The sequence below is a fragment of the Ideonella aquatica genome (assembly GCF_018069755.1).
GTDB classification, from domain to species: domain Bacteria; phylum Pseudomonadota; class Gammaproteobacteria; order Burkholderiales; family Burkholderiaceae_C; genus Ideonella; species Ideonella aquatica.
Genome location: NZ_JAGQDE010000028.1, coordinates 1 through 50,659, shown reverse-complemented (window position 1 = coordinate 50,659; position 50,659 = coordinate 1). Strand labels below are relative to the sequence as shown.

Annotated in this window: 46 protein-coding genes, 2 tRNA genes and 1 pseudogene; 30 read left to right on the top strand and 19 right to left on the bottom strand. The window is 68.9% G+C overall.

The window, feature by feature from the left end; genetic code table 11:
* The 5 genes from KAK06_RS20925 to earP form a co-directional block, all read right to left on the bottom strand.
* On the bottom strand, nucleotides 1–965 hold a 965-nt coding region (locus KAK06_RS20925; protein ID WP_310741133.1), incomplete at its 3' end, for a calcium-binding protein.
* Nucleotides 966–1,444: 479 nt separating this feature from the next.
* A complete protein-coding gene (mnmC, locus tag KAK06_RS20920) occupies nucleotides 1,445–3,421 on the bottom strand; it encodes a bifunctional tRNA (5-methylaminomethyl-2-thiouridine)(34)-methyltransferase MnmC2/FAD-dependent 5-carboxymethylaminomethyl-2-thiouridine(34) oxidoreductase MnmC1 (protein ID WP_210804111.1) in 1,977 nt (658 codons plus the stop codon).
* Nucleotides 3,418–4,362 (bottom strand): heme-dependent oxidative N-demethylase subunit alpha family protein, encoded by a 945-nt coding sequence (locus KAK06_RS20915; protein ID WP_247653028.1) that lies wholly within the window; start codon nucleotides 4,360–4,362, stop codon nucleotides 3,418–3,420. The genes mnmC and KAK06_RS20915 overlap by 4 nt, the downstream gene beginning before the upstream one ends.
* 73 nt (nucleotides 4,363–4,435) lie before the next feature.
* A complete protein-coding gene (gene efp, locus KAK06_RS20910; protein WP_210804109.1) occupies nucleotides 4,436–4,990 on the bottom strand; it encodes an elongation factor P in 555 nt (184 codons plus the stop codon).
* A 105-nt stretch (nucleotides 4,991–5,095) separates the two neighbouring features.
* On the bottom strand, nucleotides 5,096–6,151 hold the full coding sequence (earP, locus tag KAK06_RS20905; RefSeq protein ID WP_210804108.1) for an elongation factor P maturation arginine rhamnosyltransferase EarP: 1,056 nt from the start codon (nucleotides 6,149–6,151) through the stop codon (nucleotides 5,096–5,098).
* A gap of 34 nt (nucleotides 6,152–6,185) precedes the next feature.
* Between earP and uvrC the strand changes: the two genes are divergently transcribed.
* The 9 genes from uvrC (at nucleotide 6,186) to KAK06_RS20860 (ending at nucleotide 13,260) form a co-directional block, all read left to right on the top strand.
* The gene (gene uvrC, locus KAK06_RS20900; protein ID WP_210804107.1) at nucleotides 6,186–8,162 is read left to right on the top strand and encodes an excinuclease ABC subunit UvrC; all 1,977 of its coding nucleotides are present in this window, start codon (nucleotides 6,186–6,188) and stop codon (nucleotides 8,160–8,162) included.
* Nucleotides 8,149–8,661 (top strand): hypothetical protein, encoded by a 513-nt coding sequence (locus tag KAK06_RS20895; protein ID WP_310741132.1) that lies wholly within the window; start codon nucleotides 8,149–8,151, stop codon nucleotides 8,659–8,661. Before uvrC ends, KAK06_RS20895 begins: the two co-directional genes overlap by 14 nt.
* 34 nt (nucleotides 8,662–8,695) lie before the next feature.
* Nucleotides 8,696–9,262: a CDP-diacylglycerol--glycerol-3-phosphate 3-phosphatidyltransferase gene (gene pgsA / locus KAK06_RS20890; RefSeq protein WP_210804106.1), complete on the top strand. Its 567-nt coding sequence runs from the start codon at nucleotides 8,696–8,698 to the stop codon at nucleotides 9,260–9,262.
* A gap of 2 nt (nucleotides 9,263–9,264) precedes the next feature.
* The gene (locus tag KAK06_RS20885) at nucleotides 9,265–10,146 is read left to right on the top strand and encodes a DMT family transporter (protein WP_375140906.1); all 882 of its coding nucleotides are present in this window, start codon (nucleotides 9,265–9,267) and stop codon (nucleotides 10,144–10,146) included.
* A 174-nt stretch (nucleotides 10,147–10,320) separates the two neighbouring features.
* Entirely contained in the window at nucleotides 10,321–10,590 is a 270-nt protein-coding gene (locus tag KAK06_RS20880; protein ID WP_210804105.1) for an HU family DNA-binding protein, read from the top strand.
* Nucleotides 10,591–10,603: 13 nt separating this feature from the next.
* A tRNA-Val gene (locus KAK06_RS20875) sits at nucleotides 10,604–10,679 on the top strand.
* A gap of 129 nt (nucleotides 10,680–10,808) precedes the next feature.
* On the top strand, nucleotides 10,809–12,710 hold the full coding sequence (locus tag KAK06_RS20870; RefSeq protein ID WP_210804104.1) for a peptidylprolyl isomerase: 1,902 nt from the start codon (nucleotides 10,809–10,811) through the stop codon (nucleotides 12,708–12,710).
* A gap of 62 nt (nucleotides 12,711–12,772) precedes the next feature.
* Nucleotides 12,773–12,848: transfer RNA gene (locus tag KAK06_RS20865), tRNA-His, on the top strand.
* A 133-nt stretch (nucleotides 12,849–12,981) separates the two neighbouring features.
* Nucleotides 12,982–13,260 carry a hypothetical protein gene (locus KAK06_RS20860; protein ID WP_210804103.1) on the top strand — a complete coding sequence of 93 codons (279 nt, stop codon included), beginning with the start codon at nucleotides 12,982–12,984 and terminating at the stop codon, nucleotides 13,258–13,260.
* Nucleotides 13,261–13,415: 155 nt separating this feature from the next.
* Here the strand turns inward: KAK06_RS20860 and KAK06_RS20855 are convergent, their stop codons facing one another.
* The 7 genes from KAK06_RS20855 to KAK06_RS20825 form a co-directional block, all read right to left on the bottom strand.
* A complete protein-coding gene (locus tag KAK06_RS20855; protein ID WP_210804102.1) occupies nucleotides 13,416–14,447 on the bottom strand; it encodes an MBL fold metallo-hydrolase in 1,032 nt (343 codons plus the stop codon).
* Nucleotides 14,448–14,527: 80 nt separating this feature from the next.
* On the bottom strand, nucleotides 14,528–16,174 hold the full coding sequence (locus KAK06_RS20850) for a flavin monoamine oxidase family protein (protein WP_210804101.1): 1,647 nt from the start codon (nucleotides 16,172–16,174) through the stop codon (nucleotides 14,528–14,530).
* A gap of 152 nt (nucleotides 16,175–16,326) precedes the next feature.
* Nucleotides 16,327–16,767, bottom strand: a complete 441-nt coding sequence (aroQ, locus tag KAK06_RS20845; protein WP_210804100.1) for a type II 3-dehydroquinate dehydratase — start codon at nucleotides 16,765–16,767, stop codon at nucleotides 16,327–16,329.
* 40 nt (nucleotides 16,768–16,807) lie between these two features.
* Entirely contained in the window at nucleotides 16,808–17,224 is a 417-nt protein-coding gene (locus tag KAK06_RS20840) for an acyl-CoA thioesterase (protein WP_210804099.1), read from the bottom strand.
* Nucleotides 17,225–17,231: 7 nt separating this feature from the next.
* Nucleotides 17,232–19,511, bottom strand: a complete 2,280-nt coding sequence (locus tag KAK06_RS20835; protein ID WP_210804098.1) for a sensor histidine kinase — start codon at nucleotides 19,509–19,511, stop codon at nucleotides 17,232–17,234.
* Nucleotides 19,512–19,557: 46 nt separating this feature from the next.
* The gene (locus KAK06_RS20830) at nucleotides 19,558–20,292 is read right to left on the bottom strand and encodes a LuxR C-terminal-related transcriptional regulator (protein ID WP_210804097.1); all 735 of its coding nucleotides are present in this window, start codon (nucleotides 20,290–20,292) and stop codon (nucleotides 19,558–19,560) included.
* A 108-nt stretch (nucleotides 20,293–20,400) separates the two neighbouring features.
* Entirely contained in the window at nucleotides 20,401–21,381 is a 981-nt protein-coding gene (locus tag KAK06_RS20825; RefSeq protein ID WP_210804096.1) for an NADPH:quinone oxidoreductase family protein, read from the bottom strand.
* Between the two features lie 98 nt (nucleotides 21,382–21,479).
* On the opposite strand from KAK06_RS20825, the gene surE reads away from it, so the two are divergent.
* From surE to rlmD, 4 genes are all read left to right on the top strand, one after another.
* Nucleotides 21,480–22,250 carry a 5'/3'-nucleotidase SurE gene (gene surE / locus KAK06_RS20820; RefSeq protein WP_210804095.1) on the top strand — a complete coding sequence of 257 codons (771 nt, stop codon included), beginning with the start codon at nucleotides 21,480–21,482 and terminating at the stop codon, nucleotides 22,248–22,250.
* Nucleotides 22,247–23,056, top strand: a complete 810-nt coding sequence (locus tag KAK06_RS20815) for a protein-L-isoaspartate(D-aspartate) O-methyltransferase (RefSeq protein ID WP_210804094.1) — start codon at nucleotides 22,247–22,249, stop codon at nucleotides 23,054–23,056. Before surE ends, KAK06_RS20815 begins: the two co-directional genes overlap by 4 nt.
* Nucleotides 23,053–23,934 carry a peptidoglycan DD-metalloendopeptidase family protein gene (locus KAK06_RS20810; RefSeq protein WP_375140905.1) on the top strand — a complete coding sequence of 294 codons (882 nt, stop codon included), beginning with the start codon at nucleotides 23,053–23,055 and terminating at the stop codon, nucleotides 23,932–23,934. The genes KAK06_RS20815 and KAK06_RS20810 overlap by 4 nt, the downstream gene beginning before the upstream one ends.
* Before the next feature lie 71 nt (nucleotides 23,935–24,005).
* Nucleotides 24,006–25,352: a 23S rRNA (uracil(1939)-C(5))-methyltransferase RlmD gene (rlmD, locus tag KAK06_RS20805; protein ID WP_210804093.1), complete on the top strand. Its 1,347-nt coding sequence runs from the start codon at nucleotides 24,006–24,008 to the stop codon at nucleotides 25,350–25,352.
* 10 nt (nucleotides 25,353–25,362) lie between these two features.
* On the opposite strand, the gene KAK06_RS20800 is transcribed toward rlmD, so the two are convergent.
* Both KAK06_RS20800 and KAK06_RS20795 read right to left on the bottom strand, forming a co-directional pair.
* Complete coding sequence (locus tag KAK06_RS20800; RefSeq protein ID WP_210804092.1) at nucleotides 25,363–26,598, bottom strand: FAD-dependent monooxygenase; 1,236 nt, start codon at nucleotides 26,596–26,598, stop codon at nucleotides 25,363–25,365.
* Between the two features lie 95 nt (nucleotides 26,599–26,693).
* Nucleotides 26,694–27,389 carry a Bax inhibitor-1/YccA family protein gene (locus KAK06_RS20795; protein WP_210804091.1) on the bottom strand — a complete coding sequence of 232 codons (696 nt, stop codon included), beginning with the start codon at nucleotides 27,387–27,389 and terminating at the stop codon, nucleotides 26,694–26,696.
* A 310-nt stretch (nucleotides 27,390–27,699) separates the two neighbouring features.
* Here KAK06_RS20795 and carA point away from each other — a divergent pair, with 310 nt between their 5' ends.
* From carA to KAK06_RS20770, 5 genes are all read left to right on the top strand, one after another.
* Nucleotides 27,700–28,872, top strand: a complete 1,173-nt coding sequence (carA, locus tag KAK06_RS20790) for a glutamine-hydrolyzing carbamoyl-phosphate synthase small subunit (RefSeq protein WP_210804090.1) — start codon at nucleotides 27,700–27,702, stop codon at nucleotides 28,870–28,872.
* A gap of 8 nt (nucleotides 28,873–28,880) precedes the next feature.
* Nucleotides 28,881–29,522, top strand: coding sequence for a leucine efflux protein LeuE (gene leuE, locus KAK06_RS20785; protein ID WP_210804089.1), 642 nt, complete (start codon nucleotides 28,881–28,883; stop codon nucleotides 29,520–29,522).
* 30 nt (nucleotides 29,523–29,552) lie between these two features.
* Nucleotides 29,553–32,810 carry a carbamoyl-phosphate synthase large subunit gene (gene carB, locus KAK06_RS20780; protein WP_210804088.1) on the top strand — a complete coding sequence of 1,086 codons (3,258 nt, stop codon included), beginning with the start codon at nucleotides 29,553–29,555 and terminating at the stop codon, nucleotides 32,808–32,810.
* 106 nt (nucleotides 32,811–32,916) lie between these two features.
* A complete protein-coding gene (gene greA / locus KAK06_RS20775; RefSeq protein ID WP_210804087.1) occupies nucleotides 32,917–33,393 on the top strand; it encodes a transcription elongation factor GreA in 477 nt (158 codons plus the stop codon).
* The gene (locus KAK06_RS20770) at nucleotides 33,390–33,863 is read left to right on the top strand and encodes a DUF4149 domain-containing protein (protein ID WP_310741131.1); all 474 of its coding nucleotides are present in this window, start codon (nucleotides 33,390–33,392) and stop codon (nucleotides 33,861–33,863) included. Before greA ends, KAK06_RS20770 begins: the two co-directional genes overlap by 4 nt.
* On the opposite strand, the gene KAK06_RS20765 is transcribed toward KAK06_RS20770, so the two are convergent.
* Entirely contained in the window at nucleotides 33,838–34,314 is a 477-nt protein-coding gene (locus KAK06_RS20765) for a YhbY family RNA-binding protein (RefSeq protein ID WP_210804086.1), read from the bottom strand. The two genes, KAK06_RS20770 and KAK06_RS20765, sit on opposite strands and share 26 nt — an antisense overlap.
* Before the next feature lie 30 nt (nucleotides 34,315–34,344).
* Here KAK06_RS20765 and KAK06_RS20760 point away from each other — a divergent pair, with 30 nt between their 5' ends.
* The 11 genes from KAK06_RS20760 (at nucleotide 34,345) to phoR (ending at nucleotide 46,091) form a co-directional block, all read left to right on the top strand.
* On the top strand, nucleotides 34,345–35,022 hold the full coding sequence (locus KAK06_RS20760) for an RlmE family RNA methyltransferase (RefSeq protein ID WP_210804085.1): 678 nt from the start codon (nucleotides 34,345–34,347) through the stop codon (nucleotides 35,020–35,022).
* A 137-nt stretch (nucleotides 35,023–35,159) separates the two neighbouring features.
* The gene (ftsH, locus tag KAK06_RS20755; protein WP_210804084.1) at nucleotides 35,160–37,064 is read left to right on the top strand and encodes an ATP-dependent zinc metalloprotease FtsH; all 1,905 of its coding nucleotides are present in this window, start codon (nucleotides 35,160–35,162) and stop codon (nucleotides 37,062–37,064) included.
* A gap of 80 nt (nucleotides 37,065–37,144) precedes the next feature.
* The gene (gene folP / locus KAK06_RS20750; protein WP_210804083.1) at nucleotides 37,145–37,987 is read left to right on the top strand and encodes a dihydropteroate synthase; all 843 of its coding nucleotides are present in this window, start codon (nucleotides 37,145–37,147) and stop codon (nucleotides 37,985–37,987) included.
* Nucleotides 37,988–38,026: 39 nt separating this feature from the next.
* The gene (gene glmM, locus KAK06_RS20745) at nucleotides 38,027–39,367 is read left to right on the top strand and encodes a phosphoglucosamine mutase (protein WP_210804082.1); all 1,341 of its coding nucleotides are present in this window, start codon (nucleotides 38,027–38,029) and stop codon (nucleotides 39,365–39,367) included.
* A gap of 149 nt (nucleotides 39,368–39,516) precedes the next feature.
* On the top strand, nucleotides 39,517–40,554 hold the full coding sequence (pstS, locus tag KAK06_RS20740; protein WP_210804081.1) for a phosphate ABC transporter substrate-binding protein PstS: 1,038 nt from the start codon (nucleotides 39,517–39,519) through the stop codon (nucleotides 40,552–40,554).
* A gap of 102 nt (nucleotides 40,555–40,656) precedes the next feature.
* The gene (gene pstC / locus KAK06_RS20735) at nucleotides 40,657–41,634 is read left to right on the top strand and encodes a phosphate ABC transporter permease PstC (protein ID WP_210804080.1); all 978 of its coding nucleotides are present in this window, start codon (nucleotides 40,657–40,659) and stop codon (nucleotides 41,632–41,634) included.
* Entirely contained in the window at nucleotides 41,631–42,500 is an 870-nt protein-coding gene (pstA, locus tag KAK06_RS20730) for a phosphate ABC transporter permease PstA (protein ID WP_210804079.1), read from the top strand. Before pstC ends, pstA begins: the two co-directional genes overlap by 4 nt.
* 17 nt (nucleotides 42,501–42,517) lie before the next feature.
* A complete protein-coding gene (gene pstB / locus KAK06_RS20725; protein WP_210804078.1) occupies nucleotides 42,518–43,303 on the top strand; it encodes a phosphate ABC transporter ATP-binding protein PstB in 786 nt (261 codons plus the stop codon).
* 19 nt (nucleotides 43,304–43,322) lie between these two features.
* The gene (gene phoU / locus KAK06_RS20720; RefSeq protein WP_210804077.1) at nucleotides 43,323–44,039 is read left to right on the top strand and encodes a phosphate signaling complex protein PhoU; all 717 of its coding nucleotides are present in this window, start codon (nucleotides 43,323–43,325) and stop codon (nucleotides 44,037–44,039) included.
* A gap of 8 nt (nucleotides 44,040–44,047) precedes the next feature.
* Complete coding sequence (gene phoB / locus KAK06_RS20715; protein WP_210804076.1) at nucleotides 44,048–44,749, top strand: phosphate regulon transcriptional regulator PhoB; 702 nt, start codon at nucleotides 44,048–44,050, stop codon at nucleotides 44,747–44,749.
* 16 nt (nucleotides 44,750–44,765) lie between these two features.
* A complete protein-coding gene (gene phoR / locus KAK06_RS20710) occupies nucleotides 44,766–46,091 on the top strand; it encodes a phosphate regulon sensor histidine kinase PhoR (RefSeq protein ID WP_210804075.1) in 1,326 nt (441 codons plus the stop codon).
* A 3-nt stretch (nucleotides 46,092–46,094) separates the two neighbouring features.
* Here the strand turns inward: phoR and KAK06_RS20705 are convergent, their stop codons facing one another.
* The 4 genes from KAK06_RS20705 to trxA form a co-directional block, all read right to left on the bottom strand.
* On the bottom strand, nucleotides 46,095–47,744 hold the full coding sequence (locus KAK06_RS20705; RefSeq protein WP_210804074.1) for a hypothetical protein: 1,650 nt from the start codon (nucleotides 47,742–47,744) through the stop codon (nucleotides 46,095–46,097).
* Between the two features lie 79 nt (nucleotides 47,745–47,823).
* Complete coding sequence (locus KAK06_RS20700) at nucleotides 47,824–48,084, bottom strand: type B 50S ribosomal protein L31 (RefSeq protein WP_210804073.1); 261 nt, start codon at nucleotides 48,082–48,084, stop codon at nucleotides 47,824–47,826.
* A 176-nt stretch (nucleotides 48,085–48,260) separates the two neighbouring features.
* Nucleotides 48,261–49,526, bottom strand: coding sequence for a transcription termination factor Rho (rho, locus tag KAK06_RS20695; protein WP_210804072.1), 1,266 nt, complete (start codon nucleotides 49,524–49,526; stop codon nucleotides 48,261–48,263).
* Nucleotides 49,527–49,800: 274 nt separating this feature from the next.
* Nucleotides 49,801–50,130, bottom strand: a complete 330-nt coding sequence (gene trxA, locus KAK06_RS20690; RefSeq protein ID WP_210804071.1) for a thioredoxin TrxA — start codon at nucleotides 50,128–50,130, stop codon at nucleotides 49,801–49,803.
* A gap of 85 nt (nucleotides 50,131–50,215) precedes the next feature.
* On the opposite strand from trxA, the pseudogene KAK06_RS20685 reads away from it, so the two are divergent.
* Nucleotides 50,216–50,659 (top strand): annotated as a pseudogene (locus KAK06_RS20685) (hypothetical protein); the annotation flags it as partial.

The following is a 50,659-nucleotide window of genomic DNA, read 5'->3' as shown; positions in this document are numbered from 1 at the left end:
CCGCTGGCGAAATGGGCGTACAGCACGTCGTTGCCGCTCTCACCGAACAACCAGTCGGCGCCGGAGCCACCGGACACCACATCATCGCCCAGGCCAGCGAACATTCGGTCGCTGTAGCTGGTGCCGATCAGCACGTCATTGCTGACGACGGTGGAGAGCAGCCAGTTCGCCGCCCCCACATCAGCGGCGTTCAGGCCGGAAAGGATCAGCTTCGAGGGGGACGAAGAGCCATACGTGATGTCGATGGTCCAGGTGCCCCCGCCGGCCGCCAGCAGGCTCTGCACCGTCGCCGCATCGCTGATGCCGATCTGGGTGAAATCCAGCAGGTCACCCTCGGCCACCGAGAAGCCCAGCGCCGTGTCCACGCCGTCGGTGCCGCGTCCCACCACGATGCGGTCTGCGCCCGTGCCGCCGGTGAGCACATCGTCACCCGCGCCGCCGTTCAGCACATCCGCACCTGTACCGCCATCCAGGTTGTCGTTGCCGCCATTGCCGGAGAGCGTGTCGTTGTCGGCCCCGCCCTGCAGCACATCGCTGCCCGCGCCGCCGAACAACTGGTCGTTGCCGGTGCCGCCATCCAGCGTGTCCTTGTCGCTGGATGAGCCCGTGTCGCTGGCGCTGTAGGCATACAGCACATCGTCGCCGCCAAGGCCCGAGATCGAATCGCTCCCGCCCATGCCGCTGATGAAGTCGGCCGATTCGGTGCCTGTCAGCGTCTCGCTGCTGCTGGTTCCAGTGATCACACTGGCCAGGCGCATCCCCGATGTGGGCATGCCCAGCGCGGTCTCGGGTCCCGGGCTGGTCGCGGCCACGGCGGCCATGGCCAGCGGTTCCAGTCCGGTCAATCTGGGCGTTGCGCCGCGGGCTGTCAGGCACATCTCATCAGCGTCGTCGGACGCCATTGGCGCCTGATTCAGCACCGACGGGAGATTGGCCAGAGCCTGGCCACGGACGGTCTTCAGCATGCAATCTCCTCGGGGCTGGAGCGAACGATTCCTCAGGAATCATCCAGTCCACGGGTCGATCGCGCGCCTCCCAGCCCCCCCCAGGCCCGCTTCGAGCGAATGCCGGACACTCGAACGGTCGAGCGCTCAGGTCAAGATGCCTGCCGTCCGCCGTGGCGCACAAGCGCCTTCACATCCGGAAACAATTCTCCAGTGGAGTATAGGAAGGAAACGGTGGCTGTTTGCCATGCACCATCGACCTCCCTAGTTTGACGAATCGGGCCGTGTCCCAACCCGCGACGCAGGTCCACAGCGCGAAAGAGATTGGGGTGCGCGCTACTTGGCCTGCCACCGCGGAGAGCTGGGTCGAAACAGGGTCGCTGAGTGACTGCAGACCTTCAAGCTGCTTGTAGCGCCATGGCCAATGAACCGGTGGTCTTGCCGGAGTTGATCGGTCCGATGAACGCGGTCGCGTCGCCCAGGTCCAGGGACATGCCCTTCTAGACCACCGGCTTGCGCGCGGCGCGCGCGACAAAGCGCGCCGGATCGATCGCATCCATCAGGCTGGCGGCCAGCGGCACCGGGGCGCCGGTGATCCAGGCGGCCAGCACCTCGCCCAGCAGCGGCGCCATCGTCAGCCCGCGCGAGCCCAGCGCGGTGAGCAGGTACAGGCCCTCGACGCGTGGCACCTGACGCGGCTGCTCTTGACGGCGCGCCCCGGCGCGCTGCAATGCATCCGCCGGCACCGGGCCGACCAGCGGCAGGCGGTCATCGGCGGCCAGGCGCCAGCCGACCTTGCCTTGCAGCGCCGGATGCTCGGCCAGCGTGGCATCCAGTGGCGTGCCGGTGAGCTCGGCGATACGCGCCAGGTTGCGGCGATGGTCGTCCACCCGCACGGCCGGGTCGGTGTCGCCCGGCTGCGAGGTGGCGCCGCACAGCAGGCCGCCGCCCAGCGACGGCGGCAGCGCGATCAGGTAGCCGCCACTGGCCAGCGGCAGGGACGGGTGTGGCAGGCCCGCGGCCAGGGCCGGCGGCAGCAGGCTGACCTGGCCGCGTTGTCGGCCCAGCGGCCAGGCGGCGGAATCGGGATGCGCCTGGCTCAACAGCGCCAGGCCATCGGAGGCGCCGGCCACCACCGCGACATCGGCCTCGGCCAGCATACGTCCCTGGGCATCCAGAGCCTGCCACTGCGCATCGTGGCGTGCCAGCGCCACCACATCGGCCTCGTTCCGCACGGTGATGCCGGGCGCCGACAGCAGGTGGCCCACCAGCGCCGGTGGACTGACCCAGCCGCCGCCGGGGTACAGCCACTGCGCCCGCGGCAGCGGCAGGCCCGCCCGCTGACTGGCCATGTCCGCTGACAGCGCCTGCACAAAACCAGCGGGCAGGCCCAGGCGGTCGGCCAGGGCCTGCAGGGCCTCGGCCGATTCGTCGCCGCCGCCGCGCAACAGGCCGCCCACGGCGCCGGGCAGGGCCTCGGTGCCCACCACGCCCTGCAGCCGCTGTGCGGTGCGCAGCGCGGCCGCGCGCAGCAACTGCGCATGCGCGCCGTCGTGCGAGTGCAGCACGCCGTGGAACAGCCCGGCGCGGTTGGACGAGGTTTCCTGCGCCGGTGCGCTGCGGCGTTCCAGCACCGTCACGGTCAGCCCTTCGCGGGCCAGCGCGTCGGCCGCCGCCGCGCCGGCCACGCCGGCACCAATCACCAGCGCGCTGCGGGCCCGTGGCGCCTGGCGGCGGCCGGGTGGGGGCGCAGCACGTCGCTGCGCGCCGGTGAAACGCGCCACGCTGATCTCGCGCTTGCCGCCCAGACCGGGTTGGCGCTCGACGCTGAAGCCGGCCGACGCCAGGCCCTCGCGCACATCGCGCGCCACGCTCCAGGTGGCGGCGGTGGCGTCCGCTGCGGCCAGGCGGGAGAGCGCCGGGTACAGGCGCGCGTCCCACATCGCCGCGTTCTTCGCCGGGGCGAAGCCGTCCAGGTAGAAGGCATCGACCTCGGCCACCAGTTCGGGCAGCCAGTCCTTGATATCGCCCAGCGCCAGCAGCAGGCGCATGCGGCCGTCCTCAAAATCCAGCGTGTGCAGGTCGGGCGTCAGTGGCGGCCAGGTGGCGAGCAGTTCGCGGGCCAGTTCGGGTGCGTCGCTGCTGGCGTGGGCCAGGGCCAGGTCCTCGGCCCGCAGCGGGTGCTTCTCGATCGAGACAAAGATCAGCCGCTCGGGGCGCTGCGGATCGTCGCGCCAGGCCTGCCAGGTGGCCAGGAAGTTGTTGCCCAGGCCGAAGCCGGTCTCCAGCACCACGAAGCGCTGGCGGCCGCGCCAGCGCTGCGGCAGGCCGTTGCCGGCCAGAAAGACATGGCGCGCCTGCGTGAAGGCGCCGGCGCGCGGGTGGTAGACATCGCCAAAGGCCGGTGCGTAGGGCAGCCCTTCGAACCCGGGCTGGTCGAGGCACAACTCGCCCACCACGATGGGCGAGGTCTTCATGGCGTCGCGCGCGCGGCCAGCCAGCGCAGCAGCGGCTCGCGCACGCCGTCCAGCGCGCGGTAGGCCAGCACCGCGGGGCTCATGCTGGCCAGCGTGTCGTGCAGCGCCTGGGCGCGCGCGGGCGTGTCGACCGCCTCGGCCAGCGGGCGCACCTGCACGCCGATCGTGAACACCGCCTGCTGCAGCGCTGGCAGCGGGATGAAGCACTGATGCTCGGTGCGAAACCAGGCATCGCCCGGGCGCCCCGGGTCCAGGTCGCGCGGCCAGGCGTGCGGCGCGCGGTCGGGGTGGCCGTGCAGCCACGGCGAATCGGTGATCGTCCAGACGAAGCGCTCCCAGGCGTCCGGGCCGCAGACCAGCTTCATCAGGTGGGCACCGGCCTGGCGCACGATGTCGGCGTCGGCCACCGGAGCGTGGGCCTCGGCAAAGCGCCGGCCGATCTTGTCGCGCGGTGCCCAGTGCGAGGGCAGGCACACCGCCAGCCAGGCCAGGCTGCCGTCGCGGCCGTCGACCAGGGCCAGGTCTTCGGCAAAAGCCAGCGCCAGCAGCGCGCTGCGGCGCAGCGGGGCGGGCAGCGCGGCCAGGGCGCGGGCGGGCTCGGCCCAGGCGCCAGGATCGGCCTGCAGCGTGCCGTCGGGCGCGACCGTGCAGCCCAGCACCGGGGCGTGCCAGCGGCCATCGGGCAGGGTCTGCCAGGCGCTTGGATGGGCCTGCGCGGCATGGTCGGCCAGGGCAGCCAGCGCCGGTGTGGGGTCGGTGCCCGGGGCGCTCAGCAGGGCCTCGGTCGGCCAGCGCTGCAGCACGGCCACCTTCTCACGCAGGTGGCGCGAGCCAGCGGCGACCGGGGTCAGCTGGGGCGTGTCGGCCGCCAGCCGCCGCAGCCCGGGCTGCATCCGGAACGGGGCCTTCACCGTGTATTCGAAATCAAAGGACAGGGCCATGGTGGACAAGAAAAAGGGCACCTGAGAAGGTGCCCATGATGCCTGCCCGGACCGCGCCGGGCGCTGCGCCGCGTCAGGCGCGCTTGCGGTACTCGTGGGTGCGGGTGTCGATTTCGATCTTGTCGCCGTTTTCCACGAACAGCGGCACGGCGATCTCGAAGCCGGTGCCGACGATGCGGGCGGGCTTCATGACCTTGCCCGAGGTGTCGCCCTTGACGGCCGGCTCGGTCTCGATCTCGCGCACCACGGTGGTGGGCATTTCGACCGAGATGGCCTTGCCGTCATAGAAGACGACCTGCACCGGCATGTTGTCTTCCAGGTAGCTCACGGCGTCGCCCATGTTCTCGGCCTCGACCTCGAACTGGTTGTACTCGGCGTCCATGAAGACGTACATCGGGTCGGCGAAGTAGGTGTAGGTGCAGTCCTTGGTGTCCAGGACGATCTGCTCCATCTTGTCGTCGGCCTTGAAGACCACTTCGGCGCCGGCGCCGTTGAGCAGGTTCTTCATCTTCATGCGCACGGTGGCGGCGCCGCGGCCGCCGCGGCTGTATTCAGTGCGCAGCACGACCATCGGGTCCTTGCCCTGCATGATCACGTTGCCGGCGCGGATTTCCTGAGCGAGTTTCATGGTGCTTCTTCCAGCTTGTTCCAGTAATGGGGGCCTGGGCCCGTGCCTTGGCGCGCCCTGGCGTTTCAGGAGCTTGGCCGGCGGTTTTTCGCAAAGCCTTGAATTTTAACGCCTTTCGGTGACGAAGGCGAGGAGCTGCGTTGTCAGGTCGACCTGGGTCAAGAGCCGGGCGCGCCAGCGCCGGGCCAGCGCCTGCCAATCGGCCAGCGGCGGCAGTGGGTCCAGCCCGTCCTGGCCGAAGCCGTTCCAGGCCCGGAAGGCCTGCGTGACGGCCTGCGCCAGCGTCGGCGGCTCGTCCTTCAGCAGGTGCTGCAGGAAGGCCGCCAGCTTGGTCTCGTGCGCGCCATCGTCCTGCACGTAGAGCTGCCACAGGAAAGGCCGGCCGGCCCACTGGGCGCGCACGGCACTGTCTTCACCGCGCACCAGGTTCAGGTCGCACACCGCCAGCAACTGGTCGTAGGCTGGTTGCGGCAACCAGGGCAGGGCGGCGCTGCGCACGCCGGGCGGCAGTGCGCGGCCCTGCAGCGCGGCGCTGGCGGCGCCTGGCGTGGTGAGCAGCAGCGTGGGCGCATCGGCCAAGGCGGCCAGCAGGCGATCCACCGGCGCCCCGGGGTAGCAGAACAGGCTGACCAGGCGCTCGTCCGGGCGGACCTGCAGGCCCTGCTCGGCCAGCCAGTTGGCGCGCGCGGTGGCGTCCAGGGCCTCGATGCGGCCAGGTTCGCGCAGCAGACCGCCGGTGGCGGACGTGAAGCCGGGGTAGAAGAACCACTTGGTCAGGCCGGCGCCCGGGCCGCTCATCACCGGTGAGCGCAGGCCGTGGCTGCGCTCCACATAGGGCTCGGCACTGAGGTACTCCAGGTTGATCCAGACCGACGGGCGCGGCGCCGCTGCCATCGTGGCAACGAAGGCGGCCGGCGGGTTGCAGCCAAAGGCCTCGATGACCACCTCGCCCGGGGCTGGCGGGTCGTCCTCGCGCCAGTGCAGCACCTCCACGCCCGCATGGCCCAGCGGCGCCATCCAGGCCAGTGCGGCGGCCTCGTCCACCCACAGACGCACCCGCTGGCCGCGCTGGGCCAGGTCCACCGACAGACGCCAGCACACACCCAGGTCGCCATGGTTGTCGATCACGCGGCAGAAGATGTCCCAGAGCGGTGCGGCCATGGGGCGATTATCGAAGGGCACAATGCGCGGCTGCATGGAAGTCCCCGAGCCGTCCCCCGCTGTCACCGAAGCCGCCGAGGCACGCGCCCAGCAGGCGCTGGTCGATGCTGCCGCCGCCGCGCGCGAGCGCCTGCTGGCCGAAGTGGCGGCGCTGCCGGCGTTGCCGGGCGTCTACCGCTACTTCGATGCGCGCGACAACGTGCTCTACGTGGGCAAGGCGCGCGAGCTGAAGAAGCGCGTCTCGAGCTACTTCCAGAAGGACCACGGCGGCACCCGCATCGGCCTGATGGTGGCGCGCATTGCGCGCCTGGAGACCACGGTGGTGCGCACCGAGGCCGAGGCGCTGCTGCTCGAGAACAACCTGATCAAGGCGTTGAACCCCAAGTTCAACATCCTGTTCCGCGACGACAAGAGCTACCCCTACGTCAAGATCACCGGCGGCGGCTTCCCGCGCGTGGCTTACTACCGCGGCGCGGTGGACCGCAAGCACCGCTACTTCGGGCCCTACCCGGGTGCGGGTGCGGTGCGCGAGGCGATCCAGCTGATCCAGAAGGTCTTCCGCCTGCGCACCTGCGAGGACACGGTCTTCGCCAACCGCTCACGGCCCTGCCTGCTCTACCAGATCCGCCGCTGCTCGGGCCCCTGCGTGGGGCTGATCACGGCCGAGGACTATGCCCGCGACGTGCGCGACACCGAGCGCTTTCTGCTGGGCGACGAGCAGCAGGTGGTGGCCGACCTGCAGGCGCAGATGATGGCCTTGGCCGACGCGCTGGAGTACGAGAAGGCCGCCGAGGTCCGCAACCGCCTGAGCGCACTGGCCAAGGTGCAGCACCAGCAGGCGGTGGACGAGAGCAGCCTGTCCTCGGCCGGCCGCGAGGTGGACGTGCTGGCGGTCAAGGTGGCCGGCGGGCGTGCCTGCGTCAACCTGGCGATGGTGCGTGGCGGCCGGCACCTGGGCGACCGGGCCTTCTTCCCGGCCCATGTGGAAGACGCCACCGCGCTGGCCGGCGGTGACGAGGACACGCGCAGCCCCGAACAGCAGGTGCTCGATGCCTTCATCGCCCAGCACTACCTGCAGGGTACGCCGCCGCCGCTGCTGGTCACCAGCCATGCGGTGGACAAGGGCCTGCTGGCCGCATTGACCGAATCCACCGGCGTGAAGATCGCCGCCCAGCACCAGCCGCGCGAGCAGCGCCGCATCTGGCTGGAGATGGCCCAGACCGGGGCCGACCTGGCACTGGCCCGCCTGCTGGCCGAGGAAGGCTCGCAGCGCGAGCGCACCCGGGCGCTGATCGACGCGCTGGACCTGGCGATCGATGATCCGGATACCTTCCGTGTCGAATGTTTCGACATCAGCCACACGGCCGGCGAGGCGACCCAGGCATCCTGCGTGGTGTTCCAGGACCACAAGATGAACAACAGCGAGTACCGGCGCTTCAACATCGACAACATCACCCCCGGCGACGACTACGCGGCCATGCGCCAGGTGCTGACCCGCCGCTACGCCAAGCTGGCCGAGCAGGTGGCGGCCGAAGGCGCGCCACCGGCCACCGCGAAGGTCCGCCTGCCCGATGTCGTGCTGGTCGACGGCGGCAAGGGACAGGTGAGCATGGCGCGCGAGGTGTTCAGTGAACTGGGCCTGGACCTGGGCCTGATCGTCGGCGTCGAAAAGGGCGAGGGCCGCAAGGTCGGCCTGGAGGAGTTGGTGTTTGCCGACGGGCGCGAGAAGTTGTCCCTCCCGCCCGACTCCGCCGCGTTGATGCTGGTGGCGCAGATCCGCGACGAGGCGCATCGTTTTGCGATCACCGGCATGCGCAGCAAGCGCGCCAGCGTGCGCACCGGAGGCAGCCGGCTGGAAGACATTGCCGGTGTCGGCCCCAAGAAACGCGCGAAACTGCTGCAGCGGTTTGGCGGCGTGCGCGGGGTGGCGGCGGCCAGCGTCGAGGACCTGCAAGGTGTCGAAGGCATATCAAGAGACTTGGCATTGGAGATTTACCGTGCGCTTCACTGAACCCCAACCGATCGGCTACGCGTTCTGGTCGTCCTGGCGCGGCTGGGCGCTGCTGGCTGCCGTGGGTGGCTCGGCCTGGCTGTCGGGCTGCAAGACGCCGATGCCAGCACCCGCCCCGGCGCCGGTCCCCAGCACCCGACCGGCCCCGGCCCCTGCGCCGGCCGCACCGGCCGCGCGCACCCCGACCGAGTTCCGGCTGCAGGCGGCGCGCCGCCTGGTCGAGGCCAATGCGGGCATGACCTACCTGGAGGACGCGCCTGAGCCGCTGCTGGCCATCCCGGTGCTGGAGGCCGAACTGGACGCCGATGGGCGCATCCTGAAGATCAATGTGCTGCGCTATCCGTCGCAGGCCAAGGACACCACGCAGCTGGCGATCGACGCCATGAAGCGTGGCGCGCCCTACGGCGACATGCGCCGCCTGCCCAAACCCTGGCGCTACACCGAGGCCTTCCTGTTCGACGACAACCGGCGTTTCAAGCCCCGCACGCTCGACGAATGAAGCGCAAGGGCCCGCCTGCAGGCAGAATCAGGCCATGTTCCTGACGATCCCGACGCTGCTGACCTGGGCCCGCATCGTGGCCATCCCGCTGATCATCGGGGTGTTCTACCTGCCGCTGGCCGAGCCCACGCGCAATCTGATCGCGACGGTGATGTTCGTGGTGTTCGCGCTGACCGATTGGCTCGACGGCTGGCTGGCCCGCAAGCTCGACCAGAGCTCGGCTTTCGGCGCCTTCCTCGACCCGGTGGCCGACAAGTTCCTGGTGTGCGCGTCGCTGCTGGTGCTGGTTCACCTGCAGCGGGTGGATGTGCTGATCGCGCTGATCATCATCGGCCGCGAGATCGCCATCTCCTCGCTGCGTGAGTGGATGGCGCAGATCGGTGCCTCGCGCAGCGTCGCGGTGCACATGCTGGGCAAGCTCAAGACCACGGTGCAGATGGTGGCCATCCCCTTTCTGCTGTACGACGCACCGCTGTTCGAGATCATCGACACCCGCCTCTGGGGGCATCTGCTGATCATCGCCGCGGCGGTGCTGACCATCTGGTCGATGGTCTACTACCTGCGCAAGGCCTTGCCCGAGATCCGGGCCAAGGCGCGCTGACGGTGACCGTCTCCGACGCCCAGGCGCGCTGGCTGCGCGCGATGCCGGCCGTGTTCGTGCTGATCTGGAGCACCGGCTTCGTGGTGGCGCGCTTTGGCATGCCGCACGCGCCGCCGTTCTCCTTCCTGTCCTGGCGTTATGCGCTGTCCTGTGTGGCCTTTGCGATGTGGGTGCGCTGGGCCGGCGCCGCCTGGCCGCAAGGGCGCCAGCAGATGCTGCATCTGGCGGTGACTGGCGTGCTGATGCACGGCGGCTACCTGGGGGGCGTGTGGTCGGCCGTGAAGCTGGGACTGGGCGCGGGCACGGCCTCGCTGATCGTTGGCCTGCAACCGGTGTTGACGGCGCTGTGGGTGTCGGCCACCGGCAGCGAGCACCGCGTGTCCGCCCGGCAATGGGCGGGCCTGCTGCTGGGACTGGCCGGGCTGGCACTGGTGGTCTGGCATCGCCTGGGGCTGGGCGAGGCCAGCCTGCCGTCGCTGACCTGGGCCGTGCTGGCGCTGCTGAGCATCACCGCCGGTACGCTCTACCAGAAGCGGCATGTGCAGCCCTGCGACGTGCGCACTGCCAACCTGATCCAGCTGGCCGCTGCGCTCGTCGTGTCGCTGCCTCTGGCGCTGCTGGAGCCTCAGGCCATGGACTGGACTGGCGAACTCATCGGTGCCATGGCCTGGTCGGTGCTGGCGTTGACGCTGGGCGGCAGCTCCTTGCTGTACCTGCTGATCCAGCGTGGCGCCGCCACCCAGGTGGCCAGCCTGATGTACCTGGTGCCGCCCTGCACTGCGGTGCTGGCCTGGGGGCTGTTTGGTGAGGCGCTGGGCCTGCGGGTGCTGGCCGGCATCGGCCTGACGGTGGCCGGTGTGGTGCTGGTGACGCGCTCGCGTTGAGCAGCCGATCACGCCGCGTTGCGGCGGCGCGTCCGGCCCCCCAACGATTAACAACTAGAATGATTTTTCAAGCTTGACACTGTTCAGCGCCACGGCTGTAATCGTTTTTCCGCCGCGCGATGCGGCGCCGAATTCCACCCACGCTCACTGACCTTACAAAGAGGGGGCTCCTTCGTGAACAAGTCTGAACTGATCGACCACATTGCCACCAAGGCCGACATTTCCAAGGCCGCTGCGGGCCGCGCGCTGGACGCGCTGATCGGCGGCGTCAAGACGACGCTGAAGAAGGGTGGCACCGTGTCGATCGTCGGTTTCGGCACCTTTGCCGTCACCAAGCGCGCTGCCCGCACGGGCCGCAACCCGCGCACCGGCGCTGCCATCAAGATCAAGGCGGCCAAGGTGCCGAAGTTCCGTCCCGGCAAGGCCCTGAAGGACGCGCTCTGATCCGCTGCATGCCGGGTGCTTAGCTCAGTTGGTAGAGCGGCGCCCTTACAAGGCGTAGGTCGGCGGTTCGAGCCCGTCAGCACCCACCACCGGGACCTCCAGCCACTTGGCTAGAATCGCGCGCGGCACGCGCTGGACCCGATCACAAGGCGAACTCCGGTTCGCCTTTGTCGTTTCAAGCGTCGCGCGCCGAGCGCTCTCCTCTTGCAAGGTCTTTCATGTTCGAATTCGTCCGCTCGCACACCCGCTTGCTGCAGTTCCTGCTGGTGCTGCTGATCTTCCCCTCCTTCGTGTTCTTCGGGGTGCAGGGCTACTCCAGCTTCGTCGATGGCAGCAACAAGACCGTGGCCGAGGTCAACGGTGCGGCCATCAAGTCCGGCGAGTTCGATGCCGCCCACAAGCAGCAGATCGAGCGCATGACCCAGCAGATGCCGGGCGTCGACGTGAAGCTGCTGGACACGCCCGAGATGCGCACGCGCTCGCTCGACGGCCTGGTGCAGCAGCGCGTGCTGGCCGCGGCGTCTACCAAGGACCACCTGCTGATCTCGGACGAGCGCCTCAAGCGCCTGTTCATCAGTGACCCGCAGTACGCCCAGCTGCGCCGGCCCGACGGCAGTGTCAATGCCGAGATGCTGGCGGCGCAGGGCATGAGCTCCGAGGTCTTTGCCGAGCGCCTGCGCCAGGACTACATGCTGCGCCAGGTGCTGGGCGGCGTCGGTGACAGCAGCTTTGCACCCACCGCCGTCAGCAACGCTGGTGTGTCAGCCCTGCTGGAGCGGCGCGAGATCGCGGTGCACAAGCTCGACGCCAAGGACTACCTCGGCACGGTGCAACCCAGCGATGCCGATGCCGAGGCCTACTACAAGGCCCACCCGGCCCTGTACAAGACACCTGAGAGCGCGCAGATCGAGTACGTGGTGCTGGACCTCGACACGCTGAAGAAGCAGCTGAGCCTCAGCGACGACGACCTGAAAAAGTACTACGAGGAAAACGCCAGCCGCTACACCGCGGCCGAGGAGCGCCGCGCCAGCCACATCCTGGTCAACGCGCCCAAGGACGCGCCGGCCGCCGAGCGCGAGAAGGCCAAGGCCAAGGCGCAATCGCTGCTGGAGCAGGCGCGCAAGAACCCCGCGGGTTTTGCCGAGCTGGCAAAAAAGAACTCCGACGACCCAGGCTCGGCCGCCCAGGGCGGTGACCTGGAGTTCTTCGGCAAGGGCGCGATGACCAAGCCCTTCGAGGACGCGGTCTTCTCCATGAAGGACGGCGAGATCGTCGGCCCGGTGGAGACCGAATTCGGGTACCACCTGATCAAGTTGACCGGCGTGCGCGGGGGCAGCAAGAAGCCGTTCGAGGCGGTGCGCGCCGAGATCGTCGAAGAGGTCGGCCGGCAGATGGCTCAGAAGAAGTTCGCCGAGGCAGCCGAGCAGTTCGGCAACCTGGTCTACGAACAGTCCGACAGCCTGCAGCCGGTGGTCGACAAGCTGCGCCTGACGCTGTCCACCGGGGTGGTGGGCCGTGAGCCGGCGCCGGGGGCCAGCGGTCCCTTGGCCTCGCCCAAGCTGCTGGCTGCGGTGTTCGGCAACGAAGTGCTGAACAACAAGCGCAACACCGAGGCGATCGAGACCGGACCGAACCAGCTGGTCTCGGCCCGCATCGTCAAGCACCAGCCGGAAGTGCTGCTGCCGCTGGACGCCGTCAAGGATCGTGTGCTGCAGCGCGTGCGCGCCGAGCAGGCCGCGGCGGCGGCCCGCAAGGACGGCCTGGCGCGCGTTGAAGCCCTCAAGGCCAAGGCAGCCGAGCCGCATGGCGCCACGGTGGCGGTGTCGCGCACCCAGCCGGCGGGTCAGCCGCGGCAGGTGGTCGAGGCGGCGCTGCGTGCCGACCTGGGCCAGGGTGCCGCCGTGGTGGGCGTCGACCTGGGCGAGCAGGGCTTTGCGGTGGTGCAGGTGCTGAAGGTGGTGGACCGCGGCGCCAACGACCCCGATGTCGCCCGTGCCCAGCCCTATGTGGCCCAGGCCCTGGCCGAGGCCGAGACCCTGGCCTACTACGAGGCCCTCAAGCGCCGCTTCAAGACCCGCATCCTCGAGGTGCCGGGCGCGGCCGCATCGGCGGTCAAGTGAGTTGAGCGAGGCCGCGCAGCCAGGGCCCTGATTTCAGGGCTATAATGCGTGGCTCTGCAGTGGTGGCTGTAGCTCAGTTGGTAGAGTCCCAGATTGTGATTCTGGTCGTCGTGGGTTCGAGTCCCATCAGCCACCCCACCTGATTTCCTGGCAATCCCCCCTGATCAACGGCCCCCCAGGCCCAGCCTGGCGGGGCCGTTGCATTTGCCGCATCGCTGGTGCAGGCCGTCCCCCGGGCCCGAGGCCTGCAGGGCTGGCGGCGCTGGCGGCCGTGACCCCGGCGGCCGAGCAGCTTGCCTCGATCGCCCAGTTGGATGCCGGCACCGACCTGGGTTGTGATGCCAGGCTCCCGCGTTGCCATGCCACCAATTCGCTGGTGGCCCGCGACGAGATCAGCAGCCCCTGCATGGTCGTGCAGCAGGCCTTCGACTTCGTGGTCCATGGTGATCTGCTGAGGGATCCGCACTGGCTCAGCGAACGTGGATGGACGAGCATGGCGATCCCTGTCCGGGCGACCCTGGGCTGGGCAGCGCCTGTCAGCGCAGCCTGATCGGCGCCGCCCGCGCGATCGGCAACTTCCGTCGCTGCGTCATGGGCGACTGGGGCAGCGCGGTCTCCTGCGCCGAATGCATCACCCGAGATGCCGGCGCACCGGAGGGCATCGACGGCCTGTCCCGCGTGGTGAACACGACGGCCAGGCGCTGATCAGAAGCCTTCCTTCTCGGCTTCCAGGTAGGCCAGGCTGATGTACTTGCCGATGTTCTGGTCCCAGCCCTTGGTGCGCGCGGCGTGTGTGGCCACGACCGGGTCGGCCAGCACGCGGCGCCTGGCGGCGGCCTCGTCCTCGCCGGCCTTCACCGCGGCCTCGCAGTGGCGGTAGATGCCACCGAACAGTCCGCGCTGATCCGCCAGCAGGCCAGGGCTGGCCGGACCGTGGCCGGGCACCCACAGCGCGCCGACGGCGTCGCGTTCCAAGGCATCGAAGGTCTTGAGCGTGCCGATGTAGCTGCCCTCATCCATGTTGGCGATGCGGCCGTTCATGGCGACGTCGCCGATGCACACCACCCGGTCCTCGACCACCTCGACGCACAGGTCCGACTCGGTATGGGCGCGGCCGTGGTGGTGGATGCGCAGCGTGGTGTCGCCAAAGCGCAGTTCGGCGCCGTGGGCCAGTTCCCGGTTGGGCGCCACCACGCGCGTACCCATCGAGGCGCCGTTGGTCCAGCGCTCCATCAGCGAGCGCCACATGCTGCCTTCGGTGCCCTGGATGCGTTCACGCGCCACGGCGTGGGCATAGATGGGCAGGCCGGCACCGAAAGCCTGGACAAAGGCATCATTGCCCAGGAAGTGGTCGCCGTGGTAGTGGGTGTTGATCACCGCCACCACTGGCTGGTCGGTGAGGCTGCGAAGCCGGCGGATGGCCATCTCGCCGATCTGCACCGAGGCGCCGGTGTCCACCACCACCACGCCGGCACGGGTCATCACGAAGACGATGTTGGCCATCATGCCGCGGTTCTCGGGCGTGGGGAAACCCTCTTGGGCATAGACCATGGCCACGCGCTGGCTCAGGCACTGGAGCGGCTGATCGGGCACCGCCGGGCCTCGAATGAACGCGTCGGCAGCAGCGGCCAGGTCGATGGCGGGTGGCGACAGCAGCGTCGCAGCCGCGCCGAGCAGGGCGCTTCGGCGCGACCACCGGCGGCGGGTGAGCATCTCAGGCGTTGAGGTGACGGGCATGAGGCATTGAATTTTGTAAATAATCATTCAATGATATATGCCATTCAAGCGAGGCAGTCTGCGTGTTCATCCGGATTGGATCAGGCCGCGATCTCGCGTGCGGCGCGTTCGCCGCTGATCACGGCGCCGTTCATGTAGCCGCGGTCGATGTAGGGCGCGGTGTGCTCGCCGGCAAAGTGCACCGCCCCTTGCGCCACCTGCTCATAGCCCCCGTAGTCGGTGAAGGCGCCCGGGCTGTAGTAGCCGTAGGAGCCCATCGCCAGCGGATCGGCCGGCCAGTGGTCGAGGTAGCAATGCCGGGCGATGACCTCGCGCGAGGCGCCAGGGTAGAGACGGTCGATCGCCGCCAGTGTGTCGCGCCGCACCGCCTCAGGCGCCTGGCCATGGGCCGGCGCCCCGGGGTACTCCAGGTTGTTGAAGCAGATGTGGTTGACCGGCGCGCGGGCCTGGAAATTCTCCTGCCACGACCAGCCCGTGGCGGTGTCCGAGATCGCATCGCCGGAGCGGCCCTGGGCTGCCCACACATTGCGCTCGAACTGGAAGTTGAGCTTGCTGTTGCCGCCCAGGCGCTGGCTGCGGATCATCCGCATCATGCGATCGTCGAAGCCTGCCTGCCGCAGATCGATCTGGTTCAGCACTGGCGGCGGCAGGGCGATCACCACCTTGTCGAAGCGCAGGTCGGTGCTGTGGCCACCGGCGTCCAGGCTCAGGCGGACAGTGCCGTCGGGCCGCTGCTTCACAGCCTTGAGGTGCATGCCCAGGCGCACCGTGCCCGGTGGCAGCCGGTCCTGCAACGTGCTGGTGAGCGTGTCCATGCCGCCCGGGATCATCCAGCGCTCGTTCCAGGCCCCCCGGCCCCAGATGTCGGCGTACTGCAGCAGGTAGACCAGTGCGCTCATCTGGTCGATCGTGCCGCCGTAGGAGGGCGCCATCGAGGCGCGCTGGTAGGCCATCAGCACCGGATCGTCCGGGTAGCGGCTGTGCTGCGGCAGGAACTCGGCCACCGTCATTTCGTCCAGCCGGCGCGTCAATGCGTTCGAGCGGTCCCATTGCGGCAGGAAGCCGATGCCTTGCTTCCAGAGGCGGTAGGCCGCAGCACCGTCTTCGCTGACGCGCCGCTCCAGCGCGGCGGGTTGGTGAAACTCACCCAGGAAGTCGTAGAGATAGCCGCCCCTGGGCAGGCGCACCCAGGTGTCAACCATGGGCCACAGGCCCACTTCCCTGGCCAGGGCCAGAACGGCCTGCGCGCGACTGTCGATCGCGCCCGCACCGGCTTCACTGCTGTGGCCGCCGGCCAGGCCCCGACGGGTGCGGACCCGTCCGCCCACACGCTCGGCGGCGTCGAACACCGTCGGGACCCAGCCGGTGAGCCGGTGGATCCGGTAGGCCGCGGTCAGGCCAGCCAGCCCGGCGCCGACGATGGCGATGCGCGGTGCCGTGGCGGCGCGCAGCGCTGGCGCCGTGCTGGCCAGCGCCAGGCCCGCGGCACCCCCGGCCAAGCGCACCGCGTCCGCCAGGAACTGCCGGCGATGACCAGGGTCGCTGCTCAGCGCCTGGGCCAGCTCGTGGCGCCAGCGCAGGGGCTCAGCGTTCGGCGCCAGCCGCGCCTGCGCGCCGCGCAGACGCTGTGCGCGCTCTTCGACCAGTGAGGGCCAGTCCTGTCCAGGGCGGGGCAGGTTGCGCTCGGGGTCGGGATCAAGGAACGGGGGGCGGGGCGTTCTGGCCATGGGCGGCGGCTCCTCTGCACCGCGCCAATCGGGGCTGGCCTGGAGCACAGACCGACGATCGGCCCGCCCGGTCGGCAGCGTTTGCGTGGGACTGTAGAGGAGATCCTCCGCGGCCGCCGGCGATGAACGTGGGGGACGTTACCGGTCGATCGTCAGCTCGCACGCAAACGACCCGCGACGAACTGCAGCGCGGCGCTGTAGCCAAACACCCCCAGCCCGGCGATCACCCCCTCGGCGATGCCGGAGATGTAGGAGTGGTGGCGAAACGCCTCCCGCCGATGCACGTTGCTGACATGCACCTCCACCACCGGGATCGCGACACCGGCCAGCGCGTCGCGCAGCGCCACGCTGGTGTGCGTCCAGCCGCCCGGGTTGATGACGATGAAGGCCGTGCCGTCCAGGCGCGCCGCATGGATGCGGTCGATCATCTGGCCTTCGTGGTTGGTCTGGAAGCACTCGGACTGCAGGCCCAGCGCGCTGGCCTCGGCGGCGAAACGCTGCTCCACGTCGGCCAGCGTGTCAGCGCCGTAGATGTGAGGCTCGCGGGTACCGAGCAGATTGAGGTTGGGACCGTTGAGCAGCAGGACACGCATGGCAGGGTTCTGAAGGGATCAGGTCGACAGCCTAGCATCCTCAGCTGCAGGCCAGGCGGATGTCGTCGGGCACGGGCAGCGCCCGGAGGCGGCCGGTCTGGGGGTCGCGGCCCACGAAGGCGCGCACCTCGCGCGATTCGCACAGCAGCGTGTCGCCGCGCAGCACCCGGTGGCGGTGCACAAAGACCTTGGCGCGCCACTCCTCGACGCTGGTTTCGACAACGATCGACTCGCCGTAGGTGGCGCTGGCCACGAAGCGGGTGTTGATCTCGAGCACCGGCGTGCCGACGATGCCGCGGGTCGTCTCCAGTTCGCGCCAGGGCGGCAGGCCGCAGGCCATGAAGAAGCCCAGTGACGACTGGTCCATCCAGCGCGAGAAATTCGGAAAGAACACGATGCCGGCGGGATCGCAGTCGCCGAAGTGCACCTGCACAGGGTGGTGGTGGAGGCGGCTCATCGGGGTCTCAGGCGGCGGTCGTGGCGGGCGGGGTCAGGTGCGGAATATCGACCAGGCAGATGATGCCGCGCGGCTGGCGCTCCTGCCATTCCACCGTGCCGCCCATGGCCTTGACGCGCTTGCGGATGCCACCCAGGCCCAGGCCATGCGACCACACCGAGGGATTGCGGCCGCTGCCGTCATCGCTGATGCGGATCTGCATGCGGCCTTCGTTCAGCCGGCACTCGATGCGCACCTGGCGTGCCTGGGCATGGGCGATGACGTTGCTGACCAGCTCGCGCAGGATGCGGGTGATCGATGACCACTGCACCATGGACAGCGTCGGGTCGGCGTCGAACTCGGAGTCCCATTCCAGCTCGCAGCGTGCGGCCTGCAGGCGGTGGGTCATGTCGGTCTTCCACTCGGCCGCAGCCAGCGTCAGAGGGTGCTCCTTGGCGGCCAGGCCACGGGTCAGGGTCTTCAGATCCTGCAGCGTATGGCGGACATAGTCCTCCATTTCCTTGCTGGGGGCCTTGTACATCAGGGTCAGCAGACGCGCGCCGATGTCGTCGTGCAGGTCCTGGGCGATGCGGGTGCGCTCCTCGCTGCGCCCGCGCTCCACCGCGCGGTCGTGCGCCAGCGCGCGCATCAACTGCTCGACGATGCGGTCGGCCAGGCGGGCGTCCTCAGGGGTGAACAGACGCTTGCCGCGCTCGGCAAAGCGCAGCGCCACCATGCCCTGCAGGTGCGCCACCTCCACCAGCTTGGGCACCGGCACCAGCAGCACCGCGCCATTGCCGGCGATCCGGGTGAGCTTGCCGTGGCCGCCGACGAACTGCGCTTCCAGGGGCTCGAAGACATTGCGCAGCAGCTCGGTCATGCGGTCGCCAGCGCGCTCGGGGCGGGCCTCCACCTCGCGCGCGATGCGGTAGAGGTGGGTGAACATGCGCTCGGTGGTCAGGGCCCGTGCGCCCATCATCTGGTTGATCAGCCATTGGCGAATGGCGGCGTAGGCGCCCAGCGACAGGAACAGCGACAGCGTCAGCGAGGTGAACTGGCTGAACGAGAACACCGCCACGAACAGCAGATCCACCGAGGTGGCCACCGTGCTGATGCCGGCCAGCATCGCGAACTCGCGCATCACGTGCTGAGAGCGCGACACGAAGGGCACCAGCAGCACCACCGAGGCCAGGAACACGTTCCAGATCATCGGCGCGGCCATCGCCATCGGCTGCACGTCCATCGGCATGCGGTCGACATAGGACACCGACAACGCCAGCAGCAGCAGCGCGCACACCGTGACCGTGGTGAAGCGGCGCATGACCAGCACGAAGGGATGGCGCTCGCGGCTGTACGACCAGCTCAGCAGCAGCACGCAGGCCACGCCCTGGACCAACAGCAGCATGTCGCCCCAGCGCCAGGCCATGGGCTGCAGGTGGCTCGCAAAGGTCGCCGCCGCATAGGCGCCGGTGACCAGCCAGACCGCGGTGGCCAGCAGGCCGCGGCCGGGCAAGCGCAGCGGGTGCCACATCACGGCGGTCAGCACCGCGGCGCCGGTGATGGCGTCGAGCAGCGTGCGCAGCATCGGCTCACTGCCTACCAGCATCACAGGCAGGGCCAGACCGGGCACCGACGCGATGGCCGACAGCAGCAGTTGCGCGGCCTGGGCATGGGCCATCACCGCGTAGAGGAAGTTGCCTTCGCGGGGCTGGACCAGCGGCACGATCCAGCCGACCAGGAACACCACCATCGCGAATGCGCTGAGCAGCCAGAACATCGAGCCCAGCTCGACATAGCCGCGCGGGCGCGAGGCGATCTCCACCCGGCTGCCGTCGCGGAAGACCAGCACCACCTGGCCATCGGCCAGCGCGTGGGCGGCGGTGAGCCGGGCATTGAGCAGGCGCTGGCGCAGCGCCGGGTCGCTGATCCAGCGCGACGAGTGGGTCAGGGCCAGGCTGTTGAAGGGTACCGGCTCGAGGCCGGCGCCGCCCACCGCCAGCAGCTCCTTGCCCATGTGCTCCTTCAGCGCCGGCAGCGGCGAGAAGACCAGCTCCAGCCGGTCGTCATTGCCTTGCCGCCACTCGGCCGCCACATGCGGGTGGTTGGCCATGCTGCGCGCCAGCAGGAAGACCGTCAGGCAGCCGACAATGGCTGCCAACAGCAGCGCATGGCGCCGCCAGCCGATGCGGGGCGTGCCTGCGGCCAGGCCGCTGGGCAGGGTGTCGATCGGGCCGTCGTTGTCGGCCGGCAGGCCCGACGCGGGAAAACGGCTCGAGGGTTGGGTGGAGTCCAGCGGGTTCAGCGCCATCCCGCGATGATGCCCCAGCTTCGGCCTGCGGGCCGAGGCCGTTGACTCAGACCAAACCCTGCTTGCTGGCCAGCACCGCGGCTTCGGCGCGGCTGGAGACGTTGAGCTTGCGGTAAATCGACTTGATGTGGTCGTTCACCGTGAACCACTTGATGCCCATGAGGTTCGCGATCTCCTTGATCGTGAAGCCCTTGCTGAGGTAGGTGAGCACCTCGATCTCGCGCGGGGTCAGGTGAGGCAGGTCGACCGGCTTCTCGATGGGCACGGGCGCCTTGGTGGGACTGCCCAGCGTGCCGATGCCAGGGGCCGGGGGCGGCGGCGCATCGGCCGCCGTGCCATGGCGGAAGTGGGTGAGCAGGCGGCGGGCGATGGCGGGCGACAGCGGCGGCTGGCCCAGCACGATCTTGCGCAGCTCCTCGACCAGCACCTCGAAGCGGTCTTCCTTCAGCAGGTAGCCGTCGGCACCGCACTGCAGCGCCGGGAACAGGTGCTCGTCGTCCGAGTACAGCGTGGTGACCACCTTGGTAGCCGGGTACTGGCCCAGGTCGGCCAGCAGCTCCAGGCCGTTGCCGTCGGGCAGTTCCAGGTCAACCAGCATCAGCTTGAACGGGTCGGCGCCGTGCAGGCCACCCGGGCCGGTCAGGGCGATCTGCCGCCGCGCGGTCTCCAGATCGCCCGCTTCGGTGATCGTGATCGGATCACTGAATGCCTCGCGCAGCACACGCGACAGGAAATCCCGGGCGACCGGGTTGTCTTCGAGTATCAGAACCTTGACCGACATGGCGACCTCTCGACAGGCCACCAGGACCCGCGCTATCCACGACGGCCGCCATGCTAGCAGGCGGTCGCCTCGGACAGTGGCCCTGTATGGGGGACAGCGGCGGCGATCTCAGCCTGGCTGGACCATCACCAGCTTGCCGCGCACCTGGCGCGCCGCCAGGCGACGGAAGGCCTCCCCCAGCTCGGCCAGGGGCAGCTGGCTGTCGATCAGCGGCCGCACCCGGCCTTCGGCGTACCACCCGGCCAGCTGCGCCAGGCCGCGGGCGCTGGCGGCCGGCTCGCGGCGCACGAATTCGCCCCAGAACACGCCCACCAGGGACGCGCCCTTGAGCAGCGGCAGGTTCAGCGGCAGCGTCGGGATGCCGCCGGCCGCAAAGCCCACCACCAGGTAGCGGCCGCGCCAGGCGATCGAGCGGAAGGCCGCCTCGGCCAGATCGCCGCCCACCGGGTCGTAGACCACATCGGGGCCACGCCCGCCGGTCAGCGCCTTCAGGCGTTCGCGCAGGTCCTCGCTGGCGTAGTCGATGGTCTCGTCGGCGCCGATCTCGCGGCAGAAGGCCACCTTGTCGGCGCCGGCGGCGCCAGCGATCACCCGCGCGCCCGCCGCTTTCGCGATCTGCACCGCCGCGGTGCCCACGCCGCCTCCGGCGCCCAGCACCAGCACGGTCTCGCCGGCCTGCAGCGCGCCGCGATCGATCAGCGCGTGGTGCGAGGTGCCATAGGTGAAGGCGAAGGCCGCACCATGCTCGAAAGGCATGCCCGCGGGCAGCGGCAGCAGCCGCGCCTCATCGACCAGCGCATGGGTGGCGAAGCCACCGGTGCCGGCCAGCGCGATCACCCGGTCGCCGACCTTCAGCCGCGTCACGCCGTCGCCCACGGCCTCGACCACGCCGGCGAACTCGGCGCCGGGCACGAAGGGGTAGGGCGGCTTGTGCTGGTACTTGCCCTGGGTGATCAGCAGATCAGGGAAGTTCAGGCTGGCCGCGCGAATCGCCACCCGCGCCTGGCCCGGGCCGGGTTCGGGCGTGGCCTGCTCGGTCCAGCGCAGGGCCTCGGGTCCGCCATCGTTGCTGCAGATCCACGCGTGCATGGCTTGTCTCCTGTCAAAGGTCGTCGTGGGGCGCGATGATAGGCAGGCGCGGTGCGCGGCGGCGTCACCCTGGCGACGCGTCCCTACAATCGGTGCGCATGCGCATCCTCATTGCCAACGACGACGGCTACCTGGCCCCCGGCATCGCCGCTCTGGTGCGGGCCTGCCAGGGCCTGGGCGAGATCGACGTCATCGCCCCGGAGCAAAACGCCAGCGGCACCTCCAATGCCCTCAGCCTGAACCGGCCATTGTCGGTCTATGCCGCCCAGGGCGAGCACCTGAGGGGCGTGCGCTATGTGAACGGCACGCCCTCCGACTGCGTCCACATCGCCCTGACCGGGCTGCTGCCGCAGCGGCCCGATCTGGTGCTCTCGGGCATCAACCAGGGCGCCAACATGGGCGACGACACGCTGTACTCGGGCACCGTGGCGGCGGCCATGGAGGGTTATCTGTTCGGCATACCAGCCATCGCCTTCTCGCAGGTGGACAAGGGCTGGGTCGAGCTGGATGCTGCCGCACGCACCGCGCGCCGGGTGGTCGAGTCGGTGCTGGCCCAGCGCCAAAGCGGCACCTGGGCCGCGCCCTTTCTGCTCAATGTGAACATCCCTAACCACCCGCAGGCCGACACGCTGCCCTGGCAGGTCACCCGCCTGGGTCGGCGCCATGCCAGCGAGCCGGTGATCCGCCAGCAAAGTCCGCGCGGCGAGACGGTTTACTGGATCGGCCCGGCCGGCGATGCGCGCGAAGCGGGCGATGGCACCGATTTCCACGCCACGGCCCAGGGCCGCGTGTCGATCACCCCGCTGCAGGTGGACCTGACCGACCACGCCCGTCTGGGTGACTGGTCCGCGCGCCTGGCGCGGCCATGACCAAGTCGCGCACCGGCCGTTTCCCGGCGTCGCTGGATGCGGTGGCCCCTGGCGCTCGCGCCGGGGCCGGCGCCACGCTGCGCCCACAGCGCCCGCTGGCCGAGGCCGCGCGCGACCAGCGCCAGCAGACCACCCCCACCGGGCTGGGCCTGGACGGCACGGCGGTGCGCTCGCGCATGGTCGACCGGCTGCGCGCCGACGGCGTGGTCTGCGAGCCGGTGCTGCAGGCCATGGCGGCGGTGCCGCGGCACCGGTTTGTCGATTCTGCTTTGGCCAACCAGGCCTACGAAGACACCAGCCTGCCGATCGGCCTGGGGCAGACCATCTCCAAGCCCTCGGTGGTGGCGCGCATGCTGGAGTGGTGCTTCCTGGGCGAGACCGCCCGGGCCCGAGGCCACCTGGGCCAGGTGCTGGAAATCGGCACCGGCTGCGGCTACCAGGCGGCGGTGCTGGCAGCACTCTCCCGGCATGTGGTCTCGATCGAGCGCCTGGGTCCGCTGCACCAGCTGGCCCGCAGCCACCTGAGCACCCTGGGCGTGCACCCTGTGCGCTTGATCCACGGCGACGGCATGCGGGGTCACGCCCCCGGTGGCCCCTATGACACGATCGTCGCCGCCGCCGGTGGCGAGGACCTGCCGCCTGCCTGGCTGGAGCAGCTGGCCCTGGGTGGCCGCCTGGTCGCGCCGGCCCTGGCGGCCGATGGCCGCAGCCAGGTGCTGGTGATCGTCGACCGCCGTGCCGACGGCTGGCAACGCACCGTGGGAGAGACGGTGCAGTTCGTCCCCTTAAAATCGGGTATTGCATGAACCAGGGAAGTTCCATGACCGACGCGCTGCGGCCGCTCCTTCGCCGGACACTGATGATCGGGCTGGCGACGCTGCTGGTGGCCTGCTCGGCCACCCGGCCGCCTGCCCCCGTGGAGGATCGCTCGGCCGGCCGCGCTGTGCGTCCGGTGGCCGACGTGCCCAAGGCGGCGACTGCGGCTTCGGCGCCAGCCTCGGCACCGGTCGAGGTCAAGCCTGGCAGCTACGTGGTCAAACCCGGCGACACGCTGATGCGCATCGCGCTGGAAAACGGCCAGGGCTGGCGCGACATTGCCCGCTGGAACGGCATCGAGAACCCCAACCTGATCGAGGTGGGGCAGGTGTTGCGCGTGGCGCCGCCGGACGGCCCGGCCGTGGCCGCCAAGCCGGTGACCGCGCCCAAGCTGGACGCCAAGCCGCTGCCCGGCGCGGCCTCAGCCGCAGCCAGCGCAGCCGCCAGCGCGTCCGCCCCCACCACACCGCCGCCGGCCCCGCTGCCCAAGGAAGCCGATGACGACATTCCCTGGGGCTGGCCGGCTGCCGGCCCCGTGATCAGCGCCTTCGACGAGGCCCGCAGCAAGGGGCTGGGCATTGGTGGTCGCGCCGGTGATCCGGTGTTGGCCGCGGCCGATGGCCGCGTGGTCTATGCCGGCTCCGGTCTGCGTGGCTATGGCAACCTGGTGATCGTCAAGCACAACGCCACCTATCTCACCGCCTACGCCCACAACCAGACGCTGCTGGTCAAGGAGGACCAGGCGGTGCGCAAGGGCCAGAAGATCGCCGAAATGGGCAACACCGACGCCGAGCGGGTGCAGCTGCACTTCGAGATCCGGCGCCAGGGCAAGCCGATCGATCCGGCGCGGCTGCTGCCCTCGCGCTGAGCGGCTGCCCACCGATCCGGGGCCGCCTGCGGGCGGCCTCGGCGTTGATAGGCCCACCGACAATTCCGACCATGACAGCACAGGACGAATGGCTGCGCGTTGAGGCGCTCGATATCGAGGCGCAGGGCGTGGCCCGCAATGCCGAAGGCAAGGTGGTCTTCATCGAAGGCGCATTGCCCGGCGAGGAAGCCCTGGTCACCGTGGGCCGGCGCAAGAACAACTGGGAGCAGGCCAGCCTGCGAGAGCTGCGCAGTGAAAGCGCGCAGCGCGTGAGCCCCGGCTGCCCGCACTTCGGCCTGCATGCCGGGGCCTGCGGCGGCTGCAAGATGCAGCATCTGCATGCGGCCGCGCAAGTGGCCATCAAGCAGCGCGTGCTGGAGGACAACCTGGCCCACCTGGGCAAGGTCAAGCCCGAGCGCGTGCTGCGCCCGATCGAGGGCCCGACCTGGGGCTACCGCCTGCGCGCCCGGCTGTCGGTGCGCTATGTGGCGCGCAAGGAAACCGTGCTGGTGGGTTTCCACGAGCGCAAGTCGCGCTACGTGGCCGACATGCGCGAGTGCCATGTGCTGCCCCCGCGCATCAGCGCCATGCTGATGCCGCTGCGCGCGCTGGTGGGCGCGATGGATGCGCGCGACACGCTGCCGCAGATCGAGCTGGCCGTGGGCGACCAGGTCACCGCGCTGGTGCTGCGCCACCTGGCGCCGCTGTCCGACGCCGACCGCCAGCGCCTGCGCGACTTCGCGGCTGAGCATGGCGTGCAGTGGTGGCTGCAGCCCAAGGGGCCGGACACCGTGCACCTGCTGGACGACGGGGGCGAGGAGCTGGCCTACACGCTGCCCGAGTTCGGCGTGACGATGCCGTTCAAGCCCACCGACTTCACCCAGGTCAACCACCAGATCAACACCGTGCTGGTGGGCCGCGCGCTGCGCCTGCTGGAGGCCCAGGCCGACGAGCGCGTGATCGACTGGTTCTGCGGCCTGGGCAACTTCACGCTGCCGATCGCCACCCGCGCGCAATCGGTGCTGGGCATCGAGGGCAGCGAGACCCTGGTCGAGCGCTCGCGCCAGAACGCGCAGCGCAATGGCCTGGCCCACAAGACCCGCTTCGAGGCACGCAACCTGTTCGAGCTGACGCCCGACGACCTGGTGGCCTGGGGCCAGGCCGACCGCTGGCTGGTGGATCCGCCGCGCGAAGGCGCCTTCGCGCTGGCCAAGGCGCTGGGTGACCTGCAGCAGGCGCCGCGCGCCGACTGGACACCGCCGCGGCGCATCGTCTATGTCAGCTGCAACCCGGCCACGCTGGCGCGCGACGCCGGCCTGCTGGTGCATGTGGCGGGCTACCGCTGCGTGGCGGCGGGTGCGGTGAACATGTTCCCGCACACCGCGCACGTCGAGAGCATCGCGGTGTTCGAGCGCTGAGGCGCGCGCCTCAGGGCAGCAGCATGCTGCGCACGCCGCGCCAGGTCAGCAGGCTGCCTGGCAGGCGGCGTTCGTTCAGGATGTCGCTGAGCTTGGCCAGGATGCGCGGGCTCTGATTGGCTCGCCAGACCATGATGTTCAGCAGCCAGGGATGGCGGTTGAAGCTGGCGGCCTGGCGGTACATGTCAAAGCGCGGCTTCAGCGCCTGCAGGCTGGCGCGGTAAGCGGCCTCCACGGCGGCGGCGTCATCGGGGTGGGCAATCAGCGCCTGCGCTGCGGCGATGCCGGTTTCCATGGCCTTGCCGATGCCCTCGCCCGAGAACGAGTAGGTGGCGCCCACCGCGTCGCCCACCACCAGCACACCGGGCGCGGTCCAGGTGGCGCCCTCCAGGTCGCAGCGCAGCGGCGCGCCCTTGAGCTCGCCCACCATCGTGCCCTCTCGGACCAGGCGCGCGGCCACCGGGTCGATGGCCACGAAGTCATCGAACATGCGGCGCAGGTTGCGCGGCGGCTTGCCGCGGTCCTCGTCCAACTGGCCGACCAGCACGCCGGTGCCCAGGTTGTAGGTGTGGTCAGGGCCTTCGAAGATCCAGCCATAGCCATCGCGCAGCGTCGGGTGCCAGACGAAACGCAGTCCGCCCACGGCTGCCGCCATGTCGGGGTCGGTGTGCCGGACATAGCCACGGATCGCCATGCAGCTGGGCGACTTGCGCTGGCACAGGCCGAGGGCCGCCAGCGGGCCGGTGCCGGCCCCGGTGGCCAGCACCAGCCAGCGCGCCGTCAGCGGTCGCTGGGTGTGGCCGTCGTCCAGCAGCGCGCCGGTGACGTGACCGCTGTCGCCGCGCAGCGGCGCCACAAAGCGCGCCGGCGCCGCATGCAGCGCGCCAGCGTCTACCGCGGCGCGGCAGAGCAGGGCGTCCAGCTCGCGCCGTGGCAGCACCGCCAACTCGCCCGCCACGTCCACATGCCGGCCATTGGGCGCCAGACAGCGTGCCGCGGCCGCGCCCTGGGCCCGCTGCAGCACCTCGTCGATCACGCCCAGGCGGCGCAGCGCAGCATGGGTGTCGGGCACCAGGCCGTCGCCGCAGGTCTTGTCACGCGGAAAGGTCTGGGCATCGACCAGCACCACCGAGCGGCCAGCCTGCGCCAGCACCCGCGCCGCGGCGCTGCCGGCCGGGCCGCTGCCCACCACCAGCACGTCGGTGGCGTCGGGCAGGCGGCTCAGGGGCTGGTTCCAGTTGGGCATGGTCAAACGGGTGGGATGTCTGGCGCCGCATTGTGCCGCGCGCCAGGCATGAAAAAGGGGCCCGAAGGCCCCTTGGTGCTTGCGGCCAGGCCGCGTCAGTCGTCGCTGCCGAAGATGCCCAGCAGGCTCAGCAGGCTCTGGAACACGTTGTAGATGTCCAGGTAGATCGCCAGCGTGGCGGTGACATAGTTGGTCTCGCCGCCGTCGATGATGCGCTTGATGTCATAGACCATGAAGGCCGAGAACAGGCCGATGCACAGCACCGACACCGTCAGGAACAGCGCACCCGACTGCAGGAACACGTTGATGATGCCGGCGGCGAAGATCACCAGCGCGCCCACCATCAGGAACTTGCCCATGCCCGACAGGTCGCGCTTGATCACGCTGGCCAGCGTGGCCATGGCCAGGAAGACCAGCGCGGTGCCGCCGAAGGCCGTCATCACCAGCGTCGGGCCATTGCCCTTGGCCAGCACGAAGCCCAGCAGGCGCGACAGCATCACGCCCATGAAGAACGTGAAGAGCAGCAGGAAGCCGACGCCAGCGGCGGAGTTCTTGGTGCGCTCGATCGCGAACATCAGGCCGAAGGAGCCGGCCAGGAAGACCACCAGCGACACCACCGGGCTCAGGCCGCGCATCAGCCCGGTGCTCACACCCAGCCAGGCGCCCATCACGGTGGGCACCATGGACAAGGCCAGCAGCCAGTAGGTGTTGCGCAGCACGCGGTTGCGCTGGGCGGCCAGCGAGCCCGAGCCGGTCGAGAGGCCGGGGAAGGTTTGCAGGCTGTCGTTCATCAAAGAACCTCCAAGGGGTTGCCAGTCTGTGGGTTGCAGGCGGTGACCCGCCTCAGGGCTTCAGACCCTGGGTGATCATTCTAGTTCCCCGCTCGCCGCGGGCGCCTGGCCGAGGGGTCTTTCCAACGTGGACCTGACAGTCGAGCCGGTCTTTCAGGCTATAATCAGCGGGTTTACCCCAAAACAAGCCACCCAGCGAAACGACGTTTTCGGAAACTTCCTGCCAAGCCCATGGCCACCCCCTGAAACGTCGCAGGACGGGGGTCGCCTGGCGGGCGAGGGGCTGGGTGCGCGAACACCGGAGTTCCCCTTGTTGCCCGTCCTCGCTCCCGCTCTCCTCGCGCTTGCTGACGGCACGGTTTTTCGTGGCACCTCGATCGGCGCGGCCGGTCACACGGTGGGTGAAGTGGTGTTCAACACCGCGCTCACCGGCTACCAGGAGATCCTCACCGACCCGAGCTACTGCCGGCAGATCGTCACGCTGACGTATCCGCACATCGGCAACTACGGCGTCAATGACGAGGATGTCGAAGCCACGAAGGTCCATGCCGCCGGCCTGATCATCAAGGACCTGCCGGTCCGCACCTCCAACTTCCGCCAGACCCGCACGCTGGGCGAGTACCTGCAGGCCGAGGGCACGGTGGCGATCGCCGACATCGACACCCGCCGCCTGACCCGCGTGCTGCGCACCACCGGTGCCCAGAACGGCTGCATCGCCACCTTTGCCGCCGGCCACACCATCAGCGATACCGATGTGGCCGACGCCGTGGCCCGGGCCCAGGCCGCGCCCAGCATGGCCGGGCAGGACCTGGCCCAGGTCGTCAGCGCCGAGCAGTCCTACCCCTGGACCGAGACCGAATGGCAGCTTGCGCGCGCCGATGGCACGCCGGGCTACGGCACGCTGACCGATGCGAAGTACCACGTCGTCGCCTATGACTTCGGCGTCAAGCGCAATATCCTGCGCATGCTGGCCGAGCGGGGCTGCCGCGTGACCGTCGTGCCCGCCAAGACCCCGGCGGCCGAGGTCCTGAAGCACCAGCCCGACGGCATCTTCCTGTCCAACGGTCCGGGCGACCCGGAACCCTGCGACTACGCGATCGCCGCCGCCCGCGAGCTGATCGAGTCCGGCATCCCCACCTTCGGCATCTGCCTGGGCCACCAGATCATGGCGCTGGCCTCGGGCGCCAAGACCTTCAAGATGAAGTTTGGCCACCACGGCGCGAACCACCCGGTGAAGGATCTGGACAACGGCCGCGTGTCGATCACCAGCCAGAACCACGGCTTCACGGTCGACGAGAAGACCCTGCCGGCGAATCTGCGTGCCACCCATGTCAGCCTGTTCGACGGCACGCTGCAGGGCCTGGCCCGCACCGACAAGCCGGCTTTTTGCTTCCAGGGCCACCCGGAAGCCTCGCCGGGTCCGCACGACATCAGCTACCTGTTCGACCGTTTCACCACCCTGATGGATCAGGCCCGCGCCTGATCGGCCCCATGCTCGGTATCACCGACCTCAGCACCTACTTGCTCGGCACGATTGCGATCGTGCTGCTGCCGGGCCCGAACTCGCTGTTCGTGCTGTCGGTGGCGGCGCGCCGCGGCGTGCGGCCCGGCTATGCCGCGGCCTGCGGGGTCTTCGTCGGCGACACCGTGCTGATGACCCTGGCTGCGCTGGGGGCTGCCTCGCTGCTGAAGGCCGTGCCGGCGCTGTTCCTGCTGATCAAGGTGGTGGGGGCCAGCTACCTGGCCTGGGTCGGGATCCAGCTGCTGCTGGGTGCGCTGCGCCGCTGGCGCGGCGAGGTGGCGCCGGTCGACGAAAGCCGGCTGGACCTGAGCCAGCCGTTTCGCAAGGCGCTGGTGATCAGCCTGCTCAACCCCAAGGCCATCCTGTTCTTCGTGTCCTTCTTCATCCAGTTCGTCGACCCCGCGTACCCGTGGCCGGCGCTGACCTTTCTGGGCCTGGGCGCGATCGCGCAGGCCTGCAGTGCCGTCTACCTGTCGGTGCTGATCTTCGCGGGGATGCGGCTGGCTGCCGCCTTCGCCGCCCAACGCCGCACCGCCAGTGCGGCCGCCTCGGGCGTTGGCGCCCTGTTCCTCGGCTTTGGCGCCAAGCTCGCCACCGCCAGCCTCGGCTGATGCCCGCCCGATTCAAATAAAGACAAGACCATGCCCAAGCGTTCCGACCTCCAGAGCATCCTCATCATCGGCGCCGGCCCGATCATCATCGGTCAGGCCTGCGAGTTCGACTACTCCGGCGCCCAGGCCTGCAAGGCGCTGCGCGAGGAGGGCTACAAGGTCATCCTGGTCAACAGCAATCCGGCGACCATCATGACCGACCCCGACACGGCCGATGTCACCTACATCGAGCCGATCACCTGGCAGGTGGTCGAGAAGATCATCGCCAAGGAGCGCCCGGACGCCATCCTGCCCACGATGGGCGGCCAGACCGCGCTGAACTGCGCGCTGGACCTGCACAAGCATGGCGTGCTGGCCAAGTACCAGGTCGAGATGATCGGTGCCAATGAGCACGCGATCGAGAAGGCCGAGGACCGGCTGAAGTTCAAGGACGCGATGACCAAGATCGGCCTGGGCTCGGCCAAGTCGGGTATCGCGCACAGCATGGAAGAGGCCTGGGGCGTGCAGAAGAGCATCCAGGCCGAGATCGGCGGCTCGGGCTTCCCCATGGTCATCCGCCCCAGCTTCACACTGGGCGGCACCGGTGGCGGCATCGCCTATAACCCGGAAGAATTCGAAGAGATCTGCAAGCGCGGCCTGGACCTGTCGCCCACCAACGAGCTGCTGATCGAAGAGTCGCTGATCGGCTGGAAGGAATACGAGATGGAAGTGGTCCGCGACAAGGCGGACAACTGCATCATCGTCTGCTCGATCGAGAACCTCGACCCGATGGGCATCCACACCGGCGACTCGATCACCGTGGCCCCGGCCCAGACGCTGACCGACAAGGAGTACCAGCTGCTGCGCAACGCCTCGATCGCCATCCTGCGCGAGATCGGCGTCGACACCGGCGGCTCCAATGTGCAGTTCTCGATCAACCCGGACACCGGCCGGATGATCGTCATCGAGATGAACCCGCGCGTGTCGCGCTCGTCCGCGCTGGCCTCCAAGGCCACGGGCTTCCCGATCGCCAAGGTCGCGGCCAAGCTGGCGGTGGGCTACACGCTCGATGAGCTGCGCAACGACATCACCGGCGGCGCCACGCCCGCCTCGTTCGAGCCCTCGATCGACTACGTGGTCACCAAGATCCCGCGCTTCGCCTTCGAGAAGTTCCCCGCGGCTGATGCGCACCTGACCACGCAGATGAAGTCCGTGGGCGAGGTGATGGCGATGGGCCGCACCTTCCAGGAATCGTTCCAGAAGGCCCTGCGCGGCCTGGAGACCGGCATCGACGGCCTGACCGAGCGTTCTACCGACCGCGAGGAGATCGTCGAGGAGATCGGCGAGCCCGGTCCCGAGCGCATCCTGTACGTGGGCGATGCGTTCCGCATCGGCATGAGCCTCGACGAGATCTTCGAGGAAACCGCCATCGACCCCTGGTTCCTGGCGCAGATCGAGCAGATCATCCAGGCCGAGACGGCGGTCAAGGCGCGCACGCTGGAGAGCCTGTCCAGGGACGAGCTGTATTTCCTCAAGCGCAAGGGCTTTTCCGACCGCCGCCTGGCCAAGCTGCTGGGCACGAACCAGCATGAAGTGCGTGCCAAGCGCCACGCGCTGAATGTGCGCCCGGTCTACAAGCGGGTGGACACCTGCGCGGCCGAGTTCGCCACGCAAACCGCCTACATGTACTCCACCTACGACGAGGAGTGCGAGGCGGCACCTACCGACAAGAAGAAGATCATGGTGCTGGGCGGCGGTCCGAACCGCATCGGCCAGGGCATCGAGTTCGACTACTGCTGCGTCCATGCGGCCCTCGCCATGCGCGAGGACGGCTATGAAACCATCATGGTCAACTGCAACCCCGAGACGGTGTCCACCGACTACGACACCTCGGACCGCCTCTACTTCGAGCCGGTGACGCTGGAAGACGTGCTCGAGATCGTGGCCAAGGAGCAGCCGGTCGGTGTGATCGTGCAGTATGGCGGCCAGACCCCGCTGAAGCTGGCCCTGGATCTGGAGCGCGCCGGCGTGCCCATCATCGGCACCACGCCCGACTCGATCGACATCGCCGAAGACCGTGAGCGCTTCCAGCAACTGCTGCACACCCTGGGCCTGAAGCAGCCGCCCAACCGCACGGCGCGCAACGAAGACGACGCGGTGCGCCTGGCCAACGAGATCGGCTACCCGCTGGTGGTGCGCCCGTCCTATGTGCTGGGTGGCCGGGCGATGGAAATCGTCCACGGCGACAAGGATCTGGAGCGCTACATGCGCGAGGCGGTGCGCGTCTCCGAGAAGTCGCCGGTGCTGCTCGATCGCTTCCTCGATGACGCGATCGAGGTGGATGTGGACTGCATCGCCGACGCCTCGGGCGCGGTGATGATCGGCGGCATCATGGAGCACATCGAGCAGGCCGGCGTGCACTCGGGCGACTCGGCCTGCTCGCTGCCGCCGTACTCGCTGCCGGCCGCGCTGCAGGACGAGCTGCGCCGCCAGACCGCTGCCATGGCCAAGGCGCTGAAGGTGGTGGGGCTGATGAACGTGCAGTTCGCCATCCAGGGCGACGGCGCCGACGCCGTGGTCTACGTGCTGGAAGTCAACCCGCGCGCCTCGCGTACCGTGCCCTTCGTCTCGAAGGCCACCGGCCAGCCGCTGGCCAAGATCGCCGCGCGCTGCATGGCCGGCCAGCTGCTGGGGGACCAGACCGGCATGGGCGGCCGGGCGCCGCACGAGGTGATCCCGCCGTACTTCAGCGTCAAGGAAGCGGTCTTCCCGTTCAACAAGTTCCCGGGCGTCGACCCCATCCTGGGCCCCGAGATGCGCTCCACCGGCGAGGTGATGGGCGTGGCCTACAGCTTCGGCGAGGCCATGCTCAAGAGCCAGCTGGGCGCCGGCAGCCGCCTGCCCAGCAAGGGCACGGTGGTCATCACCGTCAAGAACAACGACAAGGACCGTGCGGTCAAGGTGGCCTCGGAGCTGATCAACCTGGGCTTCCAGGTGGCCGCGACCAAGGGCACGGCTGCAGCCATCGCCGAGGCCGGCATCCCGGTCAAGGTGGTCAACAAGGTCAAGGACGGCCGGCCGCACATCGCCGACATGATCAAGGGCGGCGAGGTCCAGCTGGTGTTCACCACCGTGGACGAGACCCGCACCGCGATCGCCGACAGCCGCTACATCCGCACCGCCGCGCTGGCCAACCGGGTGACCTACTACACCACGATGGCCGGCTGCGAGGCTGCCACCGAGGCGCTGAAGCACCAGGACGACATTGGCGTGCTGTCGCTGCAGGAGCTGCACACGGCCCTGGTCTGACCGGCCCGGACTGCACTACACTCCTGCCCATTGCATGGCCGCCGCCCACCGCCCGATCGGGCCGTGGCGGCGGTTTGCCTTTGTAGAGACCCTTCATACACCCGACATGAGCACCATCCCCCTGACCAAGCGCGGCGCCGAGAAGCTGAAGGACGAGCTGCACCGCCTCAAGCACGTCGAGCGCCCGGCTGTGGTGCAGGCCATCGCCGAGGCCCGCGCCCAGGGCGACCTGTCCGAGAACGCCGAGTACGACGCCGCCAAGGACAAGCAGGGCTTCATCGAGGGCCGCATCCTCGAGATCGAGGGCAAGCTCTCGGCCGCGCAAGTCATTGACCCCTCCAGCCTGGATGCCGGCGGCAAGGTGGTGTTTGGCGCCACCGTGGACCTGGAAGACGAAGAGAGCGGCAAGTCCGTGACCTACCAGATCGTCGGCGACGACGAGGCCGACCTGAAGCTGGGCCTGATTTCGATCAGCTCACCCATCGCCCGCGCGCTGATCGGCAAGGAAGCCGGCGACGTGGCCGATGTGCAGGCACCGGGTGGCGTGCGCTCCTACGAGATCGTCGCGGTCCGCTACGAGTGATCCGCGCGGCCGCCTTCACCCGCCGCTTCGTGCCCGGGCTGTGGGCCGGGGTGTTGCTGTGCATTGCGCTGATCGCCACGCCGGCGCCCTTTGCCACGCTGGTGCAGGCCGACGCCGGCCGGGTGGTGGCACGCATCTTCGCGCAGGAGGCCTGGCTGAGCATCGGCCTGGGCGGCCTGCTGCTGATGCTGGAGCGCCGTGCTGCCGCCGAGGTGGCCGAGGCCGGGCGAGGCAGCCAGTTCACACTGGAGATGGGCCTGACGCTGCTGGCGCTGGGCTGCACCGTGCTGGGCTATTACGGCCTGCAGCCGATGATCGCGGCGGCCAAGGCCGGCCAGCCCACGCCGCTGGGCTTTGCAGCGCTGCATGGTCTGAGCTTCGGCCTGTTTGCGGTGAAGATCGTGGCGGTGACGGCGCTGGCCTGGCGGGCCGCGCGCGCCCCGGTCACTGGCTCTGGGCCTTCTTCTTGACGCTGGTGGCGCGCTTCTTGGCGCGCTTGATCTGGCCCCCCGCGGTCAGTCGCTCGTTGCCGTGCACGGTGACGGTCTGCACGATCGGTCGAGGGCTGCCCTTGCGGGCAAAGGTGACGAGCTTGACCGTGCGCGAGCCGCGCTTGGGCTCCTCGGGCACGGCCTTGGCCTTTTCGGGCATCGGGCGCCACAGCACCAGCAGCTTGCCGATGTGCTGCACCGGGGCCGCGTCCAGCTGGTCGGCCAGCTGTCCCAGCACGGCTTCGCGGCCGGCGCGGTCGTCCGAGAAGACACGCACCTTGATCAGGCCATGGGCCTTCAGCGCGGCGTCGGTCTCCTTGATGATGGCGGGGGTCAGGCCATCGGCACCGATCATCACGACCGGGTCGAGGTGGTGGGCCTCACCGCGCAGCTCTTTGCGGCGGGCGGGCGTCAGTTCAATCGCAGGCATCGTGGCATTATCCCCCGGGGTTCAAGACCAATGAAAGTCCAGACCAAGAGCAAGAAGGTGAACAAGGCATGGCTGCACGACCATGTCAACGATCCCTATGTGCGCCAGGCGCAGAAGGACGGCTTTCGCGCCCGCGCCGCCTACAAGCTCAAGGAGATCGACGAGGCCTTCGGCCTGGTGCGTCCCGGGCAGGTGGTGGTGGATCTGGGTGCCGCGCCCGGCGCCTGGAGCCAGTACCTGCGCCGCCGCTTCGCGCCCAAGGCGGCCGGCAGTGGCGGTGCGGCCAGTGGCGCGCTGGACGGCACCATCATCGCGCTCGACCTGCTGGAGATGGAGCCGATTGACGGCGTTCAATTCATTCAGGGCGATTTTCGCGAAGATTCGGTGCTGATGCAGCTCGAAGCCGCACTGGGCGATCGGGCCGTGGACCTCGTGGTGTCGGACATGGCGCCCAATCTGTCGGGCGTGTCGAGTGCCGACGCCGCGCGCATTGAACACCTGGTCGAGCTGGCCGTCGATTTCGGCCGCCAGCACCTGCGGCCGCAGGGCGCGCTGGTCGCCAAGGTGTTCCACGGTGGCGCCTACGACCCGCTAGTGGCGCTGTTTCGCGACAGCTTCCGGGTGGTCAAACCCTTCAAGCCGAAGTCCTCGCGCGACAAGTCGGCCGAGATTTTTCTGGTGGGGATCGGCCTGAAAACGCCGGCCTGACCCCGGTTATCCGGTGCTGGACGACCTGTCCACGCGCACAGTCAGGGAACTTGAGGGGCGTAGAATCGACCCTATATGCGGTAAGACGCGGGCGGCGGAGGGCCGTTGCCGGTGTCTGATGGCAAGAAGGAGCCGCGGTGAACAATCAATGGGTCTCGAAAATTGCAGTGTGGCTGGTGATCGCCTTGGTGCTGTTCACCGTCTTCAAGCAGTTTGATCGGGCCGCTGTCTCGGGCAGCCAACTGAGCTACTCCGAGTTTCTTGAAGAGGTGCGCAGCAAGCGCATCAAGAGCGTCACGATCCAGGAGGGTCCGGGCAGCGTCGAGATTTCGGCCAAGACCACCGACGATCGCAACATCCGCACCACCGGCACCTACCTCGACCGCGGCCTGACCGGCGACCTGATCGCCAACGGCGTCAAGTTCGACGTGCGCCCGCGCGACGAGCCCTCGCTGCTGCAGAGCCTGCTGCTGTCCTGGGGCCCGATGCTGCTGCTGATCGGCGTCTGGATCTACTTCATGCGCCAGATGCAGGGCGGCGGCAAGGGCGGGGCGTTCAGCTTCGGCAAGTCCAAGGCCCGCATGCTGGACGAGGCCAACAACTCCACCACCTTCGCTGACGTCGCCGGCTGCGACGAGGCCAAGGAAGAGGTCAAGGAGCTGGTCGACTTCCTGAAAGACCCGCAGAAGTTCCAGAAGCTGGGTGGCCGCATCCCGCGCGGCGTGCTGCTGGTCGGCCCTCCGGGCACCGGCAAGACGCTGCTGGCCAAGGCGATCGCCGGCGAGGCCAAGGTGCCGTTCTTCAGCATCTCGGGCTCTGATTTCGTGGAAATGTTCGTCGGCGTGGGCGCGGCCCGCGTGCGCGACATGTTCGAGCAGGCCAAGAAGAGCGCGCCCTGCATCATCTTCGTCGATGAAATCGACGCGGTGGGCCGCCACCGCGGTGCCGGCCTGGGTGGCGGCAACGACGAGCGCGAGCAGACGCTCAACCAGATGCTGGTCGAGATGGACGGCTTCGAAACCAACCTGGGCGTGATCGTGATGGCGGCCACCAACCGGCCCGACATCCTGGATCCGGCGCTGCTGCGCCCGGGTCGCTTCGACCGCCAGGTGTATGTCACGCTGCCCGATGTGCGCGGCCGTGAACAGATCCTCAATGTGCACATGCGCAAGGTGCCGATCGGCCAGGACGTCAAGGCCGATATCCTGGCCCGTGGCACGCCGGGCTTCTCGGGCGCCGATCTGGCCAACCTGGTCAACGAGTCCGCGCTGTTCGCTGCCCGCCGCAACGCCCGCGTGGTCGAGATGATCGACTTCGAGCGTGCCAAGGACAAGATCATGATGGGCCCTGAGCGCAAGTCCATGGTCATGCCCGAGGAAGAGCGCAAGAACACCGCTTACCACGAGGCGGGCCACGCCCTGGTGGCACGCCTGATGCCCAAGACCGACCCGGTGCACAAGGTCACCGTCATTCCGCGCGGCCGTGCGCTGGGCGTGACGATGCAACTGCCCGAGGGCGACCGCTACAGCATGGACAAGGAGCGCATGCTCTCGACCATCTCGGTGCTGTTCGGCGGCCGCATCGCCGAAGAAGTGTTCATGAACCAGATGACCACCGGCGCCAGCAACGATTTCGAACGCGCCACCGCCATCGCCCGCGACATGGTCACCCGCTACGGCATGACCGACGAGCTGGGCCCGATGGTCTACGCCGAGAACGAGGGTGAGGTCTTCCTGGGTCGCTCGGTCACCAAGACCACGCACATGTCCGAAGAGACGATGCGCAAGGTTGATCAACAGATCCGCAAGATCATCGACGAGCAGTACTCGATCGCCCGCCGTCACATCGAGGAGCATCAGGACAAGATGCACGCGATGGCCAAGGCCCTGCTGGAATGGGAAACCATCGACAGCGAGCAGATCGACGACATCATGGAAGGCAAGCCGCCGCGCCCGCCCAAGGACTGGACGCCCAGCTCCAGCAAGGGCGGCAATGGCCCGACGCCGCCGGCCCAGGCCGATGGCGCCCCCGCGGCTGCCTGAGCTGCCTGTCCTGCTCTCCTGACGCCACGGGGCCCTGACGGCCCCGTCGGCCTTTTCAACGGCAGCCTCGGACCTGGCCGATGTATTGGCAGACCACCCGATTCCAGATCGATCTGGATCGCCCGCAGGTGATGGGCATCGTCAATGTCACCCCCGACTCCTTTTCGGACGGTGGCAGCCACGCCGGTGAACGCGCTGCGCTGGCCCACTGCGAGCGCTTGCTGGCCCAGGGGGCCGACATTCTGGACATTGGTGGCGAGTCCACCCGGCCCGGTGCGCAGCCGCCCACCCTGGACGAGGAGCTGGCCCGGGTGGTTCCGGTCGTGCGCCAGGCTGTGCGCCTGGGCGTGCCGGTCAGCGTGGACACCAGTCGCCCCGAAGTGATGGACGCGGTGCTGGCGCTGGACGCCGACATCATCAACGACGTGCGCGCGCTGCAACTGCCCGGGGCGCTGGAGCGCGTGGCCGCGCACGGCAGTGTGGGCCTGTGTCTGATGCACATGCAGGGTCAGCCGGACACCATGCAGCAGCGCCCAAGCTACACCGACGTGGTCGGCGAGGTGCGCGACTTCCTGGCCCGGCGCCTGCACGCGGTGCGCATGGCCGGCGTTGTCGATGCGCGCATCACCCTGGACCCGGGTTACGGCTTCGGCAAGTCGCTGGAGCACAACCTGGCCCTGTGGCAGGGCCAGGCCGCGCTGTGCGAGCTGGGGCCGCCGCTGCTGGTGGGCTGGTCCCGCAAGGGCACGCTGGGCCAGCTGACCGGGCGGCCGGTGGGCGAGCGCCTGGTGCCCAGCGTGGCCGCGGCACTCGCCTCGATCGCGCGGGGCGCACGCATCGTGCGCGTGCACGATGTGGCAGCCACGGTCGATGCGGTCAAGGTCTGGTGTGCGGCCGGTCTGGGTGGACCGATGGCCCACTGACAATCAGGGCCGACGAAGAACAACACAGGAGAGAGAGTCATGTCGCGCCAGTACTTCGGCACCGATGGCATCCGTGGCACCGTGGGCCAGGCGCCCATCACCGCCGATTTCGCGCTGCGCCTGGGTCATGCTGTCGGCCGCGTGCTGCGTGCCGGGCGCACCAAGGGCCCGCGCACTGTGCTGATCGGCAAGGACACCCGTATTTCGGGCTACATGCTGGAGTCGGCACTGGAGGCTGGATTTGCCTCGGCCGGCGTCGACGTGCTGCTGACCGGTCCGCTGCCCACGCCGGGTGTCGCCTACCTGACGCGGGCGCTGCGCCTGGACCTGGGGGTGGTGATCAGCGCCTCGCACAACCCCTACCCGGACAACGGCATCAAGTTCTTTTCGGCCCGCGGCCAGAAACTGTCCGATGACTGGGAGCGCTCGGTCGAGCTGGCGCTCGAGGAAGAGCCGCAGTGGGTGGGCTCGGCGCAGCTGGGCAAGGCGCGCCGCCTGGGCGACGCTGAAGGCCGCTACATCGAGTTCTGCAAGACCACGGTCAGCGGTGACCTGACGCTGCGCGGCCTGAAGCTGGTGGTCGATGCCGCGCACGGCGCCGCCTACCATGTGGCGCCGGCGGTCTTCCATGAGCTGGGTGCCGAGGTCACCAGCATTGGCGTGTCGCCCAACGGCACCAACATCAATGACGGCTTTGGCGCCACTGCGCCGCAGGCGCTGCAGGCCGAGGTGCTGGCACGCGGCGCCGATTTCGGCATCGCGCTGGATGGCGACGCCGACCGCCTGCAACTCGTTGACCGCAGTGGCCGCCTGTACAACGGCGACGAGCTGCTCTACGTGATGGCCATGGACCGGCTGGCCCAGGGCGAGTCCGTGCCGGGCGTGGTCGGCACGCTGATGACCAACATGGGCATCGAGCTGGCGCTGCGCCGCCGCGGCCTGGATCTGGTGCGCGCCAAGGTGGGCGACCGCTATGTGCTGGAGGCATTGGCACAGCGCGGCTGGATCCTGGGAGGCGAAGGCTCGGGCCACCTGCTGGCCCTGGACCGGCACAGCACCGGCGACGGCATCGTCAGCGCCTTGCAGGTGCTGCAGGCGGTGCGGCACAGCAACCGCTCGCTGCCCGAGCTGCTGGTCGATGCACCGCTGTTCCCGCAGACCATGATCAACGTGCGCCTGCCTGAAGGCTCGGACTGGCAGTCCAATGCCCATCTGGCCTCAGAGACCGAAGCCGTGCGTTCAGCGTTGGGCCTGGGAGGGCGGGTGCTGATCCGCGCTTCAGGCACCGAACCGGTGCTGCGGGTCATGGTCGAGACCGCCGACGCGGCGCTGGCCCGCCAGGCGGCTGAGCGGCTGGCAGCCGCAGCACGAGCCGCCTGAGGGCGATTGGATGTCATGATGAATATGTGACGGTCAGATGACGCCATGAGGCGTCTGTGACATCGATGTCACGACTCTGTCACAAGCCCTCCCTACAGTGTCAACAAGCCGGCAAGGCCGGCGCCTGTGACCTCTGGAAAGGGTTTCCCATGCTGACTTCTACGATTCGTGCTTCCTTGACCTGTGCGCTGCTGGCCATGTCCGGTGCTGTGGCTGCCCAGGACGTGACCGGTGCGGGTGCGACGTTTCCGGCGCCGTTGTACGCCAAGTGGGCCGATGCCTACAACAAGGCCACCGGCGCACGGGTGAACTACCAGTCGGTCGGCTCGGGCGCCGGCATCAAGCAGATCAAGGCCAAAACGGTGGACTTTGGCGCCTCCGACATGCCCCTGAAGGACGAGGACCTGGCAGCGGACGGCATGGTTCAGTTCCCCACCGTGATCGGTGGCGTGGTGCCGGTGGTCAACATCAAGGGGCTGCAGCCTGGCCAGATGAAGCTGACCGGCGCCGTACTGGGCGACATTTTCCTGGGCAAGATCACCAAGTGGAACGACCCGGCCATCACCGCGCTGAACCCGGGCGTGTCGCTGCCGGATGGCGACATCTCGGTGGTCCGTCGTGCTGACGGTTCGGGAACGACCTTTGTCTTCACCAACTACCTTTCCAAGGTCAATGCCGAGTGGAAGGCCAAGGTGGGCGAGGGCACCGCCGTCAACTGGCCCACTGGCGCCGGCGGCAAGGGCAACGAGGGTGTGGCTGCTTATGTGCAGCGCCTTCCGAACTCGATCGGCTATCTCGAGTACGCCTATGTGAAGCAGAACAAGATGACCTACACGGTCATGAAGAACCGCGATGGCCAGTTCGTGCACCCGAGCGATTCGGCCTTCAAGGCCGCAGCGGCTGGTGCTGACTGGAAGAAGTCCTTCTACCAGATCACCACCGAGCAGCCCGGCAAGGATGCCTGGCCGATCACCAACCCGACCTACATCCTGATGCACAAGTCTCAGGCCAAGCCCGAGATTGCTGCTCAGGTGCTGAAGTTCTTTGACTGGACCTACCAGAACGGCGACAAGGCGGCCGACGATCTGGACTACGTGCCGCTGCCTGACGTCGTCAAGCAACTGGTGCGCGACGTTCAGTGGAGCCAGATCAAGGACGGCTCCGGCAAGGCCATCGCGGTCAAGTGATCGCGCTGGGGGAGCCGCCGACCCTCGGCGGCGCCCCCGCATTGGAGACTGCTCGTGAGCGCTACACTCCCCGCCAGCCCTGACGCCTTTGGTGCCCCCCCCATGGATCGAAGCACGCCCACTGGCGGTCCGCGTCCCACCTCGGTCCGCGCCCCTTGGGCCGACCGGCTTTTCTCGCTGGCGGCTCATTCGGCCGCCTGGCTGACCCTCATACTGCTGATCGGCATCCTGGTCTCGCTGTTGGTCGGCGCCATGCCTGCCATCCGCGAGTATGGCCTGTCCTTTCTTTGGACCAGCGAATGGGACCCAGCGGCTGAGCGCTTCGGCGGCCTGGTGATGATCTATGGCACGCTGATGACGTCCATCATCGCGCTGGTCATTGCCGTGCCGGTGAGCTTCGGCATCGCGCTGTTCCTGACCGAGCTGTCGCCGCAGTGGCTCAAGCGCCAGCTGGGCACGGCGATCGAGCTGCTGGCGGCGGTGCCGTCCATCGTCTATGGCATGTGGGGCCTGATGGTTTTCGGGCCGCTGCTGGCCACCTACGTGCAGCAGCCGCTGCAGGCCGCCTTCAAGGGCGTGCCGGTGCTGGGCGCGCTGGTGTCGGGCCCGCCGGTGGGCATCGGCCTGCTGTCGGCCGGCATCATCCTGGCGATCATGGTCATTCCGTACATCGCCTCGGTGATGCGCGATGTGTTCGAGGTGACGCCGCCGATGCTCAAGGAGTCCGCCTATGGCCTGGGCTCGACCACCTGGGAGGTAGTCTGGAACATCGTGCTGCCCTACACCAAGGCCGGCGTGGTCGGCGGCATCATGCTGGGCCTGGGCCGTGCGCTGGGCGAGACCATGGCCGTGACCTTCGTGATCGGCAACATGAACCAGCTGGACTCGGTCTCGCTGTTCGAGGCCGCCAACAGCATCACCTCGGCGCTGGCCAACGAGTTCGCCGAGGCCGGTGAAGGCCTGCACCAGGCGTCGTTGATCTACCTGGGCCTGATCCTGTTCTTCATCACCTTCGTCGTCCTGGCACTGTCCAAGCTGTTGCTGGCCCAGTTGCGCAAGGGTGAAGGGAGCCGTTCATGAGCCGCCTGACCTCGCTGGATCCTGCCCGCCAGGCCAAGCACAAGCGCCGTGGCCGCACCAACACCATCGCGCTGGCCCTGTCGCTGGCAGCCATGGCCTTCGGTGTGTTCTGGCTGATGTGGATCCTCTACGAAACCGTGCGCCTGGGCTGGAGCGGCCTGTCGCTGCAGGTCTTCACCGAGATGACGCCGCCGCCGCAGGAGGCGGTGGGTGGCCTGGCCAACGCGATCTACGGCTCGCTGCTGATGGTCACGCTGGCCACGCTGATCGGCACGCCGATCGGCGTGATGGCGGGCATCTACCTGGCCGAGTACGGCCAGCGCAGCTGGCTGGGCCGCACCACGCAGTTCATCAACGACATCCTGCTGTCGGCACCGTCGATCGTCATTGGCCTGTTCATCTACGCCACCGTGGTGGCGCGCATGAAGAGCTTCTCGGGCTGGGCGGGCGTGCTGGCGCTGGCGCTGATCGTCATCCCGGTGGTGATTCGCCAGACCGAGAACATGCTGAACCTGGTGCCGCACGCGATGCGCGAGGCCGCCTACGCGCTGGGCACGCCCAAGTGGAAGGTGATCAGCTCGATCACGCTCAAGAGCGTGCGGGCTGGCGTGCTGACCGGCGTGCTGCTGGCCATCGCCCGCATCTCGGGCGAGACCGCGCCGCTGCTCTTCACCGCACTGTCCAACCAGTTCTGGACCAGCAGCCTGTCCGAACCGATGGCCAGCCTGCCGGTGACGATCTTCAAGTTCGCGATGAGCCCCTACGAGAACTGGCAGCAACTGGCCTGGGCCGGCGTGTTCCTGATCACGCTGGGCGTGCTGGCGCTCAACATCCTGGCGCGGGTCTTCCTGCGCAACAAGCACTGAACCTGGAGCCCATGACCATGGACGCCAAAGTCAATCTGCCCGTGACCGAGAAGGCCAAGATCTCGGTGCGCGACCTGAACTTCTACTACGGCGCCTTCCACGCGCTCAAGCACATCAACCTCGACCTGCCCGAGAAGAAGGTGACGGCCTTCATCGGCCCGTCGGGCTGCGGCAAGTCGACGCTGCTGCGCACCTTCAACCGCATGTTCGAGCTCTATCCAGAGCAGCGCGCCACCGGCCAGATCCTGGTCGACGGCGAGGACGTGCTGGACAAGCGTCTGGATGTCTCGCTGATCCGCGCCAAGGTGGGCATGGTCTTCCAGAAGCCCACGCCCTTCCCAATGTCGATCTACGACAACATCGCTTTCGGCGTGCGTCTGTTCGAGAACCTCTCGCGCGTCGAGATGGACGAGCGGGTGGAGTGGGCGCTGAAGAAGGCCGCGCTGTGGACCGAGGTCAAGGACAAGCTGGGCCAGAGCGGCTCCGGCCTCTCGGGCGGCCAGCAGCAGCGCCTGTGCATCGCCCGCGGCATCGCGATCAAGCCCGAGGTGCTGCTGCTGGATGAGCCCTGCTCGGCGCTCGACCCGATCAGCACCGGCAAGGTCGAGGAGCTGATCCACGAACTGCGCGACGACTACACCGTGGTCATCGTCACCCACAACATGCAGCAGGCCGCGCGCGTCTCCGACTACACCGCCTACATGTACCTGGGCGACCTGGTCGAGTTCGGACCCACCCGCGACCTGTTCATGAAGCCGACCAAGCGCGAGACCGAGGACTACATCACCGGCCGTTTCGGCTGAGCGTGCAGGAGACATTTCCATGAGCGACAAGCACCTGTCGACCCAGTTCGACGCCGAACTCAGCGGCGTCTCCACCCGTGTGCTGGAAATGGGCGGCCTGGTCGAGGCCCAGGTGGCCCAGGCCATCTATGCGCTGGTCCACTACAGCGCCGAGACCGCCACCCAGGTCCTGAAGATGGAGGAGCGGGTGAACCAGCTGGAGGTCGAGATCGACGCCGACCTCTCGGCCATCATCGCCCGCCGCCAGCCCACCGCGCGCGATCTGCGCCTGCTGATCGCGATCAGCAAGACCATCGGCAACCTTGAGCGTGTCGGCGACGAGGCTGCGCGCATCGCCCGCACCGTGCAGCGCTTGATCAACACCGGCGTCTTCAGCCGCATGAAGCTGCCGGTCAGTGACGTGTCCTTCGAGTCGGAGCTGGCGGTCGCCTCGCTGCGCCGCGCGCTGGATGCGTTCGCGCGGCTGGACACGGTGCAGGCGCTGGAGGTCATCAAGCAGGACAACCAGATCGACCAGGAATTTGACGGCCTGATGCGCAAGCTGATCACCTACATGATGGAAGATCCGCGCACCATCTCGGCCAGCATCGACCTGGTCTTCGTCGCCAAGGCGATCGAGCGCGTGGGCGACCACGCCAAGAACCTGGCCGAGCAGATCATCTACATCGTCAAGGGCACCGACGTGCGCCACAACCCGGTCGAGACCGTGGCCTCGGTCGCCCTGCAGCGCAACTGAGGATGGCCATGACCACGATCCTGGTCGTCGAGGACGAGATCGCGATTGCCGAGCTGATCGCGCTGAACCTGCGCCATGCCGGCTTCGAGGTCACGCTGGCCGAGACCGCCGAGCAGGCCCAGGCTGCGGTTGATGCCGTGCTGCCCGATCTGGTACTGCTCGACTGGATGCTGCCGGGCCAGTCCGGCGTGGCGCTGGCGCGCCGCTGGCGCGCCGACGAGCGCACCCGTGGCCTGCCGATCATCATGCTGACCGCGCGCGCCGAGGAAACCGACAAGGTGGCCGGCCTGGATGCCGGCGCCGACGACTACCTCACCAAGCCTTTCTCCACCCAGGAGCTGCTGGCGCGCATCCGCGCGCTGCTGCGCCGCCGCCTGCCCGAGGCGCTGGACACCGCGGTGGAGCTGGGCGGGCTGACGCTGGATCCGGCCACCCACCGCGTGAGCCGTGCCGGTGTGGAGCTCAAGCTGGGCCCCACTGAGTTCCGCCTGCTGCATTTCTTCATGACCCATCCCGAGCGCGTTCACAGCCGTGCGCAGCTGCTGGACCGGGTCTGGGGCGACCATGTGTTCATCGAGGAGCGCACGGTTGACGTGCACGTCAAGCGCCTGCGCGAGGCCTTGCAGCCGGCGCAGTGCGCGCAGATGATCGAGACCGTGCGCGGCGCCGGCTACCGCATGACGCGGCACGTCGCGATGCCGTCTGCCTGAGGGGGCTGCGGCAGGCATGTTCTGGTTGTTGCCGCGCACTGCGCTGGCGCTGCTGTTCGCGGCGCTGGGCGCCGGACTGGGAGGCTGGCTGGGCGAGGCTTGGGGGCACGGCCGGCTGGGTGCGATGCTGGGCGCCGGGGCGGCGGCCGCACTGGTGGCGCTGGTCGACGGCCTGCGTGGCGGCCGCTTGCTGACCTGGCTCAGCAGTGAGATGCACGACGGCTCGCCGCCGCTGGTGGGCTTCTGGGGCGAGGCCGGCGTGCGCGTCGAGCGGGCCCTGCGCCTGCGCGAGCGGGCGCTGGCCGCCGAGCGCGAGCAGCTCGCCCAGATGCTGGAGGCCATCGACGCGTCGCCCAACGGCGTGTTGCTGCTGGATGCGGCCGACCAGATCGAGTGGATGAACCAGATGGCCGCCGCGCACCTGGGGCTCGACCCCGTGCGCGACCAGCGCCAGCACGTCACCCACCTGGTGCGCGCGCCGGCCTTCGTGGCGCATCTGCAGGCACGCCAGTTCGAGCAGCCAGTGCAGATTCCCGGGCCGCAGGGCAAGGGCCTGCTGGCGGTGCTGGTGCGGCCCTATGGCCAGGGCAAGCGTCTGCTGCTGACCCAGGACATCACCGAGCGCGAGCGGGTGGATGCCACCAAGCGCGATTTCGTCGCCAATGTCTCGCACGAGATCCGCACGCCGCTGACGGTGCTGGCCGGCTTCGTCGAGACCATGGCCACGCTGCCGCTGACCGAGGTCGAGCGCCAGCGCGTGCTGAACCTGATGGGCCAGCAGGCCAAGCGCATGCAGGCCCTGGTGGGCGATCTGCTGACGCTGGCGCGCCTGGAGGGCAGCGCCCGCCCGCCCGCGGACCAGTGGTGCCCGGTGACCCGTCTGACCCAGGTGGTCGAGCAGGAAGTGCGGGCCCTGTCGGCGGGGCGCCACGAGCTGATCGTCGACACCGGCGCCCTGGAGGCGCTGGCCGGGCAGGAGTCCGAGTTGTCCAGCGCGCTGGGCAACCTGGCCGTCAATGCGGTGCGCTACACCCCCGAGGGCGGCCGCATCCAGATCATCGCGCGTCGCGGCGACGACGGCTCGGGCGAGCTCAGCGTGGTCGACACCGGCCCCGGCATCGCCCCCGAGCACCTGCCGCGTCTGGCCGAGCGCTTCTACCGCGTGGATGGCAGCCGCTCGCGCGACACGGGTGGCACTGGCCTGGGGCTGGCCATCGTCAAGCACGTGGCGCAGCGCCACGGCGGTGAGCTGCTGATCGAGAGCACGGTGGGCCAGGGCTCGCGCTTCACGCTGCGCCTGCCGCCGTCACGCGTGCGTGCCGCGGTCACCGCAGCGGTCTGACGCTCAGCGCTCGCGCCGCAGGATCCAGGTCTGTTCCTGGCGGTCGGTGGGGCGCCGCAGCGTGGCCACCAGCCGCCAGCCGTCGATGGCTGGCGCGACGCCGGGCCGACGCCCCTGCAGCACCATGGCATCGCACGGGCCATCCGGGCGCGTATCCACCCGGTAGCGGCCAAACACCTCCAGCGCCGCCACCTGGGTGCGCGGCAGGCCCGGCGCCAGCAGGCACTGGCCGGCCGGCACGATCTCGGTGATCTGCTGCACCAGGGGCCGCAGGCTGCGCGCGTAGTCCAGCGCCGGTAGCCACAGCGTCATCGACAGCAGCCAGGCCAGCGCCACGCCACTGGCCGGCAGCACCAGGCTCTTCCACAGCGGATCGCGGTGGCGGGCGGTGCGCCAGCGCACCAGCCACAGCCAGGCCAGCGTGCCCAGCACCGCCGCCAGCAGCGCCAGCCAGGAGAACTGCGGCACGAAGCCCGGCGCCAGGCGCTGGATATTGGCCAAGGGCTTGGCCGGCACGCCCCAGTGCATCGAGGCATAGACCACCCAGCCCACGATGGCCGCGCCGGTGAAGAAGAACACCGAGAACCAGTCGATCGCCGCGCTGGCACCGCGGTCCAGCGTGGGCAGCGCAAAGGCCGCCAGCACCGCCACGCCGGGCAGCGCCAGCAGCAGCACGCGGTCGTTGCCGTCCATGGCCGCCATCGCCAGCAGCGCCACCAGCGCGCAGCCCAGCGGCACCGCGATGTGGCGCGACTGCAGGTGCCTTCGCCAGCGCCACAGCGTCCACAGCGCCAATGGCCAGGCCGGCCATAGGAACCAGCCGGGCAGACGCACCAGGGCCCACAGGTCGGACAGGCTGTCCGGGCGCACGATGCGCCAGTGCCAGGTGTGCAGCAGCAAGGCCAGCGCGGCCGAGGCCGCGGCACCCATCGCCAGCCAGGGCAGCAGGGCGCGCACGCCCTCGAAGCGGCTGCGCGCGCTGGTGACCAGCGCCACCAGGCCCATCAGCGTGGCGATCGCGGGTGCGCCGCTGGAGGCCAGCGCCACCAGCGCCAGCGGCGCCAGCAACCGGCCCAGCAGCGGCCGGGTGGTGGCCACGGCCAGCGCGAACAGCAGCAGCGCCACCTCGCTGAGCTGGGCCAGCTCGGGCGTGGTCTCGTGGCCCAGCTGCAGCAGGCCCAGGCAGGCGATCAGCGCCAGCAGTGCGCCATCGGCCAGTGCCCGGGCGTAGTCACGCGGTTCGGCCTCGCCGCCAAAGGCAAAGGCCACCGGCTGCGCGGCTTCGGTGCGGGCCAGGTAATAGGTGGCGTACCAGACCAGGGCCAGCGTGGCCGCCAGCAGCAGTGCAAAGGGCAGGCGTGCGGCCAGCGCAGGCCCCAGCCAGCCACCCAGGGCCTGGATGGCCAGCGCGCCCAGCCAGTGCGGCAGCAGCGCCGAGTCGGCCATGCCGCCCACCGGCGCCGGCGCCAGCCAGGACAGCCGCCCCTCGGCCATGCCCAGCATGATGCTGAACGCGGACAGGTCGGCGTTGCGCCAGGGGTCGCGTCCGAACACACCGGGCAGCACATAGGCCGCGCACAGCAGCAGCAGCGGCACGCGCGGCAGGCGCTGTGCGGCGCGCTGCGTGACAAGGGCAGGGGTGGGCGTGCTCACGGATCCGATGATGCACCAGGCATGAAAAAAGGCAGCCGAGGCTGCCTTCTTCGCTGCACGCGTACGGGCAAGAAGGGGATTACTTCTTGATGCCGACGCGGGCGAACTTGTTGCGGAACTTCTCGACGCGGCCGCCCAGCGTGTCCACGCTCTTTTGCTGGCCGGTGTAGAACGGGTGCGACTCGCTGGTGGTTTCCAGCTTGAACAGCGGCACTTCGCGGCCGTCGTCCAGCTTGATGGTTTCCTTGGTCGGCGCGCAGGAACGCGTCACGAACTTGAAGCCGTTGGACAGGTCGACGAAACAGACGTCGCGGTAATTCGGGTGAATGCCGTCTTTCATGGTTCTCTCATCGCTGGTGAGCCGGGAGCCACGCCTGGCCCCATGCCAGCCGTACCTTCGTACATTCGCACTTTCCGACAGCGGAAAAACGCGGAGTATAGCGCATGCGCGGCCGTGCCCTGAAACGACACGACCGCGCCAGGGCGCGGTCGTGCGGGTGATGCGGGGCGAGGGCCTCAGCCGCCGCGGCGCATCATGTCGAAGAAGTCGAGGTTGTTCTTCGACGCCTTCATCTTGTCGAGGACGAACTCCATCGCCTCGATCTCGTCCATGTTGTAGAGCAGTTTGCGCAGGATCCAGGTCTTTTGCATGATCTCGGGCTTGAGCAGCAGCTCCTCGCGGCGAGTGCCCGACTTGTTGATCAGGATCGACGGGTAGACGCGCTTCTCGGCCATGCGGCGGTCCAGGTGGATTTCGCAGTTGCCGGTGCCCTTGAACTCCTCGTAGATGACCTCGTCCATCTTCGAGCCGGTGTCGATCAGCGCGGTGCCGATGATGGTCAGCGAGCCGCCTTCCTCCACATTGCGCGCCGCGCCGAAGAAGCGCTTGGGGCGCTGCAGCGCGTTGGCATCGACACCGCCGGTCAGCACCTTGCCGGAGCTGGGCAGCACGTTGTTGTAGGCACGGGCCAGGCGGGTGATGCTGTCGAGCAGGATCACCACGTCCTTCTTCATCTCGACCAGGCGCTTGGCGCGCTCGATCACCATCTCGGCCACCTGCACGTGGCGGGCGGCGGGCTCGTCGAAGGTGGAGCTGATCACCTCGCCGCGCACGGTGCGCACCATCTCGGTCACTTCTTCCGGCCGCTCGTCGACGAGCAGCACGATCAGGTGGATCTCGGGATGATTGGCCACCAGCGCGTGCGCGATGTTCTTCATCATGATCGTCTTGCCGGTCTTCGGCTGCGCGACCAGCAAGGCGCGCTGGCCCTTGCCGATCGGGGCGATCAGGTCGACGATGCGTCCGGTGATGTTCTCCTCGCCCTTGAAAGCTTCACGTTCCAGCTTGAACGGCTCTTTCGGGAAGAGCGGCGTCAGGTTCTCGAACATGATCTTGTGCTTGCTCTGCTCGGGGGTCAGGCCGTTGACACGGTCGACCTTGACCAGGGCAAAGTAGCGCTCGCCATCCTTGGGCACCCGCACCTCACCCTCGACCATGTCGCCGGTGTGCAGGTTGAAGCGCCGGATCTGGCTGGGGCTCAGGTAGATGTCGTCGGTCGACGCCATGTAGCTGGTGTCGATCGAGCGCAGGAAGCCGAAGCCGTCGGGCAGCACTTCAAGGACGCCATCGCCGAAGACCTGCTCGCCAGCCTTGGCGCGCTTCTTCATGATGGCGAACATCAGCTCCTGCTTGCGCAGGCGCGAAACGTTGTCGATCTCGAGCGCCTCGCCCATCTCGATCAGGGCCGAGACGTGGAGGGCTTTCAGTTCGGAAAGATGCATGGATACACCCTGGGGTGGTCGCCAGCGAAGCACCGCAGGAGCCGGGGCTGGCCGATCGCCGATGTGGATGGGATCACAGGGATCCCGGCCGCGTGGCGCGTGATGAAACCGGGTAGGGGAGGGGGGGCCGGGACAGGTGTTCCGCAAGCGGTCAGGCTGGGCCTGGGCTTGGGGTGGCGGCCATCCGGCGCCTGACGGGGCTCCGGGGTGGCTGATCGGGCGCGAGGCGCGATGCAGCCGTTCCCGGCGCGTCAGGTGCGGAGTATAGGCGAGATCAGAGGTTGCCGTCGAGGAACTGGGCCAGCTGCGCCTTGCTCAGCGCACCGACCTTGGTGGCCGCCAACTGGCCGCCCTTGAACAGCATCAGCGTGGGAATGCCGCGGATGCCGAACTTGGCGGGGATGTCGCGGTTCTCGTCGACGTTCATCTTGGCGATCTGCAGGCGCTCACCGTATTCCTTGGCGGTTTCGTCCAGGATCGGGGCGATCATCTTGCAGGGGCCGCACCACTCGGCCCAGTAATCGACCAGCACCGGCTTGTCGGATTGCAGGACGTCGGCCTCGAACGAGGCGTCGGAGATGTGCTTGATCAGTTCGCTGCTCATGGGGGTGTCCTTCGGGGAGCCGCCAGCTGGGGCGACCGGGCACAATGATTCTGACACAAAGGCCTTGTCCCCGATGCCCGTGCCGATGACCGATCCGACTGCCGCCATGATGCCCCTGGATGAGCACACCTGGGTGCGCTTGGCCGATCGGGTGGGCGACTGGGCGCAGGCCCAGGGCCTGTCGCTGCGCGACGCGGTCTGGCTGCTGCCGTTCACCGCCTTGCTGCCGCCTGCCCGCCGGGCGTTCGTGCGGCGCGGCGGCTGGGCGCCTCGGATCGAGACCGTGGCCACGCTGGCCCCGCAACTGGGTCCGCGCGCCCCGGCCGCTGCCGAGGCCATGGCCAGCGACGCCGTCACCCGCCGGCTGCAGGTGGCGGCGCGGCTGCGCGGCGTCGACCAGGGCGGCTGGGCGCGCCGCGACCCGGCCGGCTTCGCCTGGGCGGTGGCGGCCGTGGTCGACTGTGCCGACGAATGGCACCAGGCGCTGGCGGCGCTGCCGCCGTCGCAGCGCGCCGGCTGGGCGGCCGCG

Excerpts from the sequence above, each read along its gene's own strand:
- carB (WP_210804088.1), top strand. The coding sequence starts at position 29,553 with ATGCCCAAGCGTTCCGACCTCCAGAGCATCCTCATCATCGGCGCCGGC.
- trxA (WP_210804071.1), bottom strand. The coding sequence starts at position 50,130 with ATGAGCAGCGAACTGATCAAGCACATCTCCGACGCCTCGTTCGAGGCC.
- KAK06_RS20835 (WP_210804098.1), bottom strand. The coding sequence starts at position 19,511 with ATGGCGCTGAACCCGCTGGACTCCACCCAACCCTCGAGCCGTTTTCCC.
- KAK06_RS20765 (WP_210804086.1), bottom strand. The coding sequence starts at position 34,314 with ATGCCTGCGATTGAACTGACGCCCGCCCGCCGCAAAGAGCTGCGCGGT.
- earP (WP_210804108.1), bottom strand. The coding sequence starts at position 6,151 with ATGGCCGCACCGCTCTGGGACATCTTCTGCCGCGTGATCGACAACCAT.
- KAK06_RS20800 (WP_210804092.1), bottom strand. The coding sequence starts at position 26,598 with ATGCCCAACTGGAACCAGCCCCTGAGCCGCCTGCCCGACGCCACCGAC.
- surE (WP_210804095.1), top strand. The coding sequence starts at position 21,480 with ATGCGCATCCTCATTGCCAACGACGACGGCTACCTGGCCCCCGGCATC.
- KAK06_RS20815 (WP_210804094.1), top strand. The coding sequence starts at position 22,247 with ATGACCAAGTCGCGCACCGGCCGTTTCCCGGCGTCGCTGGATGCGGTG.
- phoB (WP_210804076.1), top strand. The coding sequence starts at position 44,048 with ATGACCACGATCCTGGTCGTCGAGGACGAGATCGCGATTGCCGAGCTG.
- rho (WP_210804072.1), bottom strand. The coding sequence starts at position 49,526 with ATGCATCTTTCCGAACTGAAAGCCCTCCACGTCTCGGCCCTGATCGAG.
- KAK06_RS20850 (WP_210804101.1), bottom strand. The coding sequence starts at position 16,174 with ATGGCCAGAACGCCCCGCCCCCCGTTCCTTGATCCCGACCCCGAGCGC.
- glmM (WP_210804082.1), top strand. The coding sequence starts at position 38,027 with ATGTCGCGCCAGTACTTCGGCACCGATGGCATCCGTGGCACCGTGGGC.
- leuE (WP_210804089.1), top strand. The coding sequence starts at position 28,881 with ATGCTCGGTATCACCGACCTCAGCACCTACTTGCTCGGCACGATTGCG.
- KAK06_RS20760 (WP_210804085.1), top strand. The coding sequence starts at position 34,345 with ATGAAAGTCCAGACCAAGAGCAAGAAGGTGAACAAGGCATGGCTGCAC.
- KAK06_RS20840 (WP_210804099.1), bottom strand. The coding sequence starts at position 17,224 with ATGAGCCGCCTCCACCACCACCCTGTGCAGGTGCACTTCGGCGACTGC.
- phoR (WP_210804075.1), top strand. The coding sequence starts at position 44,766 with ATGTTCTGGTTGTTGCCGCGCACTGCGCTGGCGCTGCTGTTCGCGGCG.
- efp (WP_210804109.1), bottom strand. The coding sequence starts at position 4,990 with ATGAAACTCGCTCAGGAAATCCGCGCCGGCAACGTGATCATGCAGGGC.
- pstC (WP_210804080.1), top strand. The coding sequence starts at position 40,657 with ATGGATCGAAGCACGCCCACTGGCGGTCCGCGTCCCACCTCGGTCCGC.
- KAK06_RS20915 (WP_247653028.1), bottom strand. The coding sequence starts at position 4,362 with ATGGCCCTGTCCTTTGATTTCGAATACACGGTGAAGGCCCCGTTCCGG.
- rlmD (WP_210804093.1), top strand. The coding sequence starts at position 24,006 with ATGACAGCACAGGACGAATGGCTGCGCGTTGAGGCGCTCGATATCGAG.
- pstA (WP_210804079.1), top strand. The coding sequence starts at position 41,631 with ATGAGCCGCCTGACCTCGCTGGATCCTGCCCGCCAGGCCAAGCACAAG.
- greA (WP_210804087.1), top strand. The coding sequence starts at position 32,917 with ATGAGCACCATCCCCCTGACCAAGCGCGGCGCCGAGAAGCTGAAGGAC.
- KAK06_RS20700 (WP_210804073.1), bottom strand. The coding sequence starts at position 48,084 with ATGAAAGACGGCATTCACCCGAATTACCGCGACGTCTGTTTCGTCGAC.
- KAK06_RS20810 (WP_375140905.1), top strand. The coding sequence starts at position 23,053 with ATGAACCAGGGAAGTTCCATGACCGACGCGCTGCGGCCGCTCCTTCGC.
- KAK06_RS20855 (WP_210804102.1), bottom strand. The coding sequence starts at position 14,447 with ATGCCCGTCACCTCAACGCCTGAGATGCTCACCCGCCGCCGGTGGTCG.
- uvrC (WP_210804107.1), top strand. The coding sequence starts at position 6,186 with ATGGAAGTCCCCGAGCCGTCCCCCGCTGTCACCGAAGCCGCCGAGGCA.
- KAK06_RS20830 (WP_210804097.1), bottom strand. The coding sequence starts at position 20,292 with ATGTCGGTCAAGGTTCTGATACTCGAAGACAACCCGGTCGCCCGGGAT.
- mnmC (WP_210804111.1), bottom strand. The coding sequence starts at position 3,421 with ATGAAGACCTCGCCCATCGTGGTGGGCGAGTTGTGCCTCGACCAGCCC.
- pgsA (WP_210804106.1), top strand. The coding sequence starts at position 8,696 with ATGTTCCTGACGATCCCGACGCTGCTGACCTGGGCCCGCATCGTGGCC.
- phoU (WP_210804077.1), top strand. The coding sequence starts at position 43,323 with ATGAGCGACAAGCACCTGTCGACCCAGTTCGACGCCGAACTCAGCGGC.
- KAK06_RS20795 (WP_210804091.1), bottom strand. The coding sequence starts at position 27,389 with ATGAACGACAGCCTGCAAACCTTCCCCGGCCTCTCGACCGGCTCGGGC.
- pstB (WP_210804078.1), top strand. The coding sequence starts at position 42,518 with ATGGACGCCAAAGTCAATCTGCCCGTGACCGAGAAGGCCAAGATCTCG.
- folP (WP_210804083.1), top strand. The coding sequence starts at position 37,145 with ATGTATTGGCAGACCACCCGATTCCAGATCGATCTGGATCGCCCGCAG.
- aroQ (WP_210804100.1), bottom strand. The coding sequence starts at position 16,767 with ATGCGTGTCCTGCTGCTCAACGGTCCCAACCTCAATCTGCTCGGTACC.
- KAK06_RS20825 (WP_210804096.1), bottom strand. The coding sequence starts at position 21,381 with ATGCACGCGTGGATCTGCAGCAACGATGGCGGACCCGAGGCCCTGCGC.
- pstS (WP_210804081.1), top strand. The coding sequence starts at position 39,517 with ATGCTGACTTCTACGATTCGTGCTTCCTTGACCTGTGCGCTGCTGGCC.
- KAK06_RS20870 (WP_210804104.1), top strand. The coding sequence starts at position 10,809 with ATGTTCGAATTCGTCCGCTCGCACACCCGCTTGCTGCAGTTCCTGCTG.